The sequence below is a fragment of the Jiella avicenniae genome (assembly GCF_021390325.1).
Classification (GTDB): Bacteria; Pseudomonadota; Alphaproteobacteria; order Rhizobiales; family Rhizobiaceae; genus Jiella; species Jiella avicenniae.
The window spans coordinates 1-55,549 of record NZ_JAJUWU010000008.1 but is presented as its reverse complement, the minus strand read 5'-3'; the positions used below and the strand labels follow the sequence as shown (position 1 = coordinate 55,549).

56 protein-coding genes and 1 tRNA gene (1 of these 57 cut by a window edge) are annotated in these 55,549 nt (G+C 66.4%); 31 read left to right on the top strand and 26 right to left on the bottom strand.

What is annotated here, in order from left to right:
* From LZD57_RS09255 to LZD57_RS09225, 7 genes are all read right to left on the bottom strand, one after another.
* Positions 1-285: the 5' portion of a thioredoxin family protein gene (locus LZD57_RS09255; RefSeq protein ID WP_233719335.1), read on the bottom strand. 273 nt of this gene lie to the left of the window's left edge; only the first 285 of its 558 coding nucleotides appear in the window; it begins with the start codon at positions 283-285; the stop codon falls past the left edge of the window.
* Between the two features lie 139 nt (positions 286-424).
* Positions 425-631 (bottom strand): hypothetical protein, encoded by a 207-nt coding sequence (locus LZD57_RS09250; protein ID WP_233719334.1) that lies wholly within the window; start codon positions 629-631, stop codon positions 425-427.
* 151 nt (positions 632-782) lie between these two features.
* On the bottom strand, positions 783-1,592 hold the full coding sequence (locus LZD57_RS09245) for a formylmethanofuran dehydrogenase subunit C (RefSeq protein ID WP_233719333.1): 810 nt from the start codon (positions 1,590-1,592) through the stop codon (positions 783-785).
* On the bottom strand, positions 1,589-2,509 hold the full coding sequence (gene fhcD / locus LZD57_RS09240; RefSeq protein ID WP_233719332.1) for a formylmethanofuran--tetrahydromethanopterin N-formyltransferase: 921 nt from the start codon (positions 2,507-2,509) through the stop codon (positions 1,589-1,591). The genes LZD57_RS09245 and fhcD overlap by 4 nt, the downstream gene beginning before the upstream one ends.
* Positions 2,497-4,137: a formylmethanofuran dehydrogenase subunit A gene (locus tag LZD57_RS09235; RefSeq protein WP_233719331.1), complete on the bottom strand. Its 1,641-nt coding sequence runs from the start codon at positions 4,135-4,137 to the stop codon at positions 2,497-2,499. Before LZD57_RS09235 ends, fhcD begins: the two co-directional genes overlap by 13 nt.
* Positions 4,138-4,165: 28 nt before the next feature.
* Complete coding sequence (locus LZD57_RS09230) at positions 4,166-5,284, bottom strand: molybdopterin-binding domain-containing protein (protein ID WP_233719330.1); 1,119 nt, start codon at positions 5,282-5,284, stop codon at positions 4,166-4,168.
* A gap of 66 nt (positions 5,285-5,350) precedes the next feature.
* A complete protein-coding gene (locus LZD57_RS09225) occupies positions 5,351-5,722 on the bottom strand; it encodes a 4a-hydroxytetrahydrobiopterin dehydratase (RefSeq protein ID WP_233719329.1) in 372 nt (123 codons plus the stop codon).
* 73 nt (positions 5,723-5,795) lie between these two features.
* Here LZD57_RS09225 and LZD57_RS09220 point away from each other — a divergent pair, with 73 nt between their 5' ends.
* From LZD57_RS09220 to LZD57_RS09185, 8 genes are all read left to right on the top strand, one after another.
* Complete coding sequence (locus tag LZD57_RS09220; protein WP_255699861.1) at positions 5,796-6,758, top strand: beta-ribofuranosylaminobenzene 5'-phosphate synthase family protein; 963 nt, start codon at positions 5,796-5,798, stop codon at positions 6,756-6,758.
* Positions 6,759-6,830: 72 nt separating this feature from the next.
* On the top strand, positions 6,831-7,727 hold the full coding sequence (locus LZD57_RS09215; protein WP_233719328.1) for an NAD(P)-dependent methylenetetrahydromethanopterin dehydrogenase: 897 nt from the start codon (positions 6,831-6,833) through the stop codon (positions 7,725-7,727).
* Entirely contained in the window at positions 7,724-8,848 is a 1,125-nt protein-coding gene (locus tag LZD57_RS09210) for an ATP-grasp domain-containing protein (protein ID WP_233719327.1), read from the top strand. Before LZD57_RS09215 ends, LZD57_RS09210 begins: the two co-directional genes overlap by 4 nt.
* On the top strand, positions 8,845-9,816 hold the full coding sequence (gene mch, locus LZD57_RS09205; RefSeq protein WP_233719326.1) for a methenyltetrahydromethanopterin cyclohydrolase: 972 nt from the start codon (positions 8,845-8,847) through the stop codon (positions 9,814-9,816). The genes LZD57_RS09210 and mch overlap by 4 nt, the downstream gene beginning before the upstream one ends.
* Complete coding sequence (locus LZD57_RS09200) at positions 9,800-10,753, top strand: ATP-grasp domain-containing protein (RefSeq protein ID WP_233719325.1); 954 nt, start codon at positions 9,800-9,802, stop codon at positions 10,751-10,753. The genes mch and LZD57_RS09200 overlap by 17 nt, the downstream gene beginning before the upstream one ends.
* A complete protein-coding gene (locus LZD57_RS09195; protein ID WP_233719324.1) occupies positions 10,750-11,655 on the top strand; it encodes a triphosphoribosyl-dephospho-CoA synthase in 906 nt (301 codons plus the stop codon). The genes LZD57_RS09200 and LZD57_RS09195 overlap by 4 nt, the downstream gene beginning before the upstream one ends.
* Before the next feature lie 238 nt (positions 11,656-11,893).
* Positions 11,894-12,403: a formaldehyde-activating enzyme gene (gene fae / locus LZD57_RS09190; RefSeq protein ID WP_163463509.1), complete on the top strand. Its 510-nt coding sequence runs from the start codon at positions 11,894-11,896 to the stop codon at positions 12,401-12,403.
* Between the two features lie 305 nt (positions 12,404-12,708).
* Positions 12,709-13,482 (top strand): NAD kinase, encoded by a 774-nt coding sequence (locus LZD57_RS09185; protein WP_233719323.1) that lies wholly within the window; start codon positions 12,709-12,711, stop codon positions 13,480-13,482.
* Positions 13,483-13,574: 92 nt separating this feature from the next.
* Here the strand turns inward: LZD57_RS09185 and LZD57_RS09180 are convergent, their stop codons facing one another.
* The 3 genes from LZD57_RS09180 to LZD57_RS09170 all read right to left on the bottom strand — a co-directional run bounded on the left by LZD57_RS09180 (position 13,575) and on the right by LZD57_RS09170 (position 16,074).
* On the bottom strand, positions 13,575-14,702 hold the full coding sequence (locus LZD57_RS09180; protein WP_233719322.1) for a DUF2336 domain-containing protein: 1,128 nt from the start codon (positions 14,700-14,702) through the stop codon (positions 13,575-13,577).
* Positions 14,703-14,866: 164 nt separating this feature from the next.
* The gene (locus LZD57_RS09175; protein WP_233719321.1) at positions 14,867-15,490 is read right to left on the bottom strand and encodes a flavin reductase family protein; all 624 of its coding nucleotides are present in this window, start codon (positions 15,488-15,490) and stop codon (positions 14,867-14,869) included.
* Entirely contained in the window at positions 15,490-16,074 is a 585-nt protein-coding gene (locus LZD57_RS09170; RefSeq protein ID WP_233719320.1) for a nitroreductase family protein, read from the bottom strand. Before LZD57_RS09170 ends, LZD57_RS09175 begins: the two co-directional genes overlap by 1 nt.
* A 281-nt stretch (positions 16,075-16,355) precedes the next feature.
* Here LZD57_RS09170 and LZD57_RS09165 point away from each other — a divergent pair, with 281 nt between their 5' ends.
* Positions 16,356-17,537, top strand: a complete 1,182-nt coding sequence (locus LZD57_RS09165) for a hypothetical protein (RefSeq protein WP_233719319.1) — start codon at positions 16,356-16,358, stop codon at positions 17,535-17,537.
* Between the two features lie 162 nt (positions 17,538-17,699).
* Here LZD57_RS09165 and LZD57_RS09160 read toward each other — a convergent pair whose 3' ends face one another.
* The 5 genes from LZD57_RS09160 to pdxH all read right to left on the bottom strand — a co-directional run bounded on the left by LZD57_RS09160 (position 17,700) and on the right by pdxH (position 21,730).
* Positions 17,700-19,100 (bottom strand): NAD(P)(+) transhydrogenase (Re/Si-specific) subunit beta, encoded by a 1,401-nt coding sequence (locus LZD57_RS09160; protein ID WP_233719318.1) that lies wholly within the window; start codon positions 19,098-19,100, stop codon positions 17,700-17,702.
* Positions 19,101-19,113: 13 nt separating this feature from the next.
* A complete protein-coding gene (locus tag LZD57_RS09155) occupies positions 19,114-19,536 on the bottom strand; it encodes a proton-translocating transhydrogenase family protein (protein ID WP_233719317.1) in 423 nt (140 codons plus the stop codon).
* A complete protein-coding gene (locus LZD57_RS09150) occupies positions 19,536-20,720 on the bottom strand; it encodes a Re/Si-specific NAD(P)(+) transhydrogenase subunit alpha (protein WP_233719316.1) in 1,185 nt (394 codons plus the stop codon). Before LZD57_RS09150 ends, LZD57_RS09155 begins: the two co-directional genes overlap by 1 nt.
* Before the next feature lie 65 nt (positions 20,721-20,785).
* The gene (locus LZD57_RS09145; protein WP_233719315.1) at positions 20,786-21,010 is read right to left on the bottom strand and encodes an aa3-type cytochrome c oxidase subunit IV; all 225 of its coding nucleotides are present in this window, start codon (positions 21,008-21,010) and stop codon (positions 20,786-20,788) included.
* A 99-nt stretch (positions 21,011-21,109) separates the two neighbouring features.
* Positions 21,110-21,730: a pyridoxamine 5'-phosphate oxidase gene (gene pdxH / locus LZD57_RS09140; RefSeq protein ID WP_233719314.1), complete on the bottom strand. Its 621-nt coding sequence runs from the start codon at positions 21,728-21,730 to the stop codon at positions 21,110-21,112.
* A gap of 66 nt (positions 21,731-21,796) precedes the next feature.
* Between pdxH and LZD57_RS09135 the strand changes: the two genes are divergently transcribed.
* The 6 genes from LZD57_RS09135 to LZD57_RS09110 all read left to right on the top strand — a co-directional run bounded on the left by LZD57_RS09135 (position 21,797) and on the right by LZD57_RS09110 (position 27,212).
* The gene (locus tag LZD57_RS09135; RefSeq protein WP_233719313.1) at positions 21,797-22,204 is read left to right on the top strand and encodes an RT0821/Lpp0805 family surface protein; all 408 of its coding nucleotides are present in this window, start codon (positions 21,797-21,799) and stop codon (positions 22,202-22,204) included.
* A 178-nt stretch (positions 22,205-22,382) separates the two neighbouring features.
* A complete protein-coding gene (locus LZD57_RS09130; RefSeq protein ID WP_233719312.1) occupies positions 22,383-23,345 on the top strand; it encodes a DnaJ C-terminal domain-containing protein in 963 nt (320 codons plus the stop codon).
* A gap of 123 nt (positions 23,346-23,468) precedes the next feature.
* Positions 23,469-24,290, top strand: coding sequence for an enoyl-ACP reductase FabI (gene fabI, locus LZD57_RS09125; RefSeq protein ID WP_233719311.1), 822 nt, complete (start codon positions 23,469-23,471; stop codon positions 24,288-24,290).
* A gap of 120 nt (positions 24,291-24,410) precedes the next feature.
* Positions 24,411-25,022: a histidine phosphatase family protein gene (locus LZD57_RS09120; protein ID WP_233719310.1), complete on the top strand. Its 612-nt coding sequence runs from the start codon at positions 24,411-24,413 to the stop codon at positions 25,020-25,022.
* A gap of 72 nt (positions 25,023-25,094) precedes the next feature.
* Complete coding sequence (locus LZD57_RS09115) at positions 25,095-25,697, top strand: LOG family protein (protein ID WP_233719309.1); 603 nt, start codon at positions 25,095-25,097, stop codon at positions 25,695-25,697.
* 366 nt (positions 25,698-26,063) lie between these two features.
* The gene (locus tag LZD57_RS09110; protein ID WP_233719308.1) at positions 26,064-27,212 is read left to right on the top strand and encodes a GGDEF domain-containing protein; all 1,149 of its coding nucleotides are present in this window, start codon (positions 26,064-26,066) and stop codon (positions 27,210-27,212) included.
* Between the two features lie 166 nt (positions 27,213-27,378).
* Here LZD57_RS09110 and LZD57_RS09105 read toward each other — a convergent pair whose 3' ends face one another.
* Complete coding sequence (locus LZD57_RS09105) at positions 27,379-28,008, bottom strand: YceI family protein (protein ID WP_233719307.1); 630 nt, start codon at positions 28,006-28,008, stop codon at positions 27,379-27,381.
* Between the two features lie 292 nt (positions 28,009-28,300).
* Here LZD57_RS09105 and LZD57_RS09100 point away from each other — a divergent pair, with 292 nt between their 5' ends.
* Both LZD57_RS09100 and LZD57_RS09095 read left to right on the top strand, forming a co-directional pair.
* A complete protein-coding gene (locus LZD57_RS09100) occupies positions 28,301-29,851 on the top strand; it encodes a bifunctional GNAT family N-acetyltransferase/carbon-nitrogen hydrolase family protein (RefSeq protein ID WP_233719306.1) in 1,551 nt (516 codons plus the stop codon).
* Positions 29,852-30,092: 241 nt separating this feature from the next.
* The gene (locus LZD57_RS09095; RefSeq protein WP_233719305.1) at positions 30,093-31,577 is read left to right on the top strand and encodes a hypothetical protein; all 1,485 of its coding nucleotides are present in this window, start codon (positions 30,093-30,095) and stop codon (positions 31,575-31,577) included.
* A 31-nt stretch (positions 31,578-31,608) separates the two neighbouring features.
* Here LZD57_RS09095 and rarD read toward each other — a convergent pair whose 3' ends face one another.
* Positions 31,609-32,493: an EamA family transporter RarD gene (gene rarD / locus LZD57_RS09090; protein WP_233719304.1), complete on the bottom strand. Its 885-nt coding sequence runs from the start codon at positions 32,491-32,493 to the stop codon at positions 31,609-31,611.
* A gap of 267 nt (positions 32,494-32,760) precedes the next feature.
* Here rarD and LZD57_RS09085 point away from each other — a divergent pair, with 267 nt between their 5' ends.
* Positions 32,761-33,210 (top strand): hypothetical protein, encoded by a 450-nt coding sequence (locus LZD57_RS09085; protein WP_233719303.1) that lies wholly within the window; start codon positions 32,761-32,763, stop codon positions 33,208-33,210.
* 130 nt (positions 33,211-33,340) lie between these two features.
* Here the strand turns inward: LZD57_RS09085 and LZD57_RS09080 are convergent, their stop codons facing one another.
* The 3 genes from LZD57_RS09080 to LZD57_RS09070 form a co-directional block, all read right to left on the bottom strand.
* Positions 33,341-33,802, bottom strand: coding sequence for a GFA family protein (locus tag LZD57_RS09080; RefSeq protein WP_233719302.1), 462 nt, complete (start codon positions 33,800-33,802; stop codon positions 33,341-33,343).
* A 157-nt stretch (positions 33,803-33,959) separates the two neighbouring features.
* The gene (pip, locus tag LZD57_RS09075) at positions 33,960-34,928 is read right to left on the bottom strand and encodes a prolyl aminopeptidase (protein WP_233719301.1); all 969 of its coding nucleotides are present in this window, start codon (positions 34,926-34,928) and stop codon (positions 33,960-33,962) included.
* A 286-nt stretch (positions 34,929-35,214) separates the two neighbouring features.
* Entirely contained in the window at positions 35,215-35,418 is a 204-nt protein-coding gene (locus LZD57_RS09070; protein ID WP_233719300.1) for a hypothetical protein, read from the bottom strand.
* Between the two features lie 234 nt (positions 35,419-35,652).
* On the opposite strand from LZD57_RS09070, the gene LZD57_RS09065 reads away from it, so the two are divergent.
* The 5 genes from LZD57_RS09065 (at position 35,653) to LZD57_RS09045 (ending at position 42,270) form a co-directional block, all read left to right on the top strand.
* Entirely contained in the window at positions 35,653-36,396 is a 744-nt protein-coding gene (locus tag LZD57_RS09065; RefSeq protein WP_233719299.1) for an endonuclease/exonuclease/phosphatase family protein, read from the top strand.
* A 137-nt stretch (positions 36,397-36,533) separates the two neighbouring features.
* Positions 36,534-37,514: a sialic acid TRAP transporter substrate-binding protein SiaP gene (locus tag LZD57_RS09060; RefSeq protein ID WP_233719298.1), complete on the top strand. Its 981-nt coding sequence runs from the start codon at positions 36,534-36,536 to the stop codon at positions 37,512-37,514.
* Between the two features lie 74 nt (positions 37,515-37,588).
* Complete coding sequence (locus LZD57_RS09055; protein ID WP_233719297.1) at positions 37,589-38,158, top strand: TRAP transporter small permease; 570 nt, start codon at positions 37,589-37,591, stop codon at positions 38,156-38,158.
* A 22-nt stretch (positions 38,159-38,180) separates the two neighbouring features.
* Entirely contained in the window at positions 38,181-39,455 is a 1,275-nt protein-coding gene (locus tag LZD57_RS09050; RefSeq protein ID WP_420844786.1) for a TRAP transporter large permease, read from the top strand.
* 88 nt (positions 39,456-39,543) lie between these two features.
* A complete protein-coding gene (locus tag LZD57_RS09045) occupies positions 39,544-42,270 on the top strand; it encodes an ATP-dependent helicase (protein WP_233719295.1) in 2,727 nt (908 codons plus the stop codon).
* Positions 42,271-42,370: 100 nt separating this feature from the next.
* Here LZD57_RS09045 and LZD57_RS09040 read toward each other — a convergent pair whose 3' ends face one another.
* Complete coding sequence (locus tag LZD57_RS09040; protein ID WP_233719294.1) at positions 42,371-43,408, bottom strand: hypothetical protein; 1,038 nt, start codon at positions 43,406-43,408, stop codon at positions 42,371-42,373.
* 670 nt (positions 43,409-44,078) lie between these two features.
* Here LZD57_RS09040 and LZD57_RS09035 point away from each other — a divergent pair.
* Both LZD57_RS09035 and rplS read left to right on the top strand, forming a co-directional pair.
* Positions 44,079-45,452, top strand: coding sequence for a hypothetical protein (locus LZD57_RS09035; RefSeq protein ID WP_233719293.1), 1,374 nt, complete (start codon positions 44,079-44,081; stop codon positions 45,450-45,452).
* A gap of 149 nt (positions 45,453-45,601) precedes the next feature.
* A complete protein-coding gene (gene rplS, locus LZD57_RS09030) occupies positions 45,602-46,060 on the top strand; it encodes a 50S ribosomal protein L19 (RefSeq protein WP_233719292.1) in 459 nt (152 codons plus the stop codon).
* 248 nt (positions 46,061-46,308) lie between these two features.
* On the opposite strand, the gene LZD57_RS09025 is transcribed toward rplS, so the two are convergent.
* Positions 46,309-46,393 (bottom strand) — tRNA-Leu (locus tag LZD57_RS09025).
* Between the two features lie 296 nt (positions 46,394-46,689).
* On the opposite strand from LZD57_RS09025, the gene LZD57_RS09020 reads away from it, so the two are divergent.
* Together LZD57_RS09020 and LZD57_RS09015 are read left to right on the top strand one after the other, a co-directional pair.
* Positions 46,690-47,271, top strand: coding sequence for a YqaA family protein (locus LZD57_RS09020; protein ID WP_233719291.1), 582 nt, complete (start codon positions 46,690-46,692; stop codon positions 47,269-47,271).
* Positions 47,272-47,281: 10 nt separating this feature from the next.
* Positions 47,282-47,815, top strand: coding sequence for a disulfide bond formation protein B (locus tag LZD57_RS09015; protein WP_233719290.1), 534 nt, complete (start codon positions 47,282-47,284; stop codon positions 47,813-47,815).
* An 8-nt stretch (positions 47,816-47,823) separates the two neighbouring features.
* Here the strand turns inward: LZD57_RS09015 and LZD57_RS09010 are convergent, their stop codons facing one another.
* The 3 genes from LZD57_RS09010 to LZD57_RS09000 all read right to left on the bottom strand — a co-directional run bounded on the left by LZD57_RS09010 (position 47,824) and on the right by LZD57_RS09000 (position 50,865).
* Positions 47,824-49,071: a DUF3095 family protein gene (locus LZD57_RS09010; protein WP_233719289.1), complete on the bottom strand. Its 1,248-nt coding sequence runs from the start codon at positions 49,069-49,071 to the stop codon at positions 47,824-47,826.
* A 192-nt stretch (positions 49,072-49,263) separates the two neighbouring features.
* Positions 49,264-50,085, bottom strand: a complete 822-nt coding sequence (locus LZD57_RS09005; RefSeq protein WP_233719288.1) for a 3-deoxy-manno-octulosonate cytidylyltransferase — start codon at positions 50,083-50,085, stop codon at positions 49,264-49,266.
* Between the two features lie 90 nt (positions 50,086-50,175).
* Complete coding sequence (locus LZD57_RS09000) at positions 50,176-50,865, bottom strand: glycosyltransferase family protein (RefSeq protein WP_233719287.1); 690 nt, start codon at positions 50,863-50,865, stop codon at positions 50,176-50,178.
* Positions 50,866-51,089: 224 nt separating this feature from the next.
* Between LZD57_RS09000 and LZD57_RS08995 the strand changes: the two genes are divergently transcribed.
* The 4 genes from LZD57_RS08995 to LZD57_RS08980 all read left to right on the top strand — a co-directional run bounded on the left by LZD57_RS08995 (position 51,090) and on the right by LZD57_RS08980 (position 54,532).
* Positions 51,090-51,983 (top strand): hypothetical protein, encoded by an 894-nt coding sequence (locus tag LZD57_RS08995; RefSeq protein ID WP_233719286.1) that lies wholly within the window; start codon positions 51,090-51,092, stop codon positions 51,981-51,983.
* An 18-nt stretch (positions 51,984-52,001) separates the two neighbouring features.
* Positions 52,002-52,667, top strand: a complete 666-nt coding sequence (locus LZD57_RS08990; RefSeq protein WP_233719285.1) for a hypothetical protein — start codon at positions 52,002-52,004, stop codon at positions 52,665-52,667.
* Positions 52,668-52,845: 178 nt separating this feature from the next.
* Positions 52,846-53,766 (top strand): hypothetical protein, encoded by a 921-nt coding sequence (locus tag LZD57_RS08985; RefSeq protein WP_233719284.1) that lies wholly within the window; start codon positions 52,846-52,848, stop codon positions 53,764-53,766.
* 46 nt (positions 53,767-53,812) lie between these two features.
* On the top strand, positions 53,813-54,532 hold the full coding sequence (locus LZD57_RS08980; protein ID WP_233719283.1) for a hypothetical protein: 720 nt from the start codon (positions 53,813-53,815) through the stop codon (positions 54,530-54,532).
* 249 nt (positions 54,533-54,781) lie between these two features.
* Here LZD57_RS08980 and LZD57_RS08975 read toward each other — a convergent pair.
* Positions 54,782-55,549, bottom strand: a 768-nt coding sequence (locus LZD57_RS08975; protein WP_233719282.1) for an elongation factor Tu, incomplete at its 5' end; no start/stop codon positions are given.

The window sequence follows — 55,549 nt, the reverse complement described above, 5'->3', positions numbered from 1 at the left end:
TTCGGCGAAGCGCTGCATGTTCTCGAAGGAGTCCTGCGGATAGGCGTCGGCATCGTTGGAACAGACCGCCACGGTGCCGACGCCGATCGCGGACAGATCCCGCGCGTCGCGCACGAGGCGGTCGACGATCGCCTTCACATAGGGGCAGTGATTGCAGATGAAGGCGACGAGCAGGCCGTTGTCGCCGCGGCACGCGAAGATCTCGTGCATCTTGCCGTCGGTGCCGGGCAACTCGGCATCGCGCGCCGGCCAGCCGAAATCGCAGACGGGTGGTTGCGAAGCCATCCTCGCGCTCCTCTCTTCATGCCGGTGCCGACAACGATTATGGAGCGGCCAAATGAAGAGTGAAGCGCCTTGCCGTCAGCGTGGGACGATGTCCGCATGGCCGCATCCTCGCGGGAGTCGGCTGGGGAGAGGCGGTGGCTCAGATCGCCTTGCGGCGCTGCTGCGGCCATTCGCACCGCCACTTCGCCACGCGCCACTTCGGGTGATTTCCCGCCCACTCCGCGACATAGGGCGACGAGAGCATCATGCATTGCGCGCTCGTTGCCCGCGCCTGATAGGTCAAGCGTTCTTCCTTGCAGTCCGCCGGACTGGCGACGAGGCAGACGGTCAGGACGAGATCGATCATTTGATGGTTCCTCCCGGATGTTCGGCGGGCCGCCGACCCGACGACTACCGAAGCTTCGTCGATGGTAGGAGCGCGGATCCCAGGAAGAAGGATCGCAGGCTTGCGACAAATCGGCGCTCGACCGCCCTCTCTGCCGCCGCCTGCCGATGCGTCAAAGCGGCAGAAAGACCTCGCCGAGGCCGAGCACGGCCGTATCGCCGCCGAGCCGGCGCATGGGGCGACCGTCGAACGGCACCTCGCCCACCTCGCCCCTCGTAAATTCCGACGCCATGATCTTCAGGATCAACAGATCGGCCGGGCCGTTGTCGACGAAGGTCGGCGCAAATCGTTCGGCCCCGCCGCACAGGAACAGCGTGCCGCGCTTCATCAGCCGCCCCGGCGTTGCCGCCGCCCTGCCGCCGACGACGATCGTGCCGGCGATCATCCGGCTGGCGAGATCCTCGTCGGCTGTGCCGTTCACGAAGATCACCCCGCGGCGCATGCGGTCTCCCGCGCGGGCGCCGACGTTGCCGCCGACGGTGATCGTGCCGCCTTTCATACCCATCATCTCGCCGGCAAGCGGCCCGCCGAGCCGTTCGCCGGCATCGCCCGCAATGGCGATGACGCCGCCGGTCATCGCCGAACCGGCATGGGCGCCGACCGAGCCGGAAACGCCGACCCGGCCGCCGGCGAGCATCCGCCCGAGTCGGACGCCGGCGTCACCCTCGACGGTGATCTCGCCCGTCTCCATCGCCTCGCCGATCCGGTCGAAGCGGTGCGACCCGCCCTCGAAACGGACCGTCGCGGCGTCGCCCATGACGACGTCGAAGACGTCGCCGACGCGAAGGCCCATCCGGCTGGTCCCGACGGCCAGCGCGGCGATGTCGCGTTCCGCCATCCCGGCGAGCCGCGACGGGGTCAGCGGCGAAAGGTCCAGCCGCTCGGCCGGCTCTTCCCTCTTGCGAAAGGTCAGACCGGTCATGGCAGGAGGTCCTTCAGATGGAAGTGATGCGGGCCGAGATTGCCGCCGTAATTGCCGGCGCCGATGCGCAGCGCGCCCTCCTCCGGCCCGAGCTCGGTGACCGCCTTGATCCCTACCCGCATGGCGTCCGCCACGGCGCGGGCCGACAGCCCGTCGATGACGATCTCCAGCACCGAGCCGATCTCCGGCGTCAGCTCGGTCTTCGTCACGCCCTTCAGCGTCGGGCAATAGGCGTCGTTGGTGGACGCCATCATCCCCTTGTACTTGCCGCCGACCTTGGAACCGGAGCGCACGATCCCGCCCGGAAACGGCATGATCACGTCCGGCACCTTGCGCATCGCCGCGATCGCGGCCTCCGAGGCGGCGAGAGCCTGCGCCGTGGTGCGTGCCATCAACAGAAGGTTGCCGCCGCCGACGCCCTCGGTGGTGACGCCGGTCTGCGCCTCGCAGAGAAACTCGCCCTCCATCACCGGCATGCGCCAGAAATGCCTGCCCTCGAACTTCTTCGAGATCTGCCAGCCATCGGCGAAATAGCGGATGGCCGAGCCGAGATCGATCTTTTGCTCGCCGTCGAGATCGGCGTAGCAGGCCGAGGTCGGGCTGGTGAGGACGCACTGGCCGAGCCGCGTCGTGACCTGCTTTTCCAGCCCGCCCGCGTCGAAGGAGAAGAACAGGACGCGCACGCCCGGCCGCCCGTCGCGGGTCTCCTCCGGCGACAGAACCCCGTCGATGCCGCCCTCGCAGCCGCAGGCGATGACCGAGGTGGCAAAGCCGGTCATCGAACGGGCCGCTTCCAGCGCCCATTTCTCGTTGACGGCGGTGATCTGGAGCGCCGTCCCGGCCATCGGGAAGGCCTCGGCGAAGCCGTCATCGACCGCAACGCCGTTGATCACCGTGTCGTCCTTCACGCCCGGCATGGCACCACCTTGAACGGCTCGTCGCGGCCGAGCGCCCCGTCGGGCACCTCGAACCAGCGGGCGGAGAGCCCGTATCTGTCGTCGAAATAGCGGTCGAGCCGCGTCTTCATCGCCTTGTCCGGCTCCGGCCGCAGCGTCAGCGCCCGGCCGAACTTGCGTTTCACCACCGCGCCGTCCTTCACCACAACGTCGCCGTCCTTGAGGACATAGGCGGCCTTGCCGAACATCTTCGCCTTGTCTTCGCCCGGCCGGTAGACGGCGACGTCGGCCACCGCGCCGGCGCCGAGATGGCCGCGGTCGGGCGTGCCGAGCAGGCGGGCCGGCGAGGCGCGGGTCATGGTGGCGATCTCGCCCAGCGTGTATTCGCGCTCGATCTCCGGCAGCGCGGTCATCTTCACCACCGATTTCGGCAGCGCCTCGAGCCACCGTGCCCGCACGCTGCGATCCATCAGCAGCGCGAAGATGTCCGGATAGGTGGTGAAGGGCGCGCCGTTCGGATGGTCGGTGGTGAAGAACACCCGGGACGGGTCCTCGATCAGGAGGAACAGCTCCAGCCCGATCGCCCATTGCAGGGCGTTGAAGTAGCTCTTCTCCTTGTAGTTCATCGGCACCACGCCGCCGCCATTGGCCTCGTGGTCGAAGATGATGCTCTTCTTCGGGCTCGCCTGTTTGGAGCCGGCGAACTGGCGCAACTCGTCGGAGGAGATCGTGACCGTCTGGCCGAACATCACCTGGCCGATGTCGACGGTGACTTCCGGCGTCGCGTTGACGAGATCGGCGAGCGCCTGGCCGCGCGAGGAAAAGCGCCGCTTGCCCTCGGTGCCGTAGCCGTAGAACTGGATGTGGGCGAGATGCAGCGGATCGCCCTCGGCGGCGCGGATGGTCGCCTCGATCGAATCCGACGAGGCGCCCGGCACGCCGAGATTGTTGCAGTGGACGTGCAGCGGATGCGGGATGCCGAGGCTCGTCACCGCCTTCTGCAACGTCTTGACGATCTGGCGGGAGGAAACGCCGTAATCCGGCACGGCGTCGTCGAAGTCGAACTTGCGGACGTTCTCCTTGAAGGCCGCCGAGCCGCCGGCATTGATGCACTTGACGCCGAGCGCGCGGCTGGCGGAAACCGTCCAGGCGACGTAGTCGGCGATGGCGCTCTCGCTCTCGCCCTCGCGGATCATCGACATCAGCATGTCGTCGTTGCCGAGAACGACGAGCGTCGCCTTGTCGATGATCGGCGTATCGGCGAGTTCGAGATGGGCGTGGAGCGCCGAGGACGGCGCCATGGCCGGCTCGACGACCGTGGTGAACCCCATTTCGGCATAGAGAAGGCCGGTCTCCTCGGTGGTCCAGCCGACCTTGGAAAGCGCCGTCTCGCCGGGACGCGCCTGGAAGGCCCGGTGCCATTCGGGCAGCAGCAGCCGGGCGGTGTTCACGTGGCCACCGGCGATGTGGGAGTGGATGTCGATCGCTCCCGCCATGACGACGAGGCCGGTGCAGTCGATCGTCTCGTCCGCCGCCCGTCCGTTCGAGGGCGGATCGACGACGAGGCCGTCTTCGACGTAGATGTCGGCGACGCCGTCCCGGCCGCTGGCCGGATCGACGACATGGCCGCCGGAAAGCCGTGTCAGCATGTGCTAAATTCCTCCCGGCCGCTCTGGTTCAGGCCGCATCTCGGGCGCGCTCGCCGAGTTGCTCGGTCAAGGCGTCGAGGATCGCGGCCGCCGACGGCAGCTCGCTGTTCCTCTGCGCGGCCTTGGCGACGAAACTGCCGAACCGCGGCTCGTAAAGGACGCCGTCATAGTCGCGCCCGGCGGTCGCGACGTGAAAGGCGATCCGCGCAGCCCCGGCCGAGGCCGGATCGGCAGTGATCGCGATGGTGGGAATGGCGGCTTTCGCCTCGGCCGGCGCCGCGCCGTCGAGCGCATCGATAAGGATCGCCAGATCCGCTTCGCCCGCACCCGAAAGCTGGCGCTCGCCAGCGTTCAGCGCCGCGTCGTGCTCGCCCGCGCCTCGCCCGAAGGCGAAACGCAAGGGGAACCCCGCCGTCCAGGTCGCCTGCAGCGCCGCGCCCATGGCGTCGGCTGCGGCGAGGACCGGCAGCGTGCTCGCCCGCGTCGTCTCGTTCAGGTCGGCGACGAGGCCGAAGATCTGCTCGGTGCCGAGTTCGCCGAACTCGGCCGGCGAGAAGACGATGCAGCAGAAACCAGCGTCGGTGAGGAAAGAGGTGATCGTCGCGACGGTCTCCTCGCCCAGAGCGCCCTCGCCGCTCCGGCGTCCCGCCATCCCCGCCCGGACCATGCCGAGAACGTCGACGATCTCGCTGCTGGCGCAGTCGACGTGGCGGCTCGCCGTGGAGCCCGGAGAAGCCGCGTTCTTGCTGCCGAGCGTCATGAAGAGCCGTTCGCTCCCGCGCGTCCCGATGCCGAGATCCGGGCTCGCGTCGGTCAGCATGCGGATGACGTCGGCGCCGATCTCGGCGGCCTCGTCTCCCATGACCACCACCCGGTCGGCGCGCCGCCTCATCTCTGCGGGCGCGGCCAGAAAGGCGCCGTTTTCCCGCGCGGCGACGATGAAGGGATAGATCGCCGCGGAGAGGCGATGATCGACGACGGCGCCGATCCGGCGAGCCAGCGAGAGTGCCGAGCGCAGACCGGCGACGTCGGTGCGCAGGCCGCCGACGAAGGGCAGACGCGATCCGTCCAGGAGACCCGCCGCCGCCTGCAGGGCGTCTTCAAGCGTTGCCGGCCGCCCGTCGATCCACGCTGTGTCCACTGTCATTCGCCTTCCGTGCCCGGCGCCAAACTATCGTCTGACGCGCCAAGGTCAAATGCCGGGACTCCGGCGTCAGGACTTGTCGTGCTTGATGTAGGCGAAGCGCGGATCGTCCGGCGTTCCGGAAAGCGGACCGCCCTCCTTGCCGGGCTGCCACGTCACCACCTCCTCGATCTTCTTCGCCAGGGCGAAATCCGAATCGGTGATGCCCTTGGCGGCATGGTTCATCAGCCGCACCTCGACCCAGGCATAGGACGCGGTGATGTCCGGATGGTGGAAGGCCGCCTCGGCGAGATGGCCGACGGTGTTGATCACCATCAAGGTGCCCTTCCAGCCGTGGGTCTTGTAGGTCCGGCGGATCCAGCCGTCCTCAAGGCGCCACGTCGGCAGCTCGGTCTTGAGCCGCTCTTCGACTTCGGCATCGTTGTAGGTCTTGGCAGCCATGGAATTTCTCCCTTGCCCCTGTGTCTGAGGCCGCAATAATAGAGCACGGGCACTTCGAAGGCAGGATGTTTTTTTGATCGACGATGTCGTCACCGTCTCGGCGCCCGCCCGTCTGCATCTGGGGTTTCTGGATCCCGGCGGATCGCTCGGGCGGCGATTCGGCGGGATCGGCCTTGCCCTCGAAGCACCGTCGACGACGATCCGGATCCGCCGCGCGGCGAGGGACAGCATCTCGGGCGAAAGCGCCGAACGAACGGAAAAGCATCTCGTTCGGCTGCGCGAGGCGCTGGGGATTGCCGGCGCCCACGATCTCACCGTCGCCTCACAAATCCCGCCCCATGCCGGTCTCGGATCGGGAACGCAACTGGCGCTCGCCATCGCCTGCGGACTGCGGCGGCTCGAGGGCCTGCCGCTCGATCCCGGCTCGGATGCCGCACTGCTCGGCCGCGGCAGCCGGTCCGGCCTCGGCGTCGCCTTCGTCACCGGCGGCGGCGTCGCCGTCGACGGCGGCAAGGGCGCGTCGGAACTGCCGCCGCCGCTGATCGCCCATCTCGACTTTCCCGATGCCTGGCGCGTCGTCCTCGTCGTCGATCCGCACGACGCCGGCTTCCACGGCCAGGACGAACTCGACGCCTTCGCCGCCCTGCCACCCTTTCCCGAAGCGCATGCGGCGCGGATCTGCCAGCTCGTGCTGATGCGCGCCTTGCCGGGGCTTGCGGAAGGCGACCTTCCGGCCTTCGGCGCGGCGATCGCCGAAATCCAGGAGAAGGTCGGCGCCCATTTCGCCTCGGCCCAAGGCGGCGTCTTCACCAGCAAGCGGGTCGCCGCCGCCTGCGAATGGCTGGCCGCCAATGGGGCCCATGGCATCGGCCAGAGTTCCTGGGGCCCGACGGGCTTCGCCTTTTGCGAAAGCGAGGCGGCGGCGGAGCGTCTGGTCAGCCGTCTCGTCGCCACCGGCCTCGGCGAGAGCCTCGACCTGCGCATCGCCCGCGGCCGCAATCGCGGCATCGAAATCGACCCGCCGTCCGCCATGTGAGCCGAGACGCTCTCCGGCCTCGACGAATTCGGCATGACGGCAACACGAAGACATTCGAAGGAGGACACTGCCATGGCAGCCAAGAACATTCTTCACATGCTGACGCCGCACAAGCACGTCAGCCCCTTCGACGTGAACATGGCGCTCGACGCCGGCTACGATTCGGTCACGCCCTACGAGGAAGTGACGCTCGAAGAGGTGACCGATCTCGTTCAGGACGTGATCTTCTCCCGGCCGCCGGATCGCGGCGTCAATTCCGCGGTGTTCTTCGGCGGCGACGACGCGGTGCTCGCCCTCGACATGATCGAGGCGGCGAAGAACGCGCTGGTGCCGCCCTTCGGCTGCAACATCATGGCCGACCCGGCGGGCTCCTTCACTACGGCCGCTGCCATGGTCGCGCTCGTCGAGAAGAAGCTGAAAGACGAAAAGGGCAAGTCCCTGTCGGACGTCTCGATCGCCGTCTTCGGCGCGACCGGCGTCGTCGGCTACTGCGCCGCGGTGATCGCCGCGCTCGAAGGCGCCAAGGTGAAGATCGTCGGCTATTCCGGCATCGAACGGGTGCAGAAGCGCGCCGACGAGATGAAAGAGCGCTTCGGCGCAGAGGTGGAACCGGCCGACGGCTCCAGCGACGAGAAGAACACCGCCATCGTGAAGGATGCGGAGGTCGTCTTCTCGGCCGCCAAGGCCGGCGTCCAGGTGCTGAGCCTGAAGCAGCTCCAGGCCGCCCAGCATCTCCTCGTCGCCGCCGACGCCAATGCCGTCCCGCCCCTCGGCCTCGAAGGCATCGACGTCATGGCGAATGGCGAGCCGATCGAGGGGACGAATGCGCTCGGCATCGGCGCGCTCGCGGTCGGCCCGCTCAAGTCGAACACCGAGCAGGGCCTGCTCAAGCGGATGATCGAGGCGGGCGAGCCCCAGAGCCTCGACTTCCGCGACGCGTTCCAGCTCGCCCGCAAGCTCGCCTCATGACCACCGCCGCCCGGCCGACGATCCTTACGGCCGCCTTTTCAGCCCGTCAGATCGCGGCGAGCGCGCAGCTCGCCGGGATCGACGCGCTCGCCGTCGACTTTTTCGGCGATCTCGACCTCCGGGATCACGCCAGGAAGAGCGAGGTGCTGCGTGGCCACTATCCCGACGGCTTTTCGGGCGACGACCTCCTCGCCGCCCTGGAGAACCTCGCGGCCGGCGAAGAGCCGCTCGGCTTCGTCTATGGCGCGGGGTTCGAGGACCGGCCGGAGCTTCTCGATGCAATCGCCGAGCGCTGGCCGATCCTCGGCACGGACCCCGCGACGGCCCGCCGCCTGAAGGATCCGGAGGCCTTCGCCGCGATCTGCCGGGACGCCGGCATCGCCCATCCCGAGATCCGCCGGACCCGGCCGGATGATCCGGCCGGCTGGCTGTCGAAGAAGGTCGGCGGCAGCGGCGGCAGCCACGTCGTCCGCGGTGGCGCCCCGCCGTCGCCGGACCGCTACTACCAGCGTTTCGTCGCGGGCGAGCGGATCTCCATGGCCTTCGTCGCCGCCGGCAGCCGATACGCCTGCCTCGGCTATTCCCGGCAATGGACCGATCCGAGCCCGGCCGAACCGTTCCGCTATGGCGGCGCCGTCGGGCCGGTGGCGGTTGCGGCCGACGCCGATGCGGCCATGCGACGGGACGTCGCCGGCATTCTCGCCCGCCTGCCGCTCACCGGCCTGTGCAGCGCCGACTTCGTCCTGCGCGAGGACGCGCCGGTGCTCCTCGAGGTCAATGTCCGGCCGGGCGCGACGCTCGACGTCTTCGACGATCCGGCGAGACCGCTGATCGCGCTCCATCTCGCCGCGGTTCGCGGCGAGTTGCCTTCGCCCCGGGTCGAGACGTCCGGCGAAATCCGCGCCTCCGGCCTCGCCTGGGCGGACCGTCCGCTCGGCGCCCCTGCCGGCTTTCAGTGGCCGGACTGGGCGCGCGACCGCAGCCATCCACCCATTCGCTTCGCCGTCGGCGAACCGATCTGCACGGTCGTCGCCGCCGGCGAAAGCGCCGAGGCCGCCGAGCGGCTCTTTCATGCTAGAACGCGTCATATCGGCGACGTACTGGGGAGTATTGCGGCATGAGTACCACGAGGCTGTTGTCCGTGAACGAGGGGGTCCTGCCTCTCGTCGCGGAGCTGAAGCAACGGGCACAGGAACTGAGGCTCGCCGTATCGACGGGCGCGGCCGGCGAAACGGTGATCGACGCCGGCGCGACCGTTCCCGGCAGCCTGGAAGCCGGACGGCTGATCACCGAGATCTGCCTCGGCGGCCTCGGCACCGTGGCCATCGCGCCGTCGGAGCGGCTCGCCCGCTGGCCGTTTGCCCTGACGGTGCGCACGTCGAACCCGGTGATCGCCTGCATGGGCAGCCAGTATGCCGGCTGGCAGCTGACCAACCAGGAGGGCGAGGACGCCTATTTCTCCATGGGCTCCGGCCCGGCCCGGGCGCTCGCCGGCAAGGAGGCGCTGTTCGAGGACATCGCCTATGCCGACCAGAGCGAGACGGCGACGATCGTGCTCGAGGCCGCGAGCCCGCCGCCCGAGGCGCTGGTGCGCCGCATCGCCGACGATTGCGACGTCGCCCCGGAACAACTGACGATCATCTTCACCCCGACCCAGTCGCTGGCCGGCAGCGTCCAGATCGTCGGCCGGGTCGTCGAGGTCGCCCTCCACAAGGCGCACGAACTGCATTTCGACATGGGCGCCATCGTAGAGGGCATCGGCACGGCGCCGCTCAGCCCCCCGCATCCGGACTTCCTCACCGCCATGGGCCGCACCAACGACGCGGTGATCTATGGCGGCCGGGTGATGCTCGCCGTCACCGGCCCGGCGGCGGCGGCAAAAGACCTCGCGGAAAAACTGCCGAGCAGCACCTCCGCCGACTACGGCAAGCCCTTCAAGGAGATCTTCAGCCGCTACGAGGGCGACTTCTACAAGATCGACGGCATGCTGTTCTCCCCCGCCGAGGTGCAGGTGGTCGCGCTGGAGACCGGCGAGACCTTCTCGGCCGGCAAGGTCGATCCGGAGCTGATCGATGCCTCCTTCGGCTGAGACTCGGCCGCCTGCCGCTCCGCGCGTCCTCGTCGTGACGGCCAGCCTCGACCGGCATGCCCGCGAACTTCGGGCAGCCTTCGAGGCCAAGGGCGCGCGCGTGACGATCTCGGGTCTCGCCGATGTCGGCTTCGACACCGAGGCGGCGCATGGTCTCGTCTTTCCGGAGTTCGGCGACGCCCTCCCCGACGCGGTCTGCGTCAGGACCATGGACGGCGGCAGCTTCGAGGCGGTGACGCGGCGCCTCTCGATCCTGCATGCGCTGGGCCGGCTCGGCGTCCTCGTCTCGAACGACGCCAGGGCCGTCGAGAACTGCGTCGACAAGGCGATGACCAGCTTCCTCGTCGCCTCGGCCGGCCTGCCGGCGCCGCGAAGCTGGGCGGTCGAGTCGCGCCGTGAGGCCGAGCGGATCGTCGCCGCCGAGAATCGGGCACTCGTCCTGAAGCCGCTGTTCGGGGCGCAGGGCAAGGGCCTGAAGCTGATCGGCCGCGCCGAGGACTTGCCGCCGGCGGACGAGATCGTCGGCGGCGTCTACTATCTCCAGCGCTTCATCGGCCATTCTTCCGATGGCCGCTGGTCGGATTACCGGGTCCTCGTCTCGCGCGGGCGGGCCGTCGCGGCGATGCGCCGGGAGGCGGCCTGCTGGATTACCAACATCAAGCAGGGCGCCCTCGCCCGGCCGATCGAGCCGGACCGCGAGCTGGAAGACCTCGCCGTCCAGGCGACGGCGGCCGTCGGCGGCGACTTCTGCGGCGTCGACATCCTGAAGGACGCGGGCGGCAGACCGCATGTGCTGGAGGTGAACTCGATGCCGGCGTGGACCGGCCTGAAGAAGGCGAGCGGGCGGGACATCGCCGCGATCCGGGCCGAGGATCTCCTCGCCACCCTCGCCGAGCGCCGGTCCGTGGAGCTTCGGCCCTTGCCGGCCTTCGCATGAACCGGAGACGGCGACGTCCGGACCCGGCCGCAATCGAGGCGGCCTTTCGCGACGCCTGCCGGACCGAGGTCGAGACGCTGAAGCCCGGCAACGTCCATCGCTTCGCCCCTGGCCACGGGATGACGATCGACACCTTCCTCGACGCCGCGGCGGCCGCCGCGCCGATGATCGCCCGGCCCGGCGCCTCCGTCGGCGAGCGCATCTCCGCGGCGACGAAGGCGAGTTTCGAGACGGTCGGCGTCAACGCCAATCTCGGCATCGTGCTCCTCTGCGCTCCGCTGGCGGCAGCGGCGGAGACGATCGGCGTGCCGGCCGAGCCGGCCCGGCGAAGCGAGGTGGTTGTCGCGCTGAGATCTGCCGTGGCGAGCGTGCTGGCACATCTCGATGCCGAGGACGCCCGGCTCGCCTTCGCCGCCATCGCCCTTGCCAATCCGGGCGGGCTCGGCGCGCGGTCCGACGCCGACGTGCGCTCGCCTCCGAAGATCGGGCTCGTCGAGGCGATGGCCCTCGCCGCCGACGTCGACCTCGTCGCGCGGCAGTTTCGCGACGGGTTCCGCGAGATTTTCGAGGTGGGTCTTCCGGCCGGCGATTCGGCCGGATACGGCGAAGAATGCAACCTGGGCGATCCGGCGGCACTCGCCGTCTATCTCGCCTTCGCGAGCCGATTTGCCGACAGCCACATCGCCCGCAAATACGGTCTGGAAACGGCCGAAGCCTGTCGCAAACGCTTCGAAACGTTCAGTAACGCCTTGAACGGCATCGCCGATCCCGAGAAGCGGCTGGCAGCGGCGCTGGCCTTCGACGCCGCTTTGAAGCGCGACGGTCGCAATCCCGGCACCTCCGCCGACCTGACCGTCGCGACGCTCTTCGTCAGAAATCTTGCGGAAGCGCCCGCAGGATGATTGACTGTCGGGCGCAGGGGTCCATGTGGGCCCCAAGCTATCTGGCAAACCGGTCCCGTGCGGACGCCGCGAACAAGGATAGTCGTAGCCGGGAATTTCCCGGCGTTCGGGAGGAGGACCGTCCGACGCAGCGACTTGATCAAGCGGCCGGACTTAAAGCCTCCTTCGGATCGGAACGTCTTTACGCGGCCGGCGAGCGCCGGACGCATCAGCTAACGCTAGTTTGGAGGAATGGCTCATGGCGACAATCAACAAGGTGATGGTCGGCGAATCGCTCGTCGGCGAAGGCAACGAGGTCGCCCATATCGACCTCATCATCGGACCCCGCGGTTCCGCGGCCGAGGCGGCGTTCTGTAACTCGCTGACCAACAACAAGGACGGTTTCACCACCCTCCTCGCCGTGGTCGCGCCGAACCTGCCCTGCAAGCCCAACACCGTGATGTTCAACAAGGTCACCATCAAGGGCGCCAAGCAGGCCGTCCAGATGTTCGGACCGGCCCAGACCGCCGTCGCGCGCGCCGTCGCCGACTCGGTCGAAAAGGGCATCATTCCGGCTGCCGAGGCCGACGACCTGTTCATCTGCGTCGGCGTCTTCATCCACTGGGAAGCCGAGGACGACGCCAAGATCCGCGACTACAACTACCAGGCCGTGATGGAGTCCATCGAGCGCGCCATCAAGGGCACGCCGACGGCCGCCGAGGTCGTCTCCAAGAAGGGTTCCGCCGCGCATCCCTTCGCCGGCGCCTAGACAAGAGACCATCCCGGGGAAGAGGAAAAGCCGGCGATGCCCGCCGGCCTTCTCCGGCGATTGGCCGCCAAGCTCGGCTTCCAGTAGGAAGCCTTCTCACGGGACTTCGATGGGAAAGGGGCCGCAAGGCCCCTTTCGGCTGAAATGGACAAGCGCGGGCTCGCCTCGCCGGGTCCCCGCCCGTCAGGGATTAAGGCGGGCGGCTCGTCGCAAGCGGCCTCTCCATTCCCGCTGCCTGGCGTGCTGCCTCCCGAGCGGTTAGACACCGCAGACCGAACACCCCTCGTTGGTGCGCAATTTTCAAGATGTCCCGCCCGTTCAGCTCCATCGCCTTCGTCGCCAGCGAGACCGCCGCTGCCCAGGAAGCGGCACGGCGGCTGTCGGTTCTTTACGGCAATGCCGCTGTGGATACGGCCGACGTCATCGTCGCGCTCGGCGGCGACGGCTTCATGCTGCAGACGCTGCATCGCTTCATGGATACCGCCCAGCCGATCTACGGCATGAACAAGGGCACCATCGGTTTCCTGATGAACCACTATCGCGAGGACGGGCTTCGCGAGCGGCTGGCGGCGGCAGTGGAAAACGCCATCCGCCCGCTGGAGATGATCGCGACCGACGCCGAAGGCATCGAGCACCGCGCACTGGCGATCAACGAGGTGTCGATCTTCCGCCAGTCCTATCAGGCGGCGCGACTGCGGATCTCGATCGACGGCAAGGTTCGTCTCGACGAACTCGTCTGCGACGGCGTCATGGTGGCGACGCCGACCGGCTCGACCGCCTACAACCTTTCCGCCCAGGGTCCGATCCTGCCGATCGACGCCCCGCTTCTCGCCCTCACCCCGGTCAGCCCGTTCCGGCCGCGGCGGTGGCGGGGCGCGCTTCTGCGCAACCGCCAGGAAGTGGCGATCGAAGCGCTCGAGGACGGCAAGCGGCCGGTGAACGCCGTCGCCGACGCGACCGAGGTGAAGTCGGTGAAGAGCGTCACCATCCGCGAATCCGCCGGCGACGTCTGCTACATCCTGTTCGATCAGGATCACTCCTGGGACGAGCGCATCCTCACGGAGCAGTTCCGCTACTGACGTCCCCGCCAAAGGTCGGTAGGCGCGTCCGGGACGATCCGGCAGCCGTGGCGTCGACCCCTCGGCGCTGCCGGCCTCAGCGGTGGGTCGGCTCAGGCGGCGACGGCCGCCGCCTCGCGTACAGCGTCGCGTTCCGCCTCGCCGGCGAGCCGTCGCAGCAGCATCGACGCCTCGTGCGGGATCCGGCCGCTGGCGCCCGTGGCGCTCAATCTGCCGAGGATCAGCGAGGGCACGGCCGCGGGGCGCAACGCCTTGTCGCCTCTGGCGATGGTGCGCCAGAGCGAGACCGCCTCGCCGAACAGGCAGGCGAGACCCTCATCGAGGCCGCATTCGATGACCAGAGCCCGCAGCGCCGGAGACTTTCCGCCGCCGACGATGCCGGCGACCCGGCGCTCCGAGCGACCCGAAAGGCTGGCGAGAAGCGTGATGAAGAGTTCGATGTTCCCGGTCGCCACCACCCGCACCAGCAGCGAGGGCGTCACTGCCCCGGAGCCGCGCAGATATTCGCCGAAATTCGGCATCTGACGGCTGGACAGCGCCTCGGCGAGGACGTTGGTGCCGCGTTCGGCGGCCGCGAATGCGACGACCCCCGCCCGCTTCGCCCCGAACAGATTGACGAGAAGACCCGACCCCGCCAGCGTGTCCCGGACCGCCAGCATCAGCCTGTGGCGGATCACCGGCGGCAGATCGCCCCGGCCGAGCAGCGCCTCGCGCACCCGACCATCGCCGGCGAAGCGGTCGACGAGATGGTCGAAGCTCGTATCGCCGATCGCCGCGCCGTCGTTGCAACACAGCGCAAGCGCGGCCTCGGGCTCGCCCAGTTCGGCGATCACCGCCGCGACCGGCAGCGACACCACCGGCCGCCCGGCGATCGCCCGCCGCGCCGCCGCCGAGCCGACGGCTGCGAGATCGACGAGATCCTCGGTCGAAAGAAACATGCTGCGTCCGGCGATCTCGGTTGCCACCGGCGCGACGTCGGCAGCGAGTGCGGAGACGAGCGACCGCGGCACGTTGCGGCCGGCGGAAAGCACCTTCGCCATGGCGAGGCGCACGGATGGCGCGGGATCATCGAGCAGCAGCGTCAGCGAGGCGACGATGGTGTCGCGGTCGGCGCCCCGCGCCTCGCCGTGGACGAGCGCCTCGGCCAGCATCGTCGCCGCCTCCGCACGCTCCCTGGTATTCGCTTCCCGGGCCCATTTGGCAAAACGCTGGACGATCATGGACGCTGCAACCCTCTTCCCTCGATCCGCTCGGACGGCTCCATGATCGCGGCAAAAGGTTTAGCTTTCGTTCACCATGTCCGTTCACGCAAAGGAAACTTCGACCGCGTCGGAGGCATCGGAGCCGGGGCCCGAGAAGCCGAGGGTCGGATGGCCGGGCGCCCTCAGGCGTCGGAAGCGTCGGGCAGCTTCGGACGCCGCATCTGGAAGACTTCGTCTGCGACCGCATAGTCGAGATAGCCGAGCCGTGCGAGCGGCGCGGCGAGCGCCATGTCGACCATGCCGTCCTTGAGGATCCTCTCGTCGATGTGGATGGCGACGACCTGGCCGATGACGACGGTATTCTCCGAGCGCGTCCCGTTCAGTCCTTCGGGGTGGAACCACTGGGTGACCTTGCATTCGAGCGCCGCCGGACTCTCGGCCACGCGCGGCGCCGCGACGAGGCGGCAGGGCGCTTCGCTCAGGCCGGAAAAGCCGAACTCGCTGGCGCCGCGCGGCGCCGGGGCCGACGTCCTGTTCAGCTTCTCGGCGAGGTCTCGCGTCGCCAGATTGGCGACGAACTCGCCGCTCTCGATCGCGAAGGTCGCCGAATCCTTCATGCCTGCGGAGGAGAACATCACCAGCTTCGGCCGGTCGCTGATCGCGTTGAAGAAGCTGTAGGGCGCCAGATTGACCGCGCCGTCCTTTGCGCGCGTCGAAATCCAGCCGATCGGCCGAGGCGCGACGATCGCCTTGAACGGATCGTGCGGCAGGCCGTGCTCGTTGGTATCCGTCGTGTAGAACGGCATCACTCGACCTCCGGCGCCACCGCCTCGGTGACGATTGAGGAAAGGTCCGGGCGCGGGCGCTCCGACGGCGGCTCGGTGGGCGTGCCGACATGGACGAAGCCGACCACCCGCTCCTCCGGCGCGATGCCGAGGATCGCCTTGGCCTCGTCGTCATAGGCGACCCACTCGGTCACCCAGTTGGCCGCATAGCCATGGGCATGAACCGCATTGACGAGGTTCATCGCCGCGGCGGCGCCGGAGAGCTGCTGCTCCCATACCGGGATCTTCACGTGCTCCGTGGCCGTCGAGACGATGCCGACGACGAGCGGCGCTCGGGTGAAACGCCCGGCCTCGACCCTTTCCCGCGTTTCGGTCATCCGCTCGCCTTCGCGCGAGGCCACGAGTTTCGCCAGCGCCCGGCCGATTCCCGCGGCAGCCTCGCCGCGATAGAGAATGAACCGCCAGGGCGCGAGCTTGCCGTGGTCCGGCACCCTGGCGGCGATGGTGAGGATGCGGTCGAGTTCCTCGCCCGACGGCGCGGGCTCGGCAAGCATCGGGATCGGAATCGAACGCCGGGTGGCGAGAAGGTGGGTCGCTTCGGTCAAAACGTCATGTCTCCGCTCGTGTCGCCGCAGAGCTAGGCCGCCCCGCGAAACATTGCAATTCCGCCCCTCCCGAGGCACGCCCTTGCGCGCATCGGGAAAAGCCGCGGCTTGCCTTGAATTCGTCGATCATTTGCGGTCAACACTGGACTCATGGGGGAAATGCTCTCGATCGTGCCGCGACCGCGGTCCGGCGATCCAGTTGTTTTTTGGCGGCGTGTGGCCGTGGCGGAACGACGTTCCGCCACGCAGACTCGGTTTGTCTCTGATCGAGGGGTTGCGGCGTGACCTGCGGCGGCCCGTCGAGACGTTTCTGCCGCTCGAAGACGGGGCTCCTCGCCCTGCTCGTGATGCTGGACGCCGCTGCCCTGCCCGCGATGGCGCAGCAGCCGGACGGCGGCGACGACAAGGGGTTCCTCGGCGGTCTCGGCGAGATCTTTGGCGGCAAGCCGGAAAGGCCCGGCGCCTACGCCTCGCCGTCCGCCGTGGACCTCCTGCCGAAAGGCGACGAGGTCGGCGCTCCGGGAGCCCGCCCCCTGCGCCATTTCGAACCGATCGCGCTGCCGAACAGGCCGGGCCTCCTGGAGGCCCCGACGATCGATCTGCCGGGCCTGCCGGCCTATGCGCCGCCGGCCGTCGGGCCGACCCAGAACCTGATGCGCCGGCGCGAGACGCTGTCATTGCGGGCGACCCTCTCCGAAGGCGGGCCGGAGATCCCCAACGGCCTGATCTGGCGACTGTTCTCGGCCGTCCCCTCGATCGACGGCAGTTCTTCGCTGGTCGCCTCGTCGGAAAGCCCGAGGCCCGACTTCGAGGTCTCGCCGGGCACCTACATCCTGCATGTCGGCTTCGGCCGGGCGGGCATCGTCGAGCGCATCGACTTCACCGGGCTGAAGACCCAGCAGACGGTGATCCTCGATGCCGGCGGGCTGAAGCTCAACGCCGTCGTCGGCGACGAGGGCAAGCCGCCGGCCGGACGACTGACCTTCGACGTCTATGCCGATGGCGAGGACGACGATTCCGAACACAAGCTGGTCGCCAGCGACGTGCCGCCCGAAAAGGTGGTGCGGCTGAATGCCGGATCGTACCAGATCGTCTCGCACTACGGCACCGCCAACGCGGTGGTTCGCGCCGACATCCGGGTCGAGGCCGGCAAGCTCACCGAGGCGACTCTGACCCAGCGGGCGGCGCTCCTGACGATGAAGCTCGTCCGCGACCATGGCGGCGAGGCGATCGCCGACACCGCCTGGACCATCACCACGGCATCGGGCGATCTGATCCGTCAGAGCGTCGGGGCCTTCCCGACCATGGTCCTGGCCGAAGGCGACTACGTCATCGTCGCGAAGAACAACAACAAGGTCTATCAGCGGCCCTTCACCGTCACGGCCGGCCACGATACCGACGTCGAGGTCCTCATCTCGGATCTCGCCAGCACCGAGGACGACCTGTCGGGATCGGGAGACTAGGACGAGAGGAGATGAGCTCGGCTCGTCATCCCGCTCCATCTTCCCGTTTGCACATGCTTTTTTCCCGAAAGCCCCTCCGACATTTCGGGATCATGCTCCGGCACCGCCTCGGCGGCACAGCGGCGACCGCCGCCGGCGGCTGCCCGGATCGGCGGGCTCGCCTCAGCGGTCGAGCGCCTTGACGATGTCCTCGACCATCTTCTTGGCGTCGGCCAGCAGCATCATCGTATTGTCCTTGTAGAACAGGGTGTTGTCGATGCCGGCATAGCCGGAGCCGAGGGAGCGCTTGACGAAGAGGCAGGTCTGCGCCTGATCGACGTTGAGGATCGGCATGCCGTAGATCGGCGAAGACTTGTCGTCGCGTGCCGCCGGATTGGTCACGTCGTTGGCGCCGATGACGAAGGCGACGTCGGACTGCGAGAACTCCGAATTGATGTCCTCGAGTTCGAAGACGTCGTCATAGGGAACGTTCGCTTCGGCCAGCAGCACGTTCATGTGGCCGGGCATGCGGCCGGCCACCGGATGGATGGCGTATTTCACCTCGACGCCGGCCTCTTTCAGCTTGTCGGCCATCTCGCGCAGCGCATGCTGGGCCTGGGCGACCGCCATGCCGTAGCCCGGCACGATGATCACCTTGGAGGCGTTGGCCATCAGATAGGCGGCATCCTCCGCCGAGCCCTGCTTGATCGTCCGGTCGCCCATGTCCTCGCCGCCGGCAGGGCCGCTGTCGCCGCCGAAGCCGCCGAGGATCACCGAGACGAAGGACCGGTTCATCCCCTTGCACATGATGTAGGAGAGGATCGCGCCAGACGAGCCGACCAGCGCGCCGGTGATGATCAGCGCGAGGTTCTGCAGGGTGAAGCCGATGCCCGCAGCCGCCCAGCCGGAATAGGAGTTCAGCATCGACACGACCACCGGCATGTCGGCCCCGCCGATCGGGACGATCAGAAGGACGCCGAGGGCGAGCGAGACGAGGACGATCAGCCAGAACAGGACGTGGCTCTCGGAGGCGGCGAACCAGACCACCAGGACGACGAGCAGGATGCCGAGCGCGATGTTGATGGCATGGCGCGAGGGCAGCATGATCGGCTTGCCGCTCATCCGCCCGTCGAGCTTCAGGAAGGCGATGACCGAACCGGTGAAGGTGATCGCGCCGATGGCGACGCCGATCGACATCTCGACCAGCGCCTGGCCGTGGATCGCGCCGATCGTGCCGATCCCCATGGATTCCGGCGCATAGAGCGCGGCGGCCGCCACCATCACGGCGGCAAGACCGACGAGCGAGTGGAAGGCGGCGACGAGCTGCGGCATCGCCGTCATGGCGATGCGCCTGGCGATCACCGCGCCGGCGGTGCCGCCGATGGCGATGCCGACGACGATCAGGAGAAGGCCGCCGAAGGACGGTTCGGCGAGGAACAGCGTGGTCAGCACGGCGATCGCCATGCCGACCATGCCCATCACGTTGCCCTGACGGCTGGTGGTCGGGTGCGACAGGCCGCGCAGCGCCAGGATGAACAGGACGCCGGAGACGAGGTAGAGGAAGGCGGCGGTGGATTCGGACATGATCGCTACCGCCTCACTTCGACTTTTTCTTGTACATCGCCAGCATGCGCTGGGTGACCAGGAAGCCGCCGAAGATGTTCACCGAGGCGAGGATCAGCGCGACGAAGCCGAAGGTGGTGGCAAGACCCGAGGCCGAGAGGCCGACGGCGAGCAGCGCGCCGACGACGATCACCGAGGAGATCGCGTTGGTCACCGACATCAGCGGCGTGTGCAGCGCCGGCGTCACCGACCAGACGACGTAGTAGCCGACGAAGATCGCCAGGATGAAGATCGCGAAGTGGAAGACGAACGGGTCGGCGCCGGTATGCGCGGCCGCCTCGGCGACGTGCCCGTAGCCTTCGCCGATCATCCGCTCGACGCCGCTGCGCGCCTCGTTGATCGCCGCGCCCGCATCGTTGAGGCGCTGCAGCGTATCCTGCGCGGTCTCGTTGCCCATCACTCGCCTCCCCCGGCGTTCTTGTCGTTCTTGGCCGCTCCGTCATCTTCCGCGCTCGCCTTCGGCGCGAAGTTCGGGTGCACGACCTTGCCGTCCCGCGTCAGAAGCGTCGCCTTCACCAGTTCGTCGTCGAAGTCGATCTTCAGCGCGCCGGAATCCTTGTCGATCATCGTCTCGAGGAAGGCCGAGAGGTTCCGGGCGTAGAGCAGCGAGGCGCTGGCCGAGACGCGGCCGGAGACGTTGGTGTAGCCGATGATGCGGGCCGGACCGGCCTCGACGATCTCGCCGGCCTTCGATCCCTCGACGTTGCCGCCGCGCTCCACCGCGAGATCGACCAGCAGCGAACCGGGGCGCATCGAGGCCACCATGTCCTTCGAAACGAGGCGGGGCGCCGGCCGCCCGGGAATCAGCGCCGTGGTGATGACGATGTCCTGCTTGGCAATGTGGGCGGCGACGAGTTCGGCCTGCTTGGCCTGATATGCCTTCGACATTTCCTTGGCGTAGCCGCCGGCGGTCTCGGCCGCCTTGAACTCCTCGTCCTCGACGGCGATGAACTTCGCGCCGAGCGATTCGACCTGCTCCTTGGTGGCCGGTCGGACGTCCGTCGCCGTCACCACCGCGCCGAGGCGGCGGGCCGTGGCGATCGCCTGAAGGCCGGCGACGCCGACGCCCATGACGAAGACGCGGGCGGCGGGAACCGTGCCCGCCGCGGTCATCATCATCGGAAAGGCGCGGTCGAACTCGTGCGCGGCGTCGATCACCGCGCGGTAGCCGGCCAGATTCGCCTGGGAGGACAGGACGTCCATCACCTGCGCCCGGGTGATGCGCGGCATCAGTTCCATGGCGAAGGCCGTGAGCCCGGCATCGGCCATCGCCGCCAGCGCTTCGTCCTGGCCGTAAGGATCCATGATGGCGATGACGACGGTGCCCGCGCCGTAGGAGGCGGCTTCCTCCGCCGTCGGCCGCCGCACCTTCAGGACGACGTCGGCGGACCCGACATCGTTGATCGCGCCGATCGTCGCGCCGGCCTCCTCGAACGCCGCGTCGGTGATCCGCGAGCGCGCGCCGGCGGCGCTTTCGACGACGACGTCCGCACCCTTGGCGGCGAGTTTTTTGACGGTATCCGGCGAGGCCGCGACGCGGCTCTCGCCCTCGGCCGTTTCCCTCGGAACGTAGATCTTCATGTGTCGGCTCCTCCCTCGCCCCACGTCTCGCTCGGCCCGTCTTTCAGCGGGCTTTCGCGTCCGCGTCAGCGCAAGGCGAGATAGCCGACGACGAGAACGACGACGAAGGTGAGGACGGAAGCGATGACGCCGCTGCCCATGATCAGGCCGACCATCATGCCGAGCAGCAGGGCGACGATGCCCAGCGAGCCCCATTTGAACAGGGCGATGAACAGACCGTAGGTCTTCTCGTGCTCCGGATAGTCCATCTCGGCAGCATGCGACAAATCGATTTTGACTTCCCCGGCCATCCAGCCCTCCACTCCTGTGACGCTCTCGCACATACCGAATGCGCGCGGCCCTGGCAACGCAGGGTCATGCGCATCGGCGGCGATGCGAGAAGATGCGAGTCAGGGATAGAGCCGCGCGATCGTCCAGGCGGCTTCGAGCGCGGTCCGGGTGAAGACGATCCGGTCGTGCAGCCGGAAGGCGCCGTCCTGCCAGAACTCGATCGACAGCGGCATCAGCCGGAAGCCCGACCAGTGCGGCGGCCGCGCGATCTCGCCCTCGCCGAACCGTTCCTGGTAGCGCTCGACCTCGGCGACCAGCCTCGCCCGGCTCTCGAGCGGACGCGACTGTTGCGAGGCCCAGGCGCCGACCCGGCTGCCGCGGGGACGGGAAGCGTAATAGGCGTCGGCCTCGGCTTCGCCGACGACCTCGACCGTCCCGCGCAGGCGCACCTGCCGGCGACGGCTCTTCCAGTGGAAGCACAGCGCCGCCTTGCCGGCCTTCAGGATCTGCCGCCCCTTGGCGCTCTCGAAATTGGTGTAGAAGGCAAAGCCGCGCTCGTCGAAGCCCTTCAGGAGGACGATCCGCACGTCCGGCATGCCGTTCTCGTCGACGGTCGCGAGCGCCATCGCGTTCGGGTCGTTGATCTCGCTTTCGCCGGCCTCTTCGAGCCAGCCGGCGAAGAAGGCGAACGGGTCCGCGCCGACGTCCGTTTCATCGAGTGTTAAAGGTTGGTCTGTCATTTGTGATAGTGCCTCGGAATCCACGGCAAGGCTTCAGTTCGCCGAGTTGAACGAAATATGAGATCGATGCTGCCCTACAAGACGATATGCCTTCTGGTCCTGACGGCAGGTCTGGGCGGCTGCGTCGTCGCCGGACCGAGCGTCGACGATACGCTGCTTGATCCCACCATCACCGGCTCCGTCAAGGCGCCGACGAAAATTGCCGACAGCGGCGACGATTCGGATCTGCGCATCGTTCGCAACGCCGTCTCGGCCGCGGACATCGACAAGGGCAAGGGCCGCTTCTCCTGGTCCAACCCCGAAACCGGTTCGAGCGGCGTCATCACCGCCCTGAACCAGCAGCGCGACGGCGACAGCATCTGCCGTTCCTTCGAGACCTCGCGCCAGCGTTTCGATGGAATCGCGCTCTACCAGGGGCGCGCCTGCACGATCGGTGCCGGCGAATGGGCGCTGATCGAGTTCGCCAAGCGCTGAGGCTTGCGATCGAATCGCCGGCTGCCACCCGGATCGTTCAAAAAAGCCGCCGAACCGCGCTGCCGGCGACCCGGTGACCTTCAATTTCGCCGCGGGGACGATCATATAGGCTAAGATCCTGACGGTGCGCGGACGCGCCGTCCCCCCACGCATGCGATCATGAAGGAACTGACAGCCTATGCGCGATCCCTACGCCGTGCTCGGCGTCGCGAAGTCGGCGAGCGACAAGGAGATCAAATCGGCCTTTCGCAAGCTGGCGAAGAAGTACCATCCCGACGCCAATTCGAACGATCCGGCCGCCGCCGGCCGCTTCAACGAGGCCAATCAGGCCTATGAGATCCTCGGCGACAAGGACAAGCGCGCCCAGTTCGATCGCGGCGAGATCGACGCCGAGGGAAAGCCGAAGTTCCAGGGCTTTGCCGGCGGAGATCCGTTCGGGGGCAGCGGCCCCTTCGGCGGCGGTCGCGCCCGGCCGGGCGGCTTCGAATACCGGTCCTCGACGAAGGCCGAGGATTTCGATGCCGACAGCATCTTTTCCAGCCTCTTCGAAGGCGCCTTCGGCGGTGGCGCGGGTGGGGCGCGTCGCTCGGGCGCCAGCGGAGGCTTTTCCGGCGCCAAGAAGGCTGCCTCGAAGGGCTCCGACATCGCCGCCAATCTGTCCATCGACCTTCAGGACGTCGTCTCGAACGAAAAAGTGGAGGTGGCGTTCGCCTCCGGCCGGAAGCTCGCGATCCGCCTGCCGATGGGCGTCGAGGACGGCCAGACCATCCGGCTGCGCGGCCAGGGCCAGCCCGCCCCCGCCGGCGGCGAGCCGGGCGATGCGCTGATCACCATCCGCATCACCCCCCACCGCCGGTTCCGGATCGACGGTCGCGACCTGCGCTGCGAGGTGGAAGTGCCGCTCGAGACCGCCGTCCTCGGCGGGCGGCTCGAGGTCGAGACGCTCGACGGCCGGGTGGCGCTCAACGTTCCGGCCTGGACCAATTCGGGCAAGACCTTTCGCTTCAAGGGCAAGGGGCTGACCACCAAGGAAGGCGGCCGCGGCGACCTCTATCTGAGGGCGGAAATCGTGCTGCCCGACCGGGACGAAGAACTGGCCGCGCTGATGCGCCAGCGCGCCAAGGCGCCGACCGGCAGCTGACGGCTCTGGCGCAGGCTCTTCGCCCGTGCCCGTGCCCGCCCCCGTGCTTGAAGCCCCATCCCCTCTGTGCCATACCCCGCCCGCACGACGAATTATCAAATATCCATTGGAGGATAGGGCGCCATGGATCGACCGAACGGTTTGATGGCCGGCAAGCGCGGCCTGGTCATGGGGGTTGCCAACAACCGTTCGATCGCATGGGGCATCGCCAAGGCCTTGGCCGACGCGGGCGCGGAACTCGCCCTCACCTACCAGGGCGACGCCCTGAAGAAACGCGTCGCACCGCTTGCCGAGGAACTCGGCGCCTTCCTCGCCGGCCACTGCGACGTCACCGACGAGACCACCGTCGACGCGGTCTTCGCCGAAGTCGAATCGCAGTGGGGCGGCCTCGACTTCGTCGTCCATGCCATCGCCTTTTCCGACAAGGACGAACTCACCGGCCGCTACGTCGAAACCAGCCGCGAAAACTTCCGCAAGACGATGGACGTCTCCGTCTATTCGCTGACCTCGATCACCGCCCGGGCCGAGAAGCTGATGACCGACGGCGGCTCGATCCTGACCCTGACCTATTACGGCGCCGAAAAGGTGATGCCGCACTACAACGTCATGGGCGTCGCCAAGGCGGCGTTGGAGGCTTCCGTGCGCTACCTTGCCGTCGATCTGGGCAAGCAGGCGATCCGGGTGAACGCGATTTCGGCGGGCCCCATCAAGACGCTCGCCGCCTCCGGCATCGGCGACTTCCGCTACATTCTGAAGTGGAACGAGTACAACGCGCCCCTGAAGCGCTCCGTGACGATCGACGAGGTCGGCCAGTCGGCGCTCTATCTCCTCTCGGACATGTCGCGCGGGGTCACCGGCGAGGTCCATCACGTCGACTGCGGCTATCATACCGTCGGCATGAAGGCCGTCGACGCGCCCGACATCTCGGTCGTCAAGGACAGCTGACGGAGCTCGGGCGCGAGCGCGCGGGCCGGCGTTGCGAGAGGCCCTTCTTCACCCACTTCCGCCCTCGCCCCAGCGGACCGCCCGCTGCGGCGAGGGCCGGCGCGGAGATCGGACGCGACCATGGACACAGCATCGCTGCGCAGCCTGCCGGAACTCTACCTCGCCCGGCACGGCCAGACCGACTGGAATGCCGAGGGACGGCTGCAGGGCCAGGTCGAGGTTCCGATCAATGCGCTCGGCCAGGCCCAGGCCCGGCGCAACGGCCGCTATCTGAGCAACATTCTCGGCGAGCGCGCCGAGACGTTTCGCTATCTGGCGAGCCCTCTCGGCCGCGCCATGGAAACCATGCGGCTGATCCGCGGGGAGATCGGCCTCCCCCCCGAAGACTTCGCCACCGACGACCGGCTCGTCGAAGTCGGCTTCGGCGACTGGCAGGGATCGAGCATGGACGAGCTCCGCCAGTCCGACCCGGAAGGCATCAGGCGCCGCAAGGCGGACAAATGGGGGTTCCTCCCTCCGGGTGAGAAGGGCGAATCCTATGCCATGCTCGCCGAGCGGGTCCGGCCGGTGTTCGAGTCGCTCGACGCCCCGACGATCCTCGTCGCCCATGGCGGAATCACGCGCAGCTTTCTCGCCCTCTATGCCGGGGTGCCGGGAGACGAGGCGGTGCGGACCGACATCCCCCAAGACCGGGTGCTGCACGTCGCGCGCGGCCGGCTCGAATGGGTGTGAGCGGGGCTTCCCGCCCCGTCTCCTCCGATCGGCGAACTTGATTTCTTGGCTTCAGCGTCGGACCTTCATTGCATGAGCACGATTCGATCCGTCTGCGTTTACTGCGGCTCCTCGCCCGGCCGCATTCCATCCTACAGCGCCGCCGCGCGCCACCTCGGAACGAGCATCGGCGAGGCCGGGCTGGAACTCGTCTATGGCGGCGGGACCAAAGGCGTCATGGGCGCGGTCTCGGACGCCGTGCTCGCCGCCGGCGGCAAGGTCACCGGCATCATCCCGCGATTCCTGATCGACATGGAGGCGACGGAGCGCGAGCTGAAGCGCCTCGACGAGTTGATCGTCACCGCCGACATGCACGAGCGCAAACACAGGATGTTCGAACGCGCCGACGCCTTCGTCGCCCTGCCGGGCGGCATCGGGACGTTGGAGGAACTGGTCGAGATCATGACCTGGGGCCAGCTCGGCCAGCACGAGAAGCCCGTCGTCATCGCCAACATCGACGGTTTCTGGGACCCCCTCGCCCGGCTGTTCGATCACATGAGCGAGGAAGGCTTTCTCCATTCGGCGGAGAAGGTGAAGCCGATCGTCATCGACGACGTCGGGGAGATCGTCCCCGCCCTGCTGCGGCATGGCACGGCGAAGGACGAGGGACGCGGCGAAATCATCGCGCGGATGTAGGGCCAAGCACTCCCGTCGCGAAGCCGCGGTCGAACGCGATTTCGCCGAAGGGCGGAGCGGACGGCGATGCCGAACCGGCAAATCCTCGGCCATGATTGTCGGAGAGTTCGACCAGCCGCTCTTCAGCGCCGATCTTTCGTGATGTTGCGGCAATCTCAGATCGATTGCGACCGAGATCGCATCTGCAAGTAAGAAAAACCGATTCCCGGCCCCGGAAATCGGACTTGATTTACATCCGACTTTCGGACACATCGGCTCTCGTCGGACCGATGGCTCGGTCGACACGGCTGCTGTTCTGAACGAGGGGGTGTGAGCATCGCTTTCTGGCGATGTTCCGGAGGAGCCACCTAGGGGGACTCGAGATCGATGCCGGCCGGCGAATTCCTTCTCAGTGTCTGCAATTCCTTCGGCATCTTCGCGCTGATCGCACTTCTCTACGGCTACGTGCTCAGATTCGTGGAACGTCCGCCGTTGCGAAGCGTCGCGACGGGCGTCCTCTTCGGTGTCGGCGGGTGCCTGGCGCTTGCCAACACCTTGCAGGTCGCACCGGGCCTCTTCACCGACGTCAGGGCCGTGATCCTGGTGCTCGCCCCCTTCTTCGGCGGTGTCCCCGGCGCCGTGATCGCGGCGGCGATGACCGTGACGATGCGGCTGCTTGCCGGGGGTGACGGAGCCTATGCGGGTGCTGCCAGCATCGTCGCCGTGACGCTGATCGGCCTCCTCTTCGCGCGTTTCGCGCGGCCGGACGACGGTCCGACTTCCCCGCGCTCCCTGTTGGCGCTGGGACTGTCCGCCAACATTCCGCTTCTCTGTTTCCTCGTCGTTCCGATCGACGAGGCCGCCGCGATATTTCTGAACGTCGTGATTCCTCTCACCCTCGCCAATACGCTCGGCGTCATGATCCTCGGCCCGGTCATGCTGCAGGCGTGGCAGACCCACGATCGGAACACTCGCCTCGTCGTCGAGGCCGGCACCGATCCGCTGACCGGACTGGCCAACCGGCGGGAGTTCGATCGCCGGGTCGCTGCCCTGCTCGACGAGGCCCGAACGGCGGCGAGGCCGCTGTCCGTCATCCTGTTCGACATCGACAATTTCAAGCGCGTGAACGATACGCTCGGCCATGCCACCGGGGACACGATCCTCGTCTGGGTGGCCGAGGTCGTCCGCCTCCATCTTCGAGCCGACGACCTTGCGGCCCGCTTTGGCGGCGAAGAGATCATGCTGGCGCTGCCCGGAACGGACGATCATGCGGCACTCATGATCGCCGAGCGCATCCGCTCGGCGGTGGAACGTCACGGCGCCCTCATGGAACTCCAGTACGAGCGGATCACCATCAGCGCCGGCGTCGCAACGGCCAGAGGCGGGGACACTCGCTTCGCCCGCATCTTCGATCAGGCGGACGAGGCGCTGTACGAAGCGAAACGTCGGGGCCGCAACCGCGTCCAGGCATTCGACGTTGCCTCCACCCCTCGGGTTTCCAGGCTGCGGCGGGGGACGATGGCCGTCGGCGCCTGATCGCCTCGCGAATGGCGCTTTTCGAGCGGACGGGGGCGGTGCACCGCCCCCGCTGGCCGGCGGCTCGGGCCGGCAGCCTGCGAGAGCCCAGGTGCCGGGCCCGGAGCGACGGCGGCGGCGCGGAACGGTCGGCGGACGATCGCGCCGGCAGCGTCGCCAGCCGGCGTCACGTCTTCGGCACGAACTCCGCCTCGATTTCGAGCGTGACGTCCTTGCCGACGGGACCGGCAAAGGTCTCGATGCCGTATTTCGTGCGGTCGAAGGTCATCGTCGCCGAAAAACCGACGGTCGGCAGCTTGGAGACCGGATGCGGCTTCACAACCGTGTTGTAGGTGACGTCCATCGTCTCCTCGTGGGTCTGGCCGTGCAGCGTCAGGTCGCCGGTCACCCGGCCGGTCTTGTCGCCGGTCACCTCGACCGACTTGGAGACGAATTTGGCTTCGGGAAACTTCGCCGCGTCGAGGAACATCTCGCTTTCGATCTCGTCGTCGAAGCTCTTGTCGTCGGCGGGATAATGCGTGTCGACCGAGGCCGGATCGACGTTTGCCGTCAGCTTCGACCGGGTCACGTCGTCGGGGTCGAGTTCGAGCGTCACCGAAATGTCCGCGAAGCGGCCGATATAGGTGGAGAGGCCGAAATGGGAGACCTTCCACAAGACGTTGGTGTGCAGCGGATCGTTGACGTAGGTTCCGGCGTCGATGTCGATGGTCTGCGCGGCGGCGGACGTCGCCAGCGCAGGTGCCGAGAGGACCGATGCCGAGAGGCCGAGAACGAGGGCGGGGACGATTGACCGCATGAAGGCTCCTTGCCGTTGCGAACTTGGCCGTGCGGCGGCCGAAACCCCGGCAGCGGCTCGCCGAAGAAGCTACCGGGGACGCGGCAGAAAGAAACCCGCCCGACGCGCAATCCTGCGTGACGGTTTGTTCATCGCTGCGCATGATTTCGTCACCTTCGCGCAGCCGTAGGATCGGGCGCCCCTGCCCTTGCGCTTGCGCGAGCCGCTGCCGCGCCTATCTCAAGGCCACGGGACGGAGCCGCATGGCTATCCGTCCCGCTTGTTTTTCGAAGAATGAGGAATTCCCCTGCCCATGGCCGAGAAGCGTTCGACCCCGAAGATCGAAGTCCGCACTGCGACGACCAAGGACGTTTCCGCCATCATCGCCCTGTCGGCCAAGGTCTTCAAGGACGAAGCGCCCTATACGCGCGGCATGGTCATGGGCCAGCTCTCGGCCTTTCCGGAAGGCCAGTTCGTTGTCGTCTACGAAGACGAGATCGTCGGCTATGCCGCGACGATGATCCTGCCCGAGGCCAAGGTGATGAAGCAGCACTCCTGGGCCGAGGTCACGGGCGGCGGCTATGCGGCGATGCACGACCGCAAGGGAGACTGGCTCTACGGCATCGAAGTCTGCGTCGATCCGGAGCGGCGGCGGCTTCGCATCGGCAAGCGGCTTTACGACGCGCGCCGCCGGCTGTGCATGGACCTCGACCTGAAGGGCATCGCCTTCGGCGGCCGCCTGCCCGGCTACAAGCGCCACGCCCGAAAATACGGCACGCCCGAGGCCTATCTCGAGGCGGTGCGCAAGAACGAACTCACCGATCCGGTCGCGTCCTTTCATCTCAAGGCCGGCTTCGAACCGGAATTCCTCCTGAAGAACTACTACCCGCTCGACACCGCTTCGGGCGGCCACGGCGTGCTGATGGTCTGGCAGAACCCCTATTACGATCCCGAACAGGCCAAGCAGCCGGTCAATCGCTCCAATCCCGACGTCGTGCGCATCGTCACGGTTCAGATGGAAGCGAAGAAGATGGCGACGACCAGGGAGTTCTACGACGCGGTCGAATATTTCGTCGAGGTGGCAGCCGAATACGACGCCGACTTCGTGGTCTTCCCGGAACTCTTCACGCTGATGCTGCTCTCCGCCGAGCCGGAGGAGCTGAAGCCCGAGGCGGCGATCGCGCGGCTGACGGAACACACCTCGGAATTCGTCGAGCGGCTGACCGAGATGGCGATCCGCCGCAACATCAACATCATCGGCGGCAGTCATGCGACGCGCACCGACGACGGCGAGATCCAGAACGTCGGCTATGCCTTCCTACGTGACGGCTCGGTGCATGCCCGCGAGAAGATCCACCCGACGCCGAACGAGCGCCAGTACTGGCACATCCAGGGCGGCGACCCGATCGACGTGATCGAGACCGACTGCGGCCCGGTCGGCATCATGATTTGCTACGATTCCGAATTCCCCGAGATCGCCCGCCGCCTCTGCGACCAGGGCGCGCGTATCCTCTTCGTGCCGTTCAACACCGACACCCGGCACGGCTATCTGCGGGTTCGCTACTGCTGCCAGGCGCGGGCGATCGAGAACCAGTGCTACGTCGTGACGAGCGGCATGACGGGAAATCTCGCCAACGTCGACAATCTCGACATCGAATACGCCCAGTCCGCCATCTTCACCCCATGCGACTTTCCCTTCGCCCGTGACGGCATCGCGGCGGAGACCTCGGAGAACGTCGAGATGGTCGCCGTCGCCGACCTCAACCTCTCGACCCTGTCCTGGGCCCGCTACGAAGGCTCCGTCCGCAACTTCCGCGACCGGCGGCTGGATCTTTATCGCACCCGCTGGTCGGACGGGGGGTGATCCGACCCGACGACCACGCAATCATCATTTGCCCAAAACTTCCACTATGGTATATAGGTTATGTCGAGCGCAGTCGTTAGGACAACCTATGTTTTTGTGCCAAACAGAGAAGTATCGGCGGGCGTTATACATTCTCATATTTTTTATGACGTCATCAGCCGGCGGTGTCGAACTTTCAATTCACACGGACGGAGGATTTTCCTGCGAGTACTGCCTGAACGATCCACCGATGTCGTGCGTCTTGTCTGGGAAGATCAGCGCTGGCGATCTTCAAGTAATATCCGATTATATTGGAAGAAGGACGAGTGGTTACAAGAATGACAATGGTGATAACGCCATTCTTTGCGAAAATATATACTTAAATAGTCCTGGGGGAGATTTTTACGAAGCCCTTCGCATCATGGAGTACATCCATGATGCGATGATTACAACAACGGTTCGAGACGGAGAAAGATGCGTTTCTGCCTGTGCCCTCATATGGCTCGGAGGGGCGAGGCCAGATGGTCACAGCCTTGATAACCCACATACCGACAGACGATTGGCGCCAAGCGCAATTCTCGGATTCCATGCTCCTTTCCCCGTTGATCGCGGCGGAAATTTTTCTTCTTTCGAGATGACAAACGCATTTGTGAAGGCCTTCGCAGTCGCTCAACAAATGTTGGCAACGTTCGCACGATATCGCATTCCAATGTGGTTCGCCGCGAATTTGATGCACGCTGATAAGAACGGATTTTACTACATTGATACCGTCGAGAAGGCTAATTTGATCGGAGCAAAGCTGCTCGTTGATACCAATCTTTCAGTTGAACCATCCGCTGAGCAGCTACTGCGTGCGTGTTTCAACCTAAGTCATTGGGGCAAAGGAAGATCCGCATATCTCGCACTTGGTACGACGTTTTCTCGAAACGGAGACACATATTTTTCCTTTGATCAATACAAAAAAATGATATATTCGGGTCGGCTCCGCCAGTTATCTTTCAAAATGATGGATAGTATACAGTCGTTTATCCCTAATACAGCTGCGCGTGGCGCGGATTTCCTACTTAGCCAAATTGATGCAAGAAGTGATTCTGCCTACCAGGGTGATGAAACTCTTGCGTTTTTTCGATTTCTGGCAACCCGGCTAGGACCGGCGTTTTACGCTGAATCTCCTGGTTTTCTGGTTTATCGAGGTGGGGAGAACGATTTCCCGTCCAAGTGGATTCTGTTTCCAAGTCCCGGGGTGGTGGGTCCTGACGACCAAAATATACGAGATCGCGCGGAGCTCTGTTTGTTCGCTCAATATCGAAATTACGGCGGAGCGAAGAATTCTGGCGATTTTTACGGGACCGAGATCAATGATACGAATGGCCCGCAGAATCTGCCGATATTCTTTCTAGGACTTCCCGCAAATACCCTATTGACTGAACTACTGGACATGTCTGGGTCGAGTTCGGCACTGAATAGGGATATCGTTCCCAATCGAGCCTCCGATACGCCGCGACCCGGATGGTGCGCTGGTGCATCAACCAAGATTGAAGTATACATTTGCTCTGACACCATCCTTTCTAGTTTGGATGCCGAGTACGGCTCTCGATACTTAGCCGCAAAGGCGGTCAACCCGATCCAAGCGCGCGCCATTGCCAAGCAAACGATGGTCTCCCGCAACAGTTGCTTGCTAAGCAACCAATGCATCGCAGCCTCATACGAACGGGCGATTTCCGCATTTGGATCAGTTAGCCGATGATCCTAACGATGAAGATATCTACGCTGTCGGTTTATGTACGCCTTCGCGGCCTCAGCAGCGACCACGTATAGATCGCCAGCGCCGACCAGATGAAGGCGAAGGCGAAGAGTTGCCAGCCGCTGAACGGCTCGCCGAACAGGAACACGGCCGTGAAGAACAGGAGCGTCGGCACGATGTATTGCAGGATGCCGATCGTGGTGAAGTGGAGGAGCCGCGCGCCGGCGGCGTAGAGGATGAGCGGCACGGCGGTGAGCGGGCCGGCGGCGAAGAGCAGCGCGGTCTCGAAGCCGTCCACGAGGAAATGCGTTTCGGGAACGAACAGCGCGACGAACACGATCGACGGGACGACCAGGATCGCCACTTCGAGGAAGAACCCCTCCGTGGCGCCGACCGGGACCGTCTTGCGCAACAGCCCGTAGGTGCCGAAGCTCATCGCCACGACCAGCGAAATCCAGGGCAAGCCGCCGGCCTTCACCGTCAGGATGGCGACGCCGATGGCCGCCAGCGCGATCGCCACCCCCTGGAGACGCGTCGGCCGCTCGCCGAGAAAGATCGCCGCCAGCGCGACGTTGACCAGCGGATTGATGTAGTAGCCGAGCGCCGCGTCGATGGCCTGGCCGGAGCCGATGGCATAGACGTAGGTGCCCCAGTTGACCGAGATCAGCGTGGCCGTGAGGGTCGCGAGGGCCAGGGTGCGGACCTCGCGGAGATGGCCCAGCGCATGGCGGAACGTCCCCTGCCAGAGGAGGATCGCGACGGCCATCGGCAGCGCCCAGACGATCCGGTGCGCCACCACCTCGACCGGCGAGACATGCGCCAGCATCTTCATGAAGACCGGCATGACGAAGCCCCACGCGCCGTAGGCACAAAGGGCATAGACGAGACCCTGGCGACTTTCGCCCTGGGAAGATTGCATGGACGGACCTTCTGCGGCGGGAGCATATCGGCGCAGCCCTAGCAGACCGGACCGTGTGCTTCAGCCCGATTTCCCGTGATCTTGCCATCAAGAATTCTGATGGGTTTGCCGTTCGCGCAAGCCATCCGTTCGCGCGCCGTGGTCCCGCGAGGGTCGTGCGGCCGGCGGCGGCCTTGCGTTACAATTCTTCGCGAGCCGGATTTCTCCCAGCTGCAATCTGCCCTAAGGGCATCTGCGGGGCGTATGCACGAAAAGGAAATCTCCGCGATGCCGTCGAGAACCAGCATCCGTTGCGCCAGGCTCGCCCTTTCGGCCGCCGCCCTCGCCGCCGGCCTGATGGTCGGGACCGTCCCCGCCGTCGCCTACGACCTTTACGATCACAACGGCTCGCTCATGCGCCTCGACGACAGCGGCGGCCGGGTCACGATCCGTTACGAGACCCCCAAACGCGGTCTTGCCAAACACGGCGTCCGTCCCGGCACGGTCCTCTTCCGCGGCCGCTTCGAGGGCCGTGGCCTTGCCGGCGTCGCCTATGTCTTCCGGCAGGGATGCGAGCCTGCGGCCTACAACGTCGCCGGACCCGCGACGGGCGGCGGCACCATCTATCTCACGGGCGCTGCGCCCATCCGCGCGAAAGGCAGCTGCCGGGTCACGGGATATTCCGAGAACAGCGGCAATGCCCGTCTCGTCTTCGAGGAGTTTCAGGGCGACGACTGAGCCAGACGCCGCGCGTCGAGGCCGCCTTCACGACGTGTCGGCGCATCCGGCACGACATGAAGGAAGTCACACAAGTCGTTCTGACACCGACGCAATCATCGGTCAGCTACCGTCTGCTTCCCGGCCCGCGTCACGCCTCGTCCGGCGACGGCGCGTCCGGATGCTGGTAGCTGACGATCTTTCCAATCGCCCCGGCCATCTCGGGATCGTCGTCCGTCGCCCGTCCGGGAAGCGAAGGCATCGCGTCGACATAAGCGATCTTTCCTTCGATGCCGTCCTGGGCGTTCGGCCTGACGGCGCCCGGATCGTCGAGGGCACCGATGGCGATGGAGGAGGCCTCCGCCGTCTCGTAGGTCAGCGGTGTCCCGCATTCAGGGCAGAAACCCCGGACGGCATAATTCGAAGACCGGAAGCGCTTCGGCTCGGCGCGGGTCCAGAAGAGCGTACCGGCGCGAGCGTGGACGAGCGGCGCGTAGAACGAGCCGAAAGCCTTCTGGCACATGCGGCAATGGCAGATGCTGGCGGTCTCCGCCTCGATCTCGCAGCGAAAGCGCACGGCCCCGCATTGGCACCCGCCGGTGAACGTCGTCATCGAGCATCTCCCGCAATCCGCCGATCTGTCGGCTTCGGCAGGTTTTATAGGTCCGGCCCGAGCCGAAGAGAAGCCGGAGCACGCTTTGGCGGCGGTCTCACGCTCCGCGCCGGGAAGCGGCATGTCCGCAATGCCCCTCGCACCGACCGCGGAGGTCTCACGGTCCCGGTAATCTATCGGCGAAGTCGTCCGTCGCCCGAAGCAGCTCCGCCAGAATTGCCGGTTCGGCGAACGCATGTCCGGAGGCCTCCACCAGCCGGTAGTCCGCCTTCGGCCAGGCCTGGGCGAACTGCCAGGAGGTGATCGCCGGGGTGACGACGTCGTAGCGCCCCTGGACGATGACGCCGGGGATCTCGGCGAGGCGGTCCATGCCGGCGAGGAGCTGCCCCTCTTCGAGCCAGAGCTCGTGGAAGAAATAGTGGTTCTCGATCCGGGCAAAGGCGATCTGCCCCTCGGAGACGTTCCCCCCCGTTGCGTGCGTCGGCGGATTGGCCGAGCGGACCATCACCGTCGCCGCTTCCCAGGCCGTCCATGCCTCCGCCGCCCTCGCCCGCACCGTGCGGTCGGGGTCGGTCAGGCGCCGGCGGTAGGCGGCGATCAGGTCCTCCTGTTCCGCTTCGGGGATCTGTGCGACGAGGTTCTCCCAGTGATCGGGGAACAGCCGGTTGGCGCCCCATTCGTAGAACCAGTCGAGTTCCGAGCGCCGGCCGGAAAAGATGCCGCGCAAGATCAGCCCGGACACGCGATCGGTATGGGCCTGGGCATAGGCGAGCGCCAGCGTCGCCCCCCAGGAGCCGCCGAACAACAGCCAGCGCTCGATTTCGAGGTGTTTGCGCAGCCTTTCGAGATCGTCGACGAGATGCCAGGTGGTGTTGGCCTGGAGCGAACCGAGCGGCGTCGAGCGCCCGCAGCCGCGCTGATCGAGCAAAACGATCCGATAGCGGGCCGGATCGAACAGCCGCCGATGCTGGGCCGACGTGCCGCTACCGGGCCCGCCGTGCAGAAACACCACCGGCCGGCCCGCCGGGTTGCCGCATTCTTCGAAATAGATCTCGTGTCCGGCGCCGACGGCGAGCCGGCCCATGCGGAAGGGCTCGATCGGCGGATAGGGTTTGCGCGCTGTCATAGGGGCGCCATAGCACCGAACGTCGCCGAGCCGAAAGCCGCCGAGACCCATCAAGACGAAGCATCGCGCGGAGCATTGCGCGCCCGCTGGCGCCGCGACGGACCGTCGCCCGGCCGGATCGGGCTCGCACGTCGCGCGCGACGGCGTGCCGCGGGAACGAGCGGCGGCGCCGACCGAGCGATGACTGCGAAATGGCGAAGACCCGCGACGTTTCGCGTTTCGGCCCCGGCATCCGCGCCGAGGCCGCGTGGTGCAAGGCGCTGCCGGCGAGGAAAACGGGCCGGTGTCAGAACCGCGGTTGCCGCTCTGCGGCCCATTCTCGCTCGTAGTTGAAACCGTCCTCCCAGAGTTCCTTCGAAGGATCGTCGTCCGACGGGTACGGATTCGGCGCGCCGAGCCCATGCAGGCGAAATGCCTTGCGTCCCCGGAGCCAGATGGCTTTCTCGCTCGCGGCGACGACCATGGCTTCGGAAAGGGCTTTCGTCTCCATGATCTCTCCCCCTTATCATCTTCCCCTAGGGAATTCTATGGTCCGAGATCGTGCGGAGTCCAGAAGAATTTGCAAGTTGCGTATTGGTGGCCGGCGATTGATTTGGGAGCATCGTCAGCAGCTTCGCGTTCGGTCCGGATCGTCTGTCGGAGCGCGGACGAATGCCGCCGGCTCCGGAACGGACCCCGGCAAAGGCGTGTTATGCCAACCGCCGAACAGGAAGGAAGCCAGTCGATGCTCCGTGTCGCCTCCTACAACATCCGCAAGAGCGTCGGCACCGACTGGCGCCGGCGCCCGCTGGAAACCTTGGCGGTGCTCAGCGAGATCGACGCGGACGTCGTCGCCCTGCAGGAGGTCGACCGGCGCTTCGGCACGCGCGCCTCGTCCCTGCCGCGACAGGCAATCCGGGAAGCCACGCGCTACGTCCCGGTCGCTCTCGGCGCGCGGCCCGGCAGTCTCGGGTGGCATGGCAATGCCATCCTCGTGCGCGAAGGAATCGAGGTCGTCGAGACCACCTGTCTGGCGCTTCCGGCGCTCGAACCACGGGGCGCTGCGATCGTCGATCTCGCCCTCGGTGACGCGAGGCTGCGGGTTGTCGGCATGCATCTCGGCCTGCTGGGGCTCTGGCGGCGGCGTCAGGCCGCGGCGGTTCTCGCCCATCTCGAACGCCTCGAACCGGCCATGCCGACGATCCTGATGGGCGATCTCAACGAGTGGAACCCGGACGGCCGCTGCCTCAGGCTCTTCGCCAGATCCCATCGGGTCGTCATGCCGGGACGCTCCTTCCCCTCGCGCATGCCGCTCGGCGCTCTCGACCGGATCATCCTCAGCCCCGACGTCACCCTGATCGAGACCGCCGTTCACGTGTCGAACCGCTCGCGCGGAGCCTCCGACCACCTGCCGGTCTATGCCGACGTCACCTTTCCCGGCAGCGAAGCCGCCGGCAGGCACGTTCGCCCGCTCGTGTCCCACGCCTGAGCACGGGCCGGCAGCCGTCGCCGCTGTGCCCGCCACGCCCCCCTGCCGAATGTCAGACATCCCCTGACGTTTGCCATTGCGCTCGCTGCGTCAGTCAATAAGATGGTTCTTCAGCGTATACGTTAGGGAGGAACTACATGGCATACGCAAGCAAGACGGCGGCGCTGGGAGTGGCGCTGCTGGCATCGACGGCGTTCGCCGGCCCGGCTTCGGCCGAGACGGTGCTGAAATGGGCCCATGTCTACGAGGCGAACGAACCTTACAACACCTGTGCCGTCGCGGCCTCCGACAAGTTGAAGGAGGCGACGGAGGGGCGCTATTCGATCGAGGTCTATCCGGCCTCCTCGCTCGGCAAGGAGACCGACATCAACGAGGGTCTCAGCCTCGGCACGGTCGACATCATCTATACCGGCCAGTTGTTTGCCGGCAGAGCCTACGGCCCGGTCGCCATCGGCGGCGCGCCCTACATGTTCCGCGACTTCGACCATTGGGACAAGTACCGGACGTCCGACCTGTTCCAGGAGCTGTCGCAGGGTTACGACGAGGCCACCGGCAATCACATCACCTCGCTGACCTACTATGGCGAGCGGCACGTGACCTCGAACAAGCCGATCGAAAAGCCCGAGGACATGGCCGGCCTGAAGATCCGGGTGCCGGATGCGGCCCTCTACCAGATGTTTCCCAAGGCGGTCGGCGCCAATCCGACGCCCATCGCCTTCGCCGAGGTATACCTTGCACTGCAACAAGGCACCGTCGACGCGCAGGAGAACCCCCTGCCGACGATCCAGGCGAAGAAGTTCTACGAAGTCCAGAAGGACATCAACCTGACCGGACACATCACCGACGCGCTTCTGACCATCGTCTCCGGCTCGACATGGGGCGGCATGGACGAGGCCGATCGGACGGCGCTGGAAAAGATCCTCGACGACGCCGCCGCCTGTGCCACGGAACAGGTGATCAAGAACGAGAAGGACCTCGTGCAGTGGTTCCGTGATCAGGGCGTGGCGGTCAACGAGGTCGACCGCAAGCCCTTCCGGGAGGCCACGGTGAAGCTGCACAACGGCCCGGATGCCAGCTGGGACCAGGCGACCTACGACCGGCTGCAGGCGATCGAATGATGCGTCTCTGACGCGTCTTGTCACGGGGGGCGGCGTCCGCCGCCCTCTCGCCTGCCCGTCCGGAGTTTCCGCCCATGTCGATCGACCGCTCCTCGGTTCGCAGCGCCGAGCCGTCCCCGCCGCCGATGCGGGACGAGAACGAGAACCTGTCCGATCTGAAGATCGTCGACCTGCCCGTCATCGTGTTCTTCTGGGTGCTGGCCTTCGTCGTCTTCCTGCAGTTCTTCACCCGCTACGTCCTCAACGATTCCCTCGGCTGGACCGAGGAGATCGCCCGCTATCTGTTGATCGGCGTCACCTTCATCGGCGCCATCTCGGCGGTGCGCCGCGAGAGCCACATCGCCGTCGAACTCCTCTACACGCGGGTCTCGCGGCGGACGCGCCTTGCCCTGCAGCTCCTCGTCGACGTCATCTCGCTCGCCTTCTACGGCATCCTTGCCTGGCTGTCGGTGCATCTCGCCCAGCGCACCTTCCAGAAGATGACCTCGATCGACGTGCCGAAATCGCTCGTCTACTGGATCGTCGCCGGCTGCTTCGCCGCCATGACGATCTATCAACTCCTCGTCCTCGTCCGGCACCTCCGCAGCCGGACCAGCCGCCTGATCGACCCCGACTCCGCGACCTCGTCCGGTCCCAGCCTCTGACCACGGCACCCTTTCCATGCTCATCGCTCTTCTGTTCGCGGTCCTGTTCGGCCTGATCGTCCTCGGGGTGCCGGTGGCGATTGCGCTTGCCGGCTCGTCCCTCGTCTTCCTCCTCGTCGACGGCCACGTGCCGAGCGTCGTCGTCGCCCACCGCATGGTGAACGGCGTCGACTCCTTCCCGTTGCTGGCCGTCCCGTTCTTCATCCTCGCCGGCAATCTGATGAACACCGCCGGCATCACAGAGCGGATCTTCGACTTCGCCAAGGCGCTGGTCGGCTGGATGCGCGGCGGCCTCGGCCACGTCAACATCGGCGCCTCGGTGATCTTCGCCGGCATGTCGGGCGCTGCCGTCGCCGATGCGGGCGGTCTCGGCGCCATCGAGATCAAGGCGATGCGCGACGCCAAATACGATCCGGGCTTTGCCGTCGGCATCACCGCCGCCTCGTCTACCATCGGCCCGATCATTCCGCCCTCGCTGCCGATGGTCATCTACGGCGTCGTCGCCGGCGCCTCGATCGGCCAGCTCTTCGCCGCCGGCTTCGTGCCGGGGCTGTTGATGGCCGTCGCGCTGATGATCATGGTGGCGATCTATGCCCGCCGCCGCGGCTACCCGCGCGATCAGGCCTTCCGCCTGTCCGTCCTCGGCCGCTCGTTCCTGCGCGCCTTCCTGGCGCTGATGACCCCGGTGATCATCGTCGGCGGCATCCTCACCGGCGCCTTCACGCCGACGGAGGCGGCGATCGCCGCCTGCGCCTGGGCGATGTTTCTCGGCGTCGTCGTCTACCGCACGCTCAACTGGCGGCGCTTCCTGCGCGTCTCGATGGACACGATCGAGACCACCGCCGTCGTCCTGTTCATCGTCGGCGCGGCGGCGATCTTCGCCTGGATCCTCACCTCCAACCGGGTGCCGGAACACTTCGCCGGCCTGATCCTGTCGGTCTCGGAGAACTGGATCATCGTCCTCCTGCTCATCAACGTGATCCTCCTCGTCGTCGGCTGCTTCATGGAGACCGTCGCGGCGATCACCATCCTCGTTCCCGTGCTTCTGCCCGTCGCGGAGAAGGTCGGCATCGATCCGGTGCATTTCGGCGTGATCCTGGTGCTCAATCTGATGATCGGCCTTCTGACGCCGCCGGTCGGCATGGTGCTCTACGTGCTGTCGCGGGTGTCGAAGATCCCGTTCGAGCGCTGCGTCTCGGCGACGCTGCCCTTCCTCGTGCCGCTCTTCGTGGTGCTGGCGCTGGTCACCTTCGTGCCGGCGATCACCATGTGGCTGCCGACGCTGCTCTATCGCTGACGCGTCAATTCGAAGCATCCGCGCGACTGCGGCGTGCCGTTCACAAGGCTCGTTGGTCTTCGCCGGCCGATTGCTTACATTGCGGACCATGAGCGATTTCAACGAATCAGCGCCCGCGCCGCGCCAGGGCGGCATCGCCGCGCGAGCCATGGCCGCGCGGGGCGCGAACGCCCCGGACTATCTGTCGGGCCTCAACCCCGAGCAGCGTGCCGCCGTCGAGACGACCGAGGGCCCGGTACTGGTGCTCGCCGGCGCCGGCACGGGCAAGACGCGCGTCCTGACGACGCGCATCGCCCACATCCTCGCCACCGGGAGAGCCTACCCCTCGCAGATCCTCGCCGTCACCTTCACGAACAAGGCGGCGCGCGAGATGAAGCAGCGCATCGGCATGCTCGTCGGCGGACAGGTCGAGGGCATGCCCTGGCTCGGCACCTTCCATTCGATCGGCGTCAAGATCCTCAGGCGCCACGCCGAGCTGGTCGGTCTGAAGCCGAATTTCACCATCCTCGACACCGACGACCAGATCCGCCTGATCAAGCAGCTGATCCAGGCCGAGAATCTCGACGACAAGCGCTGGCCGGCGCGAACCTTCGCCAACATGCTCGACGGCTGGAAGAACAAGGGCCTCGTCCCGAACGACATTCCCGAGGGCGACGCGCGAGCCTTCGCCGGCAAGGGCCGCCAGCTCTATGCCGCCTACCAGGCCCGGCTTACGACGCTGAATGCCTGCGACTTCGGCGACCTTTTGATGCACCCGATCGCCCTCTTCAAGGCGAACCCCGACGTCCTCGCCGAATATCACCGGCGCTTCCGCTACATTCTCGTCGACGAGTACCAGGACACCAACGTCGCCCAGTACATGTGGCTGCGGCTGCTGGCCCAGCAGCCCTCCAGAAGGCAGGGCGGCGACGCTGCGATCTCCACCCTTGCGGGGAAGATCGGAGCGTCACGCTCCGCGCCCAATATTCCGAGCGCAGCGAGGCAAGGCCGACCGGCCGTCGCGGCTGATGCCGCGCCTCCGCGGAGCGAGCCGCGCAGCGGCGACAGCGTGAGCGCAAACAAACCGCAGCAGATCAACATCTGCTGCGTCGGCGACGACGACCAGTCGATCTATGGCTGGCGCGGCGCCGAGGTGGACAACATTCTCAGGTTCGACAAGGATTTTCCCGGCGCCACCGTCATAAGGTTGGAACGCAACTACCGCTCCACCGGCCACATCCTCGGCGCCGCGTCCCATCTCATCGCCCACAACGAGGACCGACTCGGCAAGACCCTCTTCACCGACAGCCCCGACCCCGAGGATCCCAAGGTCGAGGTCAATGCCGGCTGGGATTCGGAGGAGGAAGCCCGCGCCATCGGCGAGGCGATCGAGGATCTGCAGCGGCGCGAGGATCACAACCTCAACGACATGGCGATCCTGGTGCGCGCCTCGTTCCAGATGCGCTCCTTCGAGGATCGCTTCGTCACCATGGGGCTGAACTACCGCGTCATCGGCGGCCCGCGCTTTTACGAGCGCATGGAGATCCGCGATGCGCTCGCCTATTTCCGCTGCGTCTGCCAGCCGGCGGACGACCTAGCCTTCGAGCGCATCGTCAACACGCCGAAGCGCGGCCTCGGCGATGCCACCGTCCGCCTCCTCCACGACTACGCCCGCGAGCGCGAGGTGCCGATCATCGCCGCCGCCGGCGAGATGGTCGAGACGGAGGAACTGAAGCCGAAGCCCCGCAACACGCTGCGCGGCCTCGTCGCCGATTTCCGCCGCTGGTCCGAGCTTCTGCCGACCATGAAGCACACCGAGCTCGCCGAGCAGATCCTCGAAGAATCCGGCTATACCGAGATGTGGCAGAACGACCGCTCGGCCGAGGCGCCCGGGCGGCTCGAAAACCTGAAAGAACTGATCCGCTCGATGGAGGAGTACGAGTCGCTCCCCTCCTTCCTCGAGCATGTCGCCCTCGTCATGGACGCCGAGCAGAATTCCGAGATGGACGCGGTCTCGATCATGACGCTGCATTCGGCCAAGGGGCTGGAGTTCGAGACGGTCTTCCTGCCCGGCTGGGAAGAAGGCCTGTTCCCGCACCAGCGCGCCTTGGATGAGGGAGGTCGAAGCGGTTTGGAAGAAGAACGCCGCCTCGCCTATGTCGGCATCACCCGCGGCAAGCGCCGGGTGAAGATCTGGTTCGTCTCCAACCGCCGCATCCACGGCCTCTGGCAGTCGACCATCCCGTCGCGCTTTCTCGACGAACTGCCCGAGGCCCATGTCGAGGTGATGGAAGCGAACACGTCCTATGGCGGCTATGGCGCGTCAGGCTTCGGGGGCTACGGCGCCTCGCGCTGGGACGGCGGCAACGCCTTCAAGGAATCGTCCTACAAGACCCCGGGCTGGAAACGCGCGCAGGCGGCCCAGGCGGGCTTTGCGGAAACGCCCTCCCGCCACGGCAGCGACGGCTGGGCCGGAGGCCGCAGCCGTGAAATCACCTACGACGCCGAACCCGGCTCCCGCGGCTCGGGCGGCGGCAACGGCTTTGCCGGCCGCATGAACGACGGCCCGGCCCCCGGACGCGGCCACAACCAGCCACCCAAAAAGGGCTTCGGCCTTTATTCCTCCGCCAAGCGCGGCGGCCCGCGTGAGATCCAGGGCGAGTTGGTGGCGAAATCCGTCGCCGATACGGAAAGCCGCTTTGCCGCCGGTGACCGGGTGTTCCATCTGAAATTCGGCAATGGCACCGTGGCCGCGATCGACGGCAACAAGCTCACCGTCGATTTCGACAAGGCCGGCCAGAAACGCGTGCTGGAGGGGTTCGTGGAGGCGGTTTGAGCCGATCTGCCGCACGGCCGAAAGCACCATGCGGCGTTGGCGTCCGGCGAAGGGCGGCGCTGGACACCCGGCCGGCCGGCCAGGACGGCTCGATCCGGGCCTATCGGATGCCGTTCGAACACTCGAAGAACACGTCGAGAGCTCTGTTGCTGCCTTCGAGACCGGTTTCCAGGATGATGTTCTGGCCGATGAACGAGGTCTGGCCGGAATTGGGAACGGCATCGTCCAGCAAGCCGGGGCCATCCATGCGGCCTTCGGTGATGCGGGCCCATTTCTCGCCGTCCCGGCCTTCGACGATCTCGACTTCGGACTGGCTCGGCTCGTCGCCCGGATCGAAGAGGATCCGGATGGGCTTGCGTTCGCCGAGATCGCCCATCTCGCCGCCGTCCTTGAAGTCGATGTAGCTGTTCTCGCTATCGATCTCGAAGCGCAGGCCGGGCTTCGTCGTGTCGTAGACCTCGCAGGCGAGGACGCGGTCGCCAGCGCGGATCTCGTTGATCACCCAGGACCCGGCCTTGCCGAAGCCGACGGGCGTCGCCTCCTCCGGCATCGCGTCTTCGGGCGAAGGCGACCGCGACGCGGCGGGCGCGGCGGCCTGGCCGGCGCCCGCGCCGGAGCGGCCGACGCATTCCTTCACCTTCAGGATCGCGGCCGTCGAGCCGGACAGACGGAAGTCGTAGTCCGCCCTGCCGACGCCGAGGACCGCGATCGCCCCCTGTCGCAGGCCGTCGAGTTCCGCCTCTCCGAGCCAGGCGATCGTCCAGCCACCGGCGGCGGTGCCGGAGATGAAGTCGCCGCCGCGTCGATAGCCCTGGCCGGAGCCCGCGCCGTCGATCTGGAGCGTTCCCTCCCAGTCGGGCCGCGAGGCGATCGGCACCGCGAGCTGCCATTGCTGGCCGTCCCAGCCGAGGCGCACCGCCGAACCGTCACTCCGCACGCTCTCGGCAAAGCAGTAGCCGAAGCGTCCGCCGACCCGGCCGGCAAAGACGCGCCATCCCCGCGTCTCGGCATAGTCGGATTCGCCGTGGGGAGACGAGACGATGTCGTAGCCCCCATAGTCGTTCTGCTGGCCCATCGCCGAACCGAGAGGTGCGAGCGCAAAGCTCACAGAAAGAACGAGACACCGCAAATTCGACATCGATTGCCTTCCGAGAATGAGACGTTGAGGTTTCCGAAGGGACAGGCGCGATCCACATTGCCGTCGCGTTGCCGCGCGGATCAAAACGCGCCGCCACTGCGGGCGCAGAAGGCGCCGATGGCGCTGCGAGGTGGCATGACATCGAGAAAACCGCCTGACATCATGGTGCTGCCCGTCAGAACTACCGCGCGAAATACTGTCCCGGCTCACGACACAAGCACTTCCGCCAGCATCTCCGGCGGTTGCCACGATGCGCTCGGCAGTATTCGGATGGTCACCAGGCAGAATATTCCCCAGCGGCATGGCTAACGCTTTTCAAACCCGGCTGGCAAGCCGAAAAGCGGAACGTTTCCACGAAAAGTGGAGACGGTGCGAGATCGCCGAACGATGCCGACGGCATGACGGTCGACGCGTCCCGCCACCTTCGACGCGGCAGGCCCTCGGCTGGGCTCGCAGACGTCGCTCAGAGGACGCTTCGGCGATCGACCGGTAGGGGGCAGGATCGCAGGGGCGAACACAGCTGCGGGGGAGGATGGCGCAGCGCCGACGACGAGCCGCCGGCGGCTTTCTTGCGCGAGCCGGCATCGGCGTTATGTTCCCGCTTTCTTCGGCCTCCGCGCGGTCTGCGGCGGGCCTCGTTTCAGCGTTCCCCGCCCGACTGGTTCAGCCCGTGCTCGACAGACTTCTCGGCGTTCTTCTCCTCGTCACGGGGATCGCCGTCATCATCCGCGAATGGCTCGGACTGGAATTCGCGGGTCTCGTCGCTGCCGCCGGGCTCGGCCTTTTTCTGGTGTGTGCAACGCCGTTCACGAGCTGGTCGCGCAAGGCCTTCGTCGCGATCGGCCTGATCCTCGCCACCCTCGCCGTCGCCTTTCTCGACGACTGGCCGGCGGTCCTGGCGAAGGCGGCGTCGCAGGGCGCCTTCATCTCCACCTTCTTCATCGCCCTCGCCAGCCTGCGCAATCCGGCCGCCGCCTCCCCGGCCATCGACCGCTGTGGCCAGTATCTCGCCAGCCAGCCGCCCGGCCGGCGCTACATGGCGCTGACCGTCGGCGGCCATCTCTTCGCACTCATCCTGAACTACGGCGCGATCACCCTCCTCGGCGGCCTCACCGAGGCGATCGCCGGACGGGAGAAGAACGCCGAAATCCGCGAGATCCGCAACCGGCGCATGCTGCTCGCCGTCCAGCGAGGCCTGTGCGCCTCGCTCTGCTGGTCGCCGCTCGCCTTCGCCACGGCCATCACCACCTCGGTGATCGCTGGCTCCAGCTGGGGCGGCGTGGCCCCCTATGCGATGATCTTCGGCCTGGTGTTTCTCGTCACCGGCTGGGCGCTCGACACCATCTTCAAGCCCAAGCTGACGGTCCCGCGCCCGCCCCGTTCCTCCCCGACCGGGTCGATTCGCGATCTCCTGCCGCTGGTCGTTTTGCTCGCCCTGCTCTTTTCCGTCGTCGGCACGCTCGAATATCTGACCGGCCTCGCCATCACCGCCATCGTCATGGCCTTCGTTCCGCTCGTCTCGATCGGCTGGATCGCCTACGAATCGTCGAGCGCCGGCGAGACGGCACGGCGCCTGAAGCGGCTCTGCTTCACCGAGCTGCCGGCCTATCGCTCGGAGCTGGTCCTGCTGATCATGGCCGGCGTCATCGGCGTCCTCGGCGCGGCGCTGATCCAGCCGCTCGCCTCGGGCCGCGCGCTCGATCTGTCCGACGTGCCGGTCTGGCTCGTCCTGGTCGCGCCGGTCGTCGTCATTCCGATTCTCGGCCAGCTCGGCATGAACCCGATCCTGTCGGTCTCGATGCTGGCGCCGCTCCTGCCCGCCCCCGCCTCGCTCGGCCTTTCGCCGAATCTCTTCGTTGCCGCGATCACCGCCGGCTGGGCGCTGGCCGGGGCGACCTCGCCCTTCACCGCGACGACCCTTCTCGTCGGACGACTCGGCCATGTCAGCGCTTCGACCGTCGGCCTCGTCTGGAACCGCGCCTTCACGCTCTGGGTGATGGCGGTGGTCGGGCTGTTGCTGGTGGGCTTTGCGGAGCTGTCGTGATCGCGGCATCGAACACGGCAAAAGTGCCCGCCACCTAGTGACAAACGGCCCGAAGCCGTATAAGAGCGCAGCCGATTTCCTCAGAATAACCTGACCGTCACGGCGGCCATGTCGGGTTACCCCGGCGTGAAACGAATTGAGGCTATGCCATGAACATCATCCAGGAACTCGAGGCCGCTGAAGCCTCCCGCATCGAAGCCATCCGCACGGTCCCGGAATTTTCCGCCGGCGATACCGTTCGCGTCAACGTAAAGGTCACGGAAGGCACGCGCACCCGCGTCCAGGCCTATGAAGGCGTCTGCATCGCCCGCTCCGGCTCCGGCCTGCAGGAGAACTTCACCGTCCGCAAGATCTCCTATGGCGAGGGCGTCGAGCGCGTCTTCCCGGTCTATTCGCCGATGCTCGATTCGGTCGAAGTCGTGCGCCGCGGCAAGGTCCGCCGCGCCAAGCTCTATTACCTGCGCGATCGCCGTGGCAAGTCGGCCCGTATCGTCGAGGCCAGCAATGCCCGCGCCCGCAAGCTGAACGACGACGCCCGCCAGGTCGCCGCCGAGCAGCGCGAGAAGGTCAAGGCCGAGAAGGAAGCGGCAAAGACCGCCGCCGAGTAAGCTTCGAACTTCTCTATCCGACATGCTTTCGAAAAGGCGGCTCCGGCCGCCTTTTTGCATGAAAGAACGGTTCCGGCGCGAGGCGGACCCGGCGCGAGAATCGCGGCCGACCGAAGGTTCGGCGATCGTCCCGGCAAGGCACCCGGTGCTGGACGCTCGAACCGACGGCCTCCATTTTGGGGATCCGAGGCGGAGAAAAAAGCCGTGAAATCAGCAGGTGGGCTCGGCGCAAACGATGCGCGGGAAAATGGTGCGGGTGGTCGGAATCGAACCGACACTCCTTTCGGAACCGGATTTTGAGTCCGGCGCGTCTACCAGTTCCACCACACCCGCACGTCTGCCGCCCGATCTGACCGGCGCTCGTCGGGGCCCTTCAGGCACCGCAGCGCCGCGTATCGGCGGCCGTCTTTCGGCACGCACACGGCCGATCGACGGGGCTTCCATGCCACAAACGCGACGGCGACGTCCAGACGACCCGGCAGGATATTTGGCCGTTTCCCGCGAATTCGTGCCGCTCGGTCGGTTCCGCGCCGCGGCAGCAGCGCTCGCGGGATTGCGTTATGGCCGGCTTCGGCCTAATCGCTGGCCCCGTCATCCCTCGTCGACAGCTCCCGAACGGTCGTTCATCCATGCTTCGCCGCCTCTACGACTGGGTCCTGTCGCTGGCCGCGACCCGCCATGCCGAACGGGCGCTCGGCGCCATCGCCTTCATCGAGAGCTCGGTCTTTCCGATCCCGCCCGACGTCCTGATCATCCCCATGGTCATCGCCGACCGGGCGAAATGGATCCGCATCGCGGCCGTCGCGACCATCGGCTCCGTTCTCGGCGCCTTTCTCGGATACGCCATCGGCGCATTCTTCTTCGAGCTGATCGGACAGCCGATCCTCGCATTCTACGGCAAGGCAGACGCCTTCGCCGAGATGACCGCGCGCTACAACGAATGGGGCGGCTGGGCCGTGCTTTTCGCCGCGCTGACGCCGTTTCCCTACAAGGTGCTGACGATCTTCTCCGGCGTCACCGGGCTCAATCTCGTCGTCTTCACCCTGGTCTCGATCGTCGGGCGCGGGGCACGGTTCTTCCTGGTCACCTTTCTGCTCCACCGCTACGGCGCGCCGATCCAGGGCTTCATCGAGAAGAATCTCGGGCTACTTTTCACCCTGTTCATGATCCTTCTGATCGGCGGCTTCGTCGCGGTCCGCTATCTCTTCTGAGGCCCCGCCAATGGCATTTTCCGACGTCCTCCGCCGTCCGACCGGCTTTCGCCAGGTGCTGGCCTCCAGCTTTCTCTTCGCCGGCATGGCGATCACCGTCGGCTCGGCCCTGCTCTTCCAGTATGTCGGCGGCTACATCCCCTGCGCCCTCTGTCTCGAGGAGCGGATCCCCTATTATGTCGGCGTGCCGATCGCCCTCGCCGCCTTCGTGGCTGCCGCCGGCCGCGCTTCGGCGCCGCTCACGCGGGGGCTGATCTTCCTCATCGGCCTGATCATGCTGGTCTCGCTGGGCCTTGCCGTCTATCACGCCGGTGTCGAGTGGCATTTCTGGGCAGGACCGGCGGGATGCTCGCAGGTCGGCGGCGGCGGTCTTGGCACCGGCGATCTGCTGGCCGACATCGACGCCGTCAAGCCCCCCTCCTGCGACGCAGCGGCCGGGCGGTTCCTCGGGCTGTCCTTCGCAGGGTGGAACGCCGTCACCTCGGCCCTCTTCGCCGCGGTCGCCCTGCGCTCCGCCTTCGCCAAGGCCGATCGCTTCGCCTGAGCCCGGCGTCACGGCGCCACGGTCTGCCGGCGCTCCTTGCCGAAGGCCATGACGGCCGCGGCGGCGTAGCCGCCCATCGCGCCGTCGACGAAATGCACGTGATCGCTGCGGCTCGCGACCGGGACGAAGCACGTCATCAGCGCTGCCTCCTGGCGATGCAGGCCGGTGACGGCAATGCCGTCCGCCTCGGCCCGGCCGGTGGTCTCCGCAATGCGATCGGCGAGGTCGGGGCTGCAATCGAGCGTCAGCCGCAAGCCGTCGTCGAACTTGCGGAAATCGGTGTTGCGGACGATCTCGCCGCGATATCTTCCGGGCTCGAACGCGCCGACCTTCGTCCCGGTGGCGAAGGTCAGATGAGCGAGCAGCGAGCGGATGCCGACGGAGACGGCCGAAAACCAGAGCGGTCGCCCGGTCCTGGCTGCCGCCGTGCGGGCCTCGATCATCAGGCCGGCCGAGGGCCATGTCTGTGCCGGCCCCTCGTCCGGCACGGGCCGCCCGGCGTCCGAGGCCTGCGCGGCGAGTGCCAGGATCTCGGCGGCAAGCGCGGAAAACCGCTCCGTCGAGGTCGTCCCGGTCGGCAGCACGATCAGCGACAGGATGACGCCATGCCGTGCCGGGATTGCGGAAAAGCGGCAGGAAAGACCGGTGAGGTCCGGCCGGGCATCGTCGCCGATGGCGGGTTCGATGGTGAAGCGCCCCTCCTTCATCCGCGCTTCGGCAAAGGCCAGCCCGCCGCCGGCGAACATCGTGTAGGACACGTCGGAAGACGCGGCGAAGCGGGCGATCCGGACGTCGTGTCCCTCGCGGCGGATCGTTTCGACCGGGACGATTGCGGTGCGCAGCCTGAAGCCGAAGGCATCGCGCGCCCAGCCGGCGACGGCGGCGAGCCCCGCGCGTCCGACGGACGCCAGTTCGGGCGGCAGCGCGAAGCTCGCGCCGTCCCCGGCGAAGACGAAGGGAAAGTCGCGTCCGGAAAGCTGGTTGGCGATGGCGGCGATGACGGCGGCGGCCACCGTGTTCACCGCCTTGTAGCCACCGGTGGCCACGGCATCGGTGGACCGCTCGATGTCGGCAAGGCCGATGACCCAGCCCGCCGGGAGCGAATGGTAGAGCCCCGGATCGGCAAGCCGCGCGAAGTCGGTCTCGACCGGCAGCGCCTCGAAGAAGGCGAGCGGCCCGGCCGACGCGGCGCCGCTCGGACCGGGCCCAGCGCCGCTGCCGTCACCTGCCTCCGCTTCGTGCCAGTTCCCGGCCAAGCTCCAGTCCCTCTCGCGATACGGCCTGATTCCGCACGACCCATCCCGGCCCGCGCCGCGTTGCCGATCGGCCGCCGGGCACGGAATAGTTACGCCGAAGCTCGCGACCGCGAGCCTGACGTTTGTGTGATGGGTGTCAGGACGCCGGTCATCAGGATACCGTGCCGGAGAGTGCGCCGGAAAGACGACAGGCTATCTGCCGGTTTCGGCGAGCTTCTGCTTGCGCGTCTTCGGCTTCAGCCGGCGGATCAGTCCGTCCAGACCCGTCAGCGGCTTGACGATCGAGTAGAGCCGGTCGACGGCCCGGTTCGTCCCTTCCTGCCGGGTGGCCAGAACCTCCGTCGCCACCAGCGCCACCTCCTGCGGCGCGATGTCGGGAAACCGCCGGGCGATTGCGTCGAGCGGTGCCGTGGTCCGGCCGCCGATCATCTCGATCCGGCCGGAGCGCGCCATCAGCCGAAGGACGATCTGCTCGAAGGTCCAGTCGTGATCGTGGAAGAGCTTCCAGCGCTCCGAGCGCTCGGCGGAAAAGCCGGCAAGGACGATCCTCTTGCCGGGACAGGCTTCCGACAGCCAGACCGCCATGGCAAAGCCCGTCGTCGGCGCGTAGTCGGGCGGATAGAAGCCGGCGAAGTCTTCGCAAAGATCGATGTGGCCCACCGGCCGGTCGCCGAACTCCCGGCCTTCGCTGAGACGCTCGAAGGGCCGGGCCTTCAGGTTGAGGACGCCGTGAAAGCCGGGCGCCCGGAAGAAGCCGCACACCGTCTCCACCTCGCGACGATAGACGATGTTGGCGCCGGCGCCCGAGGAGCGGGCGACGAGCAGGCTCTCCCCCTCGAAAGGCGCGGAAAGCACCTTGTAGACCTTGTTGAAGAAGACGAAGAGGGTTCCCGCGCCATGCTGCCGGCGAAGCGCCGGCACGTCCGCCGCCTCGCTGTTGGCGACGAAGACCACCGTCTCGAACCGCGCAAAGAAGGCGGCCCAGCCGTCCGGATCGTTCGGCAGATCGGTCATGCTTCAACCAAAACGCACCGGCCGCGCGGATCGCACGGCCGGGAAAGGATTTCGCTGCCGCCGGTCGGGCGACGCGGCATTGCCGGCAACCTACGCCCGCTGCTGGACGAACATCGTCCGCTCCCGCGCGGCGAACCATTCGTCGGCATAGTCGCAATCCCGGTATTCGTCGAAATACGGGCCGCCGTCGGTGAAATGGACGTTCTTGGCGTTCTCGTTGTACTCGTATTCGTTGACCAGCCAGTTCCACTCGCGCGGCAGCTCGCCGATCAGGTCGTCGTTCCCCAGCCACTTGAACTGGTGCAGTTCGAGGCCCGTCGCGGAATTGACGTAGTCCTGCGTCAGCGCCTTGCACTTGGCGTTGTTGAACAGGATGACGCTCGACCAGTTCTTCTTTTCGTATTTGGTCTGGGTCTGGCCGAGGAATTTCGTCTCGATCTTCGGCACGTAATCGTGCTTGACGCACATCGCAGCACAGCGGTCGTCCCGCAGCTTCCAGAGCTCGGCGATGTCGGCGCGGAGCATCATGTCGCAGTCCATGAACAGGCTCCAGCCCTCGAAGTTCGACAGCGCCGGCACGAGGAAGCGGGAGAAGGAAAATTCTGTGGATTGCAGGTTGTTGCGCTCCCGCGTGAAGATTCCCTCCAGGTTCTTTAGAACGATTGGAGAAAACTCGACCGGCATCGAAGAGTTTTCGAGGATGCTCTGGGCGAGAACGTGATAGGCGAGCACTTCCTTGGTGTCGAAACCGATGAAGATGCGGGCGGTATCGATGGACATTGCGGCTTTCCCTTTTCCTTTGCGCCTGCTCTAGCAAGAAGCGTGCGCCACTTGAAGCCCGCCTTATCAAACGGCGATCGTGGCGCGCTCGCGGCAAGGCGTGACGAATGGTTTCAAGCGTCGATCGGCCCCTCCGGTCGTTGCGCCAGATCAACCGTCGGCGATGGCGCGCCGATTTCTTTGCTGCTAGTTGCGGGGGCGCCCAAACCGTTCGCGAGCCGATGATGGACCTCTCCCCGCCGATCGTCATCAAGAAGAAGCGCCATTCGCTGCTTTCCCGGTGGCGGATCGAACGCCTCGTGAAAATGGCGATGTCCGGGAAAAGGGCCCATTTTGAAAGCTACGACGCGTTCCGGCGGACCCTTCGTGGAGATCTGCCGACGGGCGGCGGCGCGCCGATCATCCTCGCGGCCTGCAACGAGCTCTATTACTGGGAATTCGCCCGCACGTTTCTGCGGTCGATCGAGGCTGTCGGCGCCCCGGAACGCGTTCACCTGCATCTGTGCGAGCCTTCGCAGAAAGCGCTCGGAGACGTCGAAGCGCTTTCTGCGTCGCTCTCGGCCGTGGATCTCACCTTCACGTGGGACCAAGGCGAAAGCGCCCGGCTGCCGGCTTATCCGACGATCTACTATGCGGCCGTGCGCTTCCTGATCGCCCCCCTCATCCTCGAAGCGACCCGATCGACGGTGCTCTGCCTCGACGTCGACGGCATCGCCCGCCTGCCGATCACTCCTGCCCTTTCGGCGATCACCGGCGACGAGGACGTTCGACTGATCAAGCGGCCGGGTGAAAAGTCGGTCCGCCGGGTGCTCGCCAGCGCGCTGGCGATTCAGCCGACGGACGCCGGTCTTCGTTTCGCCGGGCGGCTCGGCCGGGCCATTGCCGCAATCTTGAAGATACGCCCCCGCTACCACGTCGACCAGATCGCCATCGTCAGGATCGTCGAAGCCATGGAAGCCAGGGGCGAGCTCCGGACCGCCCAGATGCCACACTCCTTCGCCGATCACGAATTTGCCGCGGATTCGGCCGTCTGGACGGCCAAGAGCTGGCAGCGCAAGAACTCCGAAGCTTTCATGAGCGCCAAGGGTGCGATAAACGGCGCTTTCGAAAACAGCTAGAGTCCCGACCCCGCCACGATGCCCGAGTCCGACCTTTCCTCCTTCGTCGACACCCACAGGAAATGGCTGAAGCCATTGGGCATCCTCGACAAGCCCTGGCTGGTCCTCGGCTCCGCCCCGAGCCCGACGATCCCCGACGCGATCTTCGACACCCATGCGCGGATCGACATCAACAACGCCGGCCGCACCGCCCAGGCGATGGGATACGGCCGGGCGGCCCTCACCGTGCGGGCGAAGAAGAAGTCCTGGGAAGAGCACCGGCACACCGATACGGAACTCCTTCTCTGGATCCATACCGTCCCGGCCCTGCTGTTACCGCTCCTCTTGATCGGCAAACCCTACGATCACATCGGCAGGGTCCGGCCGCTGCGACGGCGGGACCGCGAACGGCTGGTGCTCCAGGTCAGCGGCACGACGCTCGATTCGATCGGCGATCTCGGCAAGGTGACCAACGGCGTCGCAATGGCCTGCTACGGCCTGCTTCTCGGCGTGCCGGAAATCGTGCTGTCGGGCATTTCGCTCTCCAAGGTCGGCCATTCCTACGATCAGCTCGGCCGCCGCCGCCGGCAGGTGGACGAAGATCGCGCCGTGCTCTCCGCCCTTGCGAAGGAGCCGCGTCTGGCCACGAGCGAAGCCGATCTGGCGGCCGAAGTCGGCGTCAGACTTTGGCAGCCCCCTCGCTGACGAGATCCCGGGCGCTTTCCTGCATTTCTCTTGCTCAAGCCTGTGTAATGAAGACGCTATCGGTTCGTCGGCTGCATTTCGCGGATGCACGGGTCTGATCGACGGTCTATTGGTGGCATGAGAAGGATCGCGCTGAGTCGCGCGGCAGTAGAGCTGCGATGCCGGAGCGGAGGTGACAGTGGCTGGCACCCATCCCATCACTATCGAGAAGGGACAGCATTCGCTTTTGATGCGCTGGCGAATCCAGCGCTGCGTCAACCGGGTACTGGCGGACGAAACGGCACAGGTCTCGGACTTCCACGATCTGAAGTCGACATTCCTCGGTAGCATGCCAACCGGCAAAGGCCCGCCGGTCATACTCGCCGCTTGTAACGAGCATTACTATTGGGATTTTGCTCGCACGATGTTACGGTCTATCGATCGGCACCGCCAGCCTGAGCGTTTTCATCTTCATCTCTGCGAACCGTCAGATGCAGTGCATGCAGACATTCGGGAACTCGCGGCAAGACTGTCAGCCATCGACCTCACCGTAACGTGGGACGAAGGCTACGGCGCACGCCTCCCACGCCACGAACCGATCTACTTCGCCTGCGTCCGCTTTCTCCTTGCACCGCTTGTCCTCGCTGCCACCCAATCGTCCGTCTTGTGCCTCGACATCGACGGCATTGCGCGGCGGCCGATCACCCCGGCTTATGAAGAGATGCGCGGCGACGAGGACGTCCGGCTGATCAAGCGCCCCGCCAAGCGCAACAGCTCGCGCAAGGTACTGGCCAGCGCTGTCGGATTCAATGCGACCCCAAGCGCCATTCGCTTCGCCGACCGCCTTGCACGGTCGATCACGGGCATGCTGAAGATGCGCCCCGGCTATCACGTCGATCAGATCGCCCTGCATCTCCTCGTCGCGGCGCTCGAAGAGCGAGGTGAGTTGAGGACGGCGCAGATGCCGATGGCATTCGCCGACCATGAATTCAACGAGACGTCCGCGATCTGGACTGCAAAAGGCTGGAAGCGAAAGAATGCCGAGAGATACCGCGCGGAGATGGCTCTGATAGAGCCTGCAAACCCCGAGGCGCCGAACTTCGAGGCGCAGAGACCATGATCATAGAAACGAACACCGAAATTCACGAGACAGAACGACATTCTCCATGAAATTGCTGAACACTCCGATGCTCAAGCGTCCCGCGGCAAACGACGACATCGTCTCGTCGGCGTTTCGGCACACGGTGCGAGCCAATCAGCGCTGGCTAGACATTCACGGCCTGGCAAGGCGCCCCTGGTTCGTTCTTGGATCTGCTCCCAGCCCGACGATGCCGCAGAAACTGCCGGAGGATACAGTCTTTGCCTACGTCAAATTCGCGGGGCGTAGCGCCAAGAAACATGGGCTACCCGATGGCGACATCACCCTCGCCACGTCGTGGGACGAGGCGCGCTGGAGCGATCTCCAGCTCTCGTTAGTTCTGCGAGTACGCAACAAGTCATCCTGGCGGGTTTTCTTCTCCCGAATGGCGAGCAAGCCGTCCGACAGAGAATGCGATTTGCTCAGTCACGAGAGGGACGACTACGTGCTGCAAGCCATGGGCTCGCGATTTCGGGAGGTGGGGGAGCATGTCCGGCCCTCCAGCGCGCTGACCATGATCGCGTTTGCGCTTGTCCACGATATTCCCGAGATCATCATTGCCGGCATCTCACTCGACCAGACCGGGCATGAATATAACGATCTCAATCTGCAGCGGAAGCACGGCGCCGAGGATCGAGCCGCGCTGCAGGCAGCAGCATCACGCCACCACCATGTTTCGACCACTGAGCCGCGCCTTGCTGCCGCGACCGGGATACCGCTCTACGGGACGACTTCGGCATCAGGCTGAAAGAACGGCTCCGTCGACCTTTTCGACGAGGCTGTGCGAGAGACTCATGGTCACGCACGCGACGCACGTCAGAGTCTCTGACAGCACGATCATCGGACGGTCATTCTCACTGAGTGTGACGCCGCCGACTGTCTGCGCTCAACAACCAAAAAAAACGGGCCCACGAGGGGCCCGTCCGAAATAAATCGAAATGTTCGCCGACGCTTAACGTCCGTGCGATCCATCCAACGCCGGCCGAAGACGCGGATGCTACTCGACGATCGCCGCGACGATGCCGGCGCCGACGGTGCGGCCGCCTTCGCGGATGGCGAAGCGCAGGCGCTCTTCCATCGCGATCGGAACGATCAGCGTGACGTCCATCGTCACGTTGTCGCCCGGCATCACCATCTCGGTGCCCTCGGGCAGCGTGCAGACGCCGGTCACGTCCGTCGTGCGGAAGTAGAACTGCGGCCGGTAGTTGGTGAAGAACGGCGTGTGGCGGCCACCCTCTTCCTTGGTCAGGATGTAGGCCTCGGCCTTGAACTTGGTGTGCGGCTTCACCGAACCCGGCTTGCACAGCACCTGCCCACGCTCGACGCCCTCGCGGTCGACGCCGCGGATCAGCGCGCCGATGTTGTCGCCCGCCTGGCCCTGGTCGAGCAGCTTGCGGAACATCTCGACGCCGGTCACCGTCGTCTTCTTGGTGTCGCGGATGCCGACGATCTCGACTTCCTCGCCGACCTTGATCACCCCGCGCTCGACGCGGCCGGTGACGACCGTTCCGCGGCCCGAGATCGAGAACACGTCCTCGATCGGCATCAGGAAGGGCTGGTCGATCGGACGCTCCGGCGTCGGAATGTAGCTGTCGACGGCGGCCATCAGCTCGCGGACGGCGTCCTCGCCGATTTCCTTGTTCGAGTCCTCGAGGGCGGCCAGCGCCGAGCCCTTGACGATCGGAATGTCGTCGCCCGGGAACTCGTAGGACGAGAGAAGCTCGCGAACCTCGAGCTCGACGAGCTCGAGCAGCTCGGCGTCGTC

Bases quoted from the DNA above. Each gene is read 5' to 3' on its own strand.
- LZD57_RS09200 (WP_233719325.1), top strand. From the start codon at position 9,800: ATGCCTCCTTCGGCTGAGACTCGGCCGCCTGCCGCTCCGCGCGTCCTC.
- LZD57_RS09160 (WP_233719318.1), bottom strand. From the start codon at position 19,100: ATGTCCGAATCCACCGCCGCCTTCCTCTACCTCGTCTCCGGCGTCCTG.
- LZD57_RS09215 (WP_233719328.1), top strand. From the start codon at position 6,831: ATGGCAGCCAAGAACATTCTTCACATGCTGACGCCGCACAAGCACGTC.
- LZD57_RS09040 (WP_233719294.1), bottom strand. From the start codon at position 43,408: ATGTCGAATTTGCGGTGTCTCGTTCTTTCTGTGAGCTTTGCGCTCGCA.
- LZD57_RS09135 (WP_233719313.1), top strand. From the start codon at position 21,797: ATGCTGCCCTACAAGACGATATGCCTTCTGGTCCTGACGGCAGGTCTG.
- LZD57_RS09115 (WP_233719309.1), top strand. From the start codon at position 25,095: ATGAGCACGATTCGATCCGTCTGCGTTTACTGCGGCTCCTCGCCCGGC.
- LZD57_RS09130 (WP_233719312.1), top strand. From the start codon at position 22,383: ATGCGCGATCCCTACGCCGTGCTCGGCGTCGCGAAGTCGGCGAGCGAC.
- pip (WP_233719301.1), bottom strand. From the start codon at position 34,928: ATGACAGCGCGCAAACCCTATCCGCCGATCGAGCCCTTCCGCATGGGC.
- mch (WP_233719326.1), top strand. From the start codon at position 8,845: ATGAGTACCACGAGGCTGTTGTCCGTGAACGAGGGGGTCCTGCCTCTC.
- LZD57_RS09000 (WP_233719287.1), bottom strand. From the start codon at position 50,865: ATGTCCATCGATACCGCCCGCATCTTCATCGGTTTCGACACCAAGGAA.
- LZD57_RS09105 (WP_233719307.1), bottom strand. From the start codon at position 28,008: ATGCGGTCAATCGTCCCCGCCCTCGTTCTCGGCCTCTCGGCATCGGTC.
- LZD57_RS09185 (WP_233719323.1), top strand. From the start codon at position 12,709: ATGTCCCGCCCGTTCAGCTCCATCGCCTTCGTCGCCAGCGAGACCGCC.
- rarD (WP_233719304.1), bottom strand. From the start codon at position 32,493: ATGCAATCTTCCCAGGGCGAAAGTCGCCAGGGTCTCGTCTATGCCCTT.
- LZD57_RS09230 (WP_233719330.1), bottom strand. From the start codon at position 5,284: ATGACAGTGGACACAGCGTGGATCGACGGGCGGCCGGCAACGCTTGAA.
- LZD57_RS09250 (WP_233719334.1), bottom strand. From the start codon at position 631: ATGATCGATCTCGTCCTGACCGTCTGCCTCGTCGCCAGTCCGGCGGAC.
- LZD57_RS09055 (WP_233719297.1), top strand. From the start codon at position 37,589: ATGTCGATCGACCGCTCCTCGGTTCGCAGCGCCGAGCCGTCCCCGCCG.
- LZD57_RS09020 (WP_233719291.1), top strand. From the start codon at position 46,690: ATGCTTCGCCGCCTCTACGACTGGGTCCTGTCGCTGGCCGCGACCCGC.
- fae (WP_163463509.1), top strand. From the start codon at position 11,894: ATGGCGACAATCAACAAGGTGATGGTCGGCGAATCGCTCGTCGGCGAA.
- LZD57_RS09225 (WP_233719329.1), bottom strand. From the start codon at position 5,722: ATGGCTGCCAAGACCTACAACGATGCCGAAGTCGAAGAGCGGCTCAAG.
- LZD57_RS09245 (WP_233719333.1), bottom strand. From the start codon at position 1,592: ATGACCGGTCTGACCTTTCGCAAGAGGGAAGAGCCGGCCGAGCGGCTG.
- LZD57_RS09180 (WP_233719322.1), bottom strand. From the start codon at position 14,702: ATGATCGTCCAGCGTTTTGCCAAATGGGCCCGGGAAGCGAATACCAGG.
- LZD57_RS09065 (WP_233719299.1), top strand. From the start codon at position 35,653: ATGCTCCGTGTCGCCTCCTACAACATCCGCAAGAGCGTCGGCACCGAC.
- LZD57_RS09120 (WP_233719310.1), top strand. From the start codon at position 24,411: ATGGACACAGCATCGCTGCGCAGCCTGCCGGAACTCTACCTCGCCCGG.
- pdxH (WP_233719314.1), bottom strand. From the start codon at position 21,730: ATGACAGACCAACCTTTAACACTCGATGAAACGGACGTCGGCGCGGAC.
- LZD57_RS09175 (WP_233719321.1), bottom strand. From the start codon at position 15,490: ATGCCGTTCTACACGACGGATACCAACGAGCACGGCCTGCCGCACGAT.
- rplS (WP_233719292.1), top strand. From the start codon at position 45,602: ATGAACATCATCCAGGAACTCGAGGCCGCTGAAGCCTCCCGCATCGAA.
- LZD57_RS09145 (WP_233719315.1), bottom strand. From the start codon at position 21,010: ATGGCCGGGGAAGTCAAAATCGATTTGTCGCATGCTGCCGAGATGGAC.
- LZD57_RS09210 (WP_233719327.1), top strand. From the start codon at position 7,724: ATGACCACCGCCGCCCGGCCGACGATCCTTACGGCCGCCTTTTCAGCC.
- LZD57_RS09150 (WP_233719316.1), bottom strand. From the start codon at position 20,720: ATGAAGATCTACGTTCCGAGGGAAACGGCCGAGGGCGAGAGCCGCGTC.
- LZD57_RS09155 (WP_233719317.1), bottom strand. From the start codon at position 19,536: ATGGGCAACGAGACCGCGCAGGATACGCTGCAGCGCCTCAACGATGCG.
- LZD57_RS09045 (WP_233719295.1), top strand. From the start codon at position 39,544: ATGAGCGATTTCAACGAATCAGCGCCCGCGCCGCGCCAGGGCGGCATC.
- LZD57_RS09195 (WP_233719324.1), top strand. From the start codon at position 10,750: ATGAACCGGAGACGGCGACGTCCGGACCCGGCCGCAATCGAGGCGGCC.
- LZD57_RS09110 (WP_233719308.1), top strand. From the start codon at position 26,064: ATGCCGGCCGGCGAATTCCTTCTCAGTGTCTGCAATTCCTTCGGCATC.
- fabI (WP_233719311.1), top strand. From the start codon at position 23,469: ATGGATCGACCGAACGGTTTGATGGCCGGCAAGCGCGGCCTGGTCATG.
- LZD57_RS09005 (WP_233719288.1), bottom strand. From the start codon at position 50,085: ATGACCGATCTGCCGAACGATCCGGACGGCTGGGCCGCCTTCTTTGCG.
- LZD57_RS08995 (WP_233719286.1), top strand. From the start codon at position 51,090: ATGGACCTCTCCCCGCCGATCGTCATCAAGAAGAAGCGCCATTCGCTG.
- LZD57_RS09080 (WP_233719302.1), bottom strand. From the start codon at position 33,802: ATGACGACGTTCACCGGCGGGTGCCAATGCGGGGCCGTGCGCTTTCGC.
- LZD57_RS09100 (WP_233719306.1), top strand. From the start codon at position 28,301: ATGGCCGAGAAGCGTTCGACCCCGAAGATCGAAGTCCGCACTGCGACG.
- LZD57_RS09235 (WP_233719331.1), bottom strand. From the start codon at position 4,137: ATGCTGACACGGCTTTCCGGCGGCCATGTCGTCGATCCGGCCAGCGGC.
- fhcD (WP_233719332.1), bottom strand. From the start codon at position 2,509: ATGCCGGGCGTGAAGGACGACACGGTGATCAACGGCGTTGCGGTCGAT.
- LZD57_RS09085 (WP_233719303.1), top strand. From the start codon at position 32,761: ATGCCGTCGAGAACCAGCATCCGTTGCGCCAGGCTCGCCCTTTCGGCC.
- LZD57_RS09060 (WP_233719298.1), top strand. From the start codon at position 36,534: ATGGCATACGCAAGCAAGACGGCGGCGCTGGGAGTGGCGCTGCTGGCA.
- LZD57_RS08980 (WP_233719283.1), top strand. From the start codon at position 53,813: ATGAAATTGCTGAACACTCCGATGCTCAAGCGTCCCGCGGCAAACGAC.
- LZD57_RS09070 (WP_233719300.1), bottom strand. From the start codon at position 35,418: ATGGAGACGAAAGCCCTTTCCGAAGCCATGGTCGTCGCCGCGAGCGAG.
- LZD57_RS09015 (WP_233719290.1), top strand. From the start codon at position 47,282: ATGGCATTTTCCGACGTCCTCCGCCGTCCGACCGGCTTTCGCCAGGTG.
- LZD57_RS08990 (WP_233719285.1), top strand. From the start codon at position 52,002: ATGCCCGAGTCCGACCTTTCCTCCTTCGTCGACACCCACAGGAAATGG.